Annotated in this window: 45 protein-coding genes, 1 tRNA gene and 1 pseudogene; 16 read left to right on the top strand and 31 right to left on the bottom strand. The window is 46.1% G+C overall.

Annotated features, from left to right (window positions below; genetic code table 11):
* Window positions 1–88: 88 nt before the first annotated feature.
* Window positions 89–148 (top strand): annotated as a pseudogene (locus QUA13_RS20460) (hypothetical protein); the annotation flags it as partial.
* Between the two features lie 12 nt (window positions 149–160).
* Entirely contained in the window at window positions 161–625 is a 465-nt protein-coding gene (locus QUA13_RS20455; RefSeq protein WP_333201408.1) for a hypothetical protein, read from the top strand.
* A gap of 256 nt (window positions 626–881) precedes the next feature.
* On the opposite strand, the gene QUA13_RS20450 is transcribed toward QUA13_RS20455, so the two are convergent.
* Together QUA13_RS20450 and QUA13_RS20445 are read right to left on the bottom strand one after the other, a co-directional pair.
* Window positions 882–1,655 (bottom strand): methyltransferase domain-containing protein, encoded by a 774-nt coding sequence (locus tag QUA13_RS20450; RefSeq protein ID WP_333201402.1) that lies wholly within the window; start codon window positions 1,653–1,655, stop codon window positions 882–884.
* Between the two features lie 84 nt (window positions 1,656–1,739).
* Window positions 1,740–2,228 (bottom strand): GNAT family N-acetyltransferase, encoded by a 489-nt coding sequence (locus QUA13_RS20445; protein WP_333201400.1) that lies wholly within the window; start codon window positions 2,226–2,228, stop codon window positions 1,740–1,742.
* A 110-nt stretch (window positions 2,229–2,338) separates the two neighbouring features.
* Between QUA13_RS20445 and QUA13_RS20440 the strand changes: the two genes are divergently transcribed.
* The 3 genes from QUA13_RS20440 to QUA13_RS20430 all read left to right on the top strand — a co-directional run bounded on the left by QUA13_RS20440 (window position 2,339) and on the right by QUA13_RS20430 (window position 4,815).
* A complete protein-coding gene (locus QUA13_RS20440; protein ID WP_333201398.1) occupies window positions 2,339–3,226 on the top strand; it encodes a LysR family transcriptional regulator in 888 nt (295 codons plus the stop codon).
* Window positions 3,227–3,415: 189 nt separating this feature from the next.
* Entirely contained in the window at window positions 3,416–4,342 is a 927-nt protein-coding gene (gene crtE / locus QUA13_RS20435) for a geranylgeranyl diphosphate synthase CrtE (RefSeq protein WP_333201396.1), read from the top strand.
* Between the two features lie 14 nt (window positions 4,343–4,356).
* Window positions 4,357–4,815: a divergent PAP2 family protein gene (locus tag QUA13_RS20430; protein ID WP_172187220.1), complete on the top strand. Its 459-nt coding sequence runs from the start codon at window positions 4,357–4,359 to the stop codon at window positions 4,813–4,815.
* A gap of 46 nt (window positions 4,816–4,861) precedes the next feature.
* On the opposite strand, the gene QUA13_RS20425 is transcribed toward QUA13_RS20430, so the two are convergent.
* From QUA13_RS20425 to QUA13_RS20410, 4 genes are all read right to left on the bottom strand, one after another.
* On the bottom strand, window positions 4,862–5,365 hold the full coding sequence (locus QUA13_RS20425) for a YbjN domain-containing protein (RefSeq protein ID WP_333190950.1): 504 nt from the start codon (window positions 5,363–5,365) through the stop codon (window positions 4,862–4,864).
* Between the two features lie 279 nt (window positions 5,366–5,644).
* A complete protein-coding gene (locus QUA13_RS20420; protein WP_333201394.1) occupies window positions 5,645–6,550 on the bottom strand; it encodes a ferritin-like domain-containing protein in 906 nt (301 codons plus the stop codon).
* Between the two features lie 176 nt (window positions 6,551–6,726).
* Complete coding sequence (locus QUA13_RS20415) at window positions 6,727–7,041, bottom strand: hypothetical protein (protein ID WP_333201392.1); 315 nt, start codon at window positions 7,039–7,041, stop codon at window positions 6,727–6,729.
* A 409-nt stretch (window positions 7,042–7,450) separates the two neighbouring features.
* Window positions 7,451–7,732 carry a hypothetical protein gene (locus QUA13_RS20410; RefSeq protein ID WP_333201390.1) on the bottom strand — a complete coding sequence of 94 codons (282 nt, stop codon included), beginning with the start codon at window positions 7,730–7,732 and terminating at the stop codon, window positions 7,451–7,453.
* Window positions 7,733–7,846: 114 nt separating this feature from the next.
* On the opposite strand from QUA13_RS20410, the gene QUA13_RS20405 reads away from it, so the two are divergent.
* Window positions 7,847–8,290, top strand: coding sequence for a hypothetical protein (locus QUA13_RS20405; RefSeq protein WP_333201388.1), 444 nt, complete (start codon window positions 7,847–7,849; stop codon window positions 8,288–8,290).
* Between the two features lie 102 nt (window positions 8,291–8,392).
* Here QUA13_RS20405 and glnA read toward each other — a convergent pair whose 3' ends face one another.
* On the bottom strand, window positions 8,393–9,814 hold the full coding sequence (gene glnA, locus QUA13_RS20400; RefSeq protein ID WP_333190955.1) for a type I glutamate--ammonia ligase: 1,422 nt from the start codon (window positions 9,812–9,814) through the stop codon (window positions 8,393–8,395).
* Window positions 9,815–10,151: 337 nt separating this feature from the next.
* Between glnA and apcB the strand changes: the two genes are divergently transcribed.
* Window positions 10,152–10,661: an allophycocyanin subunit beta gene (apcB, locus tag QUA13_RS20395; RefSeq protein ID WP_333201386.1), complete on the top strand. Its 510-nt coding sequence runs from the start codon at window positions 10,152–10,154 to the stop codon at window positions 10,659–10,661.
* Window positions 10,662–10,914: 253 nt separating this feature from the next.
* Here apcB and QUA13_RS20390 read toward each other — a convergent pair whose 3' ends face one another.
* The gene (locus QUA13_RS20390) at window positions 10,915–11,112 is read right to left on the bottom strand and encodes a hypothetical protein (protein WP_172187272.1); all 198 of its coding nucleotides are present in this window, start codon (window positions 11,110–11,112) and stop codon (window positions 10,915–10,917) included.
* A 264-nt stretch (window positions 11,113–11,376) separates the two neighbouring features.
* Between QUA13_RS20390 and QUA13_RS20385 the strand changes: the two genes are divergently transcribed.
* Both QUA13_RS20385 and QUA13_RS20380 read left to right on the top strand, forming a co-directional pair.
* On the top strand, window positions 11,377–12,219 hold the full coding sequence (locus QUA13_RS20385; protein ID WP_333201384.1) for a TlyA family RNA methyltransferase: 843 nt from the start codon (window positions 11,377–11,379) through the stop codon (window positions 12,217–12,219).
* Window positions 12,220–12,354: 135 nt separating this feature from the next.
* The gene (locus QUA13_RS20380) at window positions 12,355–13,044 is read left to right on the top strand and encodes a hypothetical protein (protein WP_333201382.1); all 690 of its coding nucleotides are present in this window, start codon (window positions 12,355–12,357) and stop codon (window positions 13,042–13,044) included.
* A 158-nt stretch (window positions 13,045–13,202) separates the two neighbouring features.
* Here the strand turns inward: QUA13_RS20380 and QUA13_RS20375 are convergent, their stop codons facing one another.
* The 5 genes from QUA13_RS20375 to QUA13_RS20355 form a co-directional block, all read right to left on the bottom strand.
* On the bottom strand, window positions 13,203–13,862 hold the full coding sequence (locus QUA13_RS20375) for a type I restriction endonuclease subunit R (protein ID WP_333201380.1): 660 nt from the start codon (window positions 13,860–13,862) through the stop codon (window positions 13,203–13,205).
* Window positions 13,859–15,343, bottom strand: coding sequence for a DUF697 domain-containing protein (locus tag QUA13_RS20370; RefSeq protein ID WP_333201378.1), 1,485 nt, complete (start codon window positions 15,341–15,343; stop codon window positions 13,859–13,861). Before QUA13_RS20370 ends, QUA13_RS20375 begins: the two co-directional genes overlap by 4 nt.
* Before the next feature lie 335 nt (window positions 15,344–15,678).
* Window positions 15,679–17,127 (bottom strand): slr1306 family protein, encoded by a 1,449-nt coding sequence (locus QUA13_RS20365; protein WP_333201376.1) that lies wholly within the window; start codon window positions 17,125–17,127, stop codon window positions 15,679–15,681.
* A 259-nt stretch (window positions 17,128–17,386) separates the two neighbouring features.
* Window positions 17,387–18,469, bottom strand: coding sequence for an ATP-dependent 6-phosphofructokinase (locus tag QUA13_RS20360; protein ID WP_333190961.1), 1,083 nt, complete (start codon window positions 18,467–18,469; stop codon window positions 17,387–17,389).
* Window positions 18,470–18,782: 313 nt separating this feature from the next.
* Window positions 18,783–19,025 (bottom strand): hypothetical protein, encoded by a 243-nt coding sequence (locus QUA13_RS20355; protein WP_172187246.1) that lies wholly within the window; start codon window positions 19,023–19,025, stop codon window positions 18,783–18,785.
* Between the two features lie 137 nt (window positions 19,026–19,162).
* Here QUA13_RS20355 and QUA13_RS20350 point away from each other — a divergent pair, with 137 nt between their 5' ends.
* Both QUA13_RS20350 and QUA13_RS20345 read left to right on the top strand, forming a co-directional pair.
* On the top strand, window positions 19,163–19,672 hold the full coding sequence (locus QUA13_RS20350; RefSeq protein WP_172187248.1) for a hypothetical protein: 510 nt from the start codon (window positions 19,163–19,165) through the stop codon (window positions 19,670–19,672).
* 208 nt (window positions 19,673–19,880) lie between these two features.
* Window positions 19,881–20,696, top strand: a complete 816-nt coding sequence (locus QUA13_RS20345; RefSeq protein ID WP_333201374.1) for an FkbM family methyltransferase — start codon at window positions 19,881–19,883, stop codon at window positions 20,694–20,696.
* Window positions 20,697–21,159: 463 nt separating this feature from the next.
* Here QUA13_RS20345 and QUA13_RS20340 read toward each other — a convergent pair whose 3' ends face one another.
* From QUA13_RS20340 to QUA13_RS20305, 8 genes are all read right to left on the bottom strand, one after another.
* Window positions 21,160–22,740, bottom strand: coding sequence for a glycosyltransferase (locus tag QUA13_RS20340; protein WP_333201372.1), 1,581 nt, complete (start codon window positions 22,738–22,740; stop codon window positions 21,160–21,162).
* A gap of 121 nt (window positions 22,741–22,861) precedes the next feature.
* Window positions 22,862–24,304 (bottom strand): xylulokinase, encoded by a 1,443-nt coding sequence (xylB, locus tag QUA13_RS20335; protein WP_333201370.1) that lies wholly within the window; start codon window positions 24,302–24,304, stop codon window positions 22,862–22,864.
* A 267-nt stretch (window positions 24,305–24,571) separates the two neighbouring features.
* Complete coding sequence (locus QUA13_RS20330) at window positions 24,572–25,387, bottom strand: alpha/beta hydrolase (RefSeq protein ID WP_333201368.1); 816 nt, start codon at window positions 25,385–25,387, stop codon at window positions 24,572–24,574.
* Window positions 25,388–25,561: 174 nt separating this feature from the next.
* Window positions 25,562–27,067, bottom strand: a complete 1,506-nt coding sequence (locus tag QUA13_RS20325) for a mannitol dehydrogenase family protein (protein WP_333201366.1) — start codon at window positions 27,065–27,067, stop codon at window positions 25,562–25,564.
* Window positions 27,068–28,180: a sn-glycerol-3-phosphate ABC transporter ATP-binding protein UgpC gene (locus tag QUA13_RS20320; protein WP_333201364.1), complete on the bottom strand. Its 1,113-nt coding sequence runs from the start codon at window positions 28,178–28,180 to the stop codon at window positions 27,068–27,070. It abuts the gene before it with no gap.
* A gap of 35 nt (window positions 28,181–28,215) precedes the next feature.
* Window positions 28,216–29,037, bottom strand: a complete 822-nt coding sequence (locus QUA13_RS20315; protein WP_333190968.1) for a carbohydrate ABC transporter permease — start codon at window positions 29,035–29,037, stop codon at window positions 28,216–28,218.
* A 1-nt stretch (window position 29,038) separates the two neighbouring features.
* Window positions 29,039–29,959 carry a sugar ABC transporter permease gene (locus QUA13_RS20310; RefSeq protein ID WP_333201362.1) on the bottom strand — a complete coding sequence of 307 codons (921 nt, stop codon included), beginning with the start codon at window positions 29,957–29,959 and terminating at the stop codon, window positions 29,039–29,041.
* 202 nt (window positions 29,960–30,161) lie between these two features.
* The gene (locus QUA13_RS20305; protein WP_333201360.1) at window positions 30,162–31,508 is read right to left on the bottom strand and encodes a sugar ABC transporter substrate-binding protein; all 1,347 of its coding nucleotides are present in this window, start codon (window positions 31,506–31,508) and stop codon (window positions 30,162–30,164) included.
* Window positions 31,509–31,665: 157 nt separating this feature from the next.
* Between QUA13_RS20305 and QUA13_RS20300 the strand changes: the two genes are divergently transcribed.
* Window positions 31,666–32,469, top strand: a complete 804-nt coding sequence (locus QUA13_RS20300) for an SDR family NAD(P)-dependent oxidoreductase (protein WP_333201358.1) — start codon at window positions 31,666–31,668, stop codon at window positions 32,467–32,469.
* A 358-nt stretch (window positions 32,470–32,827) separates the two neighbouring features.
* Window positions 32,828–33,820 carry a sugar-binding transcriptional regulator gene (locus tag QUA13_RS20295; protein ID WP_333201356.1) on the top strand — a complete coding sequence of 331 codons (993 nt, stop codon included), beginning with the start codon at window positions 32,828–32,830 and terminating at the stop codon, window positions 33,818–33,820.
* 273 nt (window positions 33,821–34,093) lie between these two features.
* On the opposite strand, the gene QUA13_RS20290 is transcribed toward QUA13_RS20295, so the two are convergent.
* From QUA13_RS20290 to QUA13_RS32830, 3 genes are all read right to left on the bottom strand, one after another.
* A complete protein-coding gene (locus tag QUA13_RS20290; protein WP_333201354.1) occupies window positions 34,094–34,840 on the bottom strand; it encodes an HAD family phosphatase in 747 nt (248 codons plus the stop codon).
* Complete coding sequence (locus QUA13_RS20285; RefSeq protein WP_333201352.1) at window positions 34,815–36,326, bottom strand: mannitol dehydrogenase family protein; 1,512 nt, start codon at window positions 36,324–36,326, stop codon at window positions 34,815–34,817. Before QUA13_RS20285 ends, QUA13_RS20290 begins: the two co-directional genes overlap by 26 nt.
* Before the next feature lie 924 nt (window positions 36,327–37,250).
* Entirely contained in the window at window positions 37,251–37,469 is a 219-nt protein-coding gene (locus QUA13_RS32830; RefSeq protein WP_445242735.1) for a Uma2 family endonuclease, read from the bottom strand.
* Between the two features lie 119 nt (window positions 37,470–37,588).
* Between QUA13_RS32830 and QUA13_RS20280 the strand changes: the two genes are divergently transcribed.
* Window positions 37,589–37,711 carry a GIY-YIG nuclease family protein gene (locus QUA13_RS20280; protein WP_333201350.1) on the top strand — a complete coding sequence of 41 codons (123 nt, stop codon included), beginning with the start codon at window positions 37,589–37,591 and terminating at the stop codon, window positions 37,709–37,711.
* A gap of 82 nt (window positions 37,712–37,793) precedes the next feature.
* Here QUA13_RS20280 and QUA13_RS20275 read toward each other — a convergent pair whose 3' ends face one another.
* From QUA13_RS20275 to QUA13_RS20255, 5 genes are all read right to left on the bottom strand, one after another.
* Window positions 37,794–37,874 carry a hypothetical protein gene (locus QUA13_RS20275; protein WP_333201406.1) on the bottom strand — a complete coding sequence of 27 codons (81 nt, stop codon included), beginning with the start codon at window positions 37,872–37,874 and terminating at the stop codon, window positions 37,794–37,796.
* Window positions 37,875–38,088: 214 nt separating this feature from the next.
* The gene (locus QUA13_RS20270; RefSeq protein ID WP_333201348.1) at window positions 38,089–38,466 is read right to left on the bottom strand and encodes a hypothetical protein; all 378 of its coding nucleotides are present in this window, start codon (window positions 38,464–38,466) and stop codon (window positions 38,089–38,091) included.
* 174 nt (window positions 38,467–38,640) lie between these two features.
* Entirely contained in the window at window positions 38,641–39,720 is a 1,080-nt protein-coding gene (gene ygfZ / locus QUA13_RS20265; RefSeq protein ID WP_333201404.1) for a CAF17-like 4Fe-4S cluster assembly/insertion protein YgfZ, read from the bottom strand.
* Between the two features lie 87 nt (window positions 39,721–39,807).
* Window positions 39,808–40,191, bottom strand: a complete 384-nt coding sequence (locus QUA13_RS20260; protein ID WP_333201346.1) for a hypothetical protein — start codon at window positions 40,189–40,191, stop codon at window positions 39,808–39,810.
* Window positions 40,192–40,383: 192 nt separating this feature from the next.
* Window positions 40,384–40,455, bottom strand: a tRNA-Val gene (locus tag QUA13_RS20255).
* A gap of 72 nt (window positions 40,456–40,527) precedes the next feature.
* Between QUA13_RS20255 and QUA13_RS20250 the strand changes: the two genes are divergently transcribed.
* Complete coding sequence (locus QUA13_RS20250) at window positions 40,528–41,118, top strand: metal-binding protein (RefSeq protein WP_333201344.1); 591 nt, start codon at window positions 40,528–40,530, stop codon at window positions 41,116–41,118.
* Between the two features lie 6 nt (window positions 41,119–41,124).
* Window positions 41,125–41,964, top strand: a complete 840-nt coding sequence (mazG, locus tag QUA13_RS20245) for a nucleoside triphosphate pyrophosphohydrolase (protein WP_333201342.1) — start codon at window positions 41,125–41,127, stop codon at window positions 41,962–41,964.
* 11 nt (window positions 41,965–41,975) lie between these two features.
* Here mazG and QUA13_RS20240 read toward each other — a convergent pair whose 3' ends face one another.
* On the bottom strand, window positions 41,976–42,104 hold the full coding sequence (locus tag QUA13_RS20240; protein WP_333201340.1) for a hypothetical protein: 129 nt from the start codon (window positions 42,102–42,104) through the stop codon (window positions 41,976–41,978).
* Window positions 42,094–43,197, bottom strand: coding sequence for an RNA-guided endonuclease IscB (gene iscB, locus QUA13_RS20235; protein WP_333201338.1), 1,104 nt, complete (start codon window positions 43,195–43,197; stop codon window positions 42,094–42,096). The genes QUA13_RS20240 and iscB overlap by 11 nt, the downstream gene beginning before the upstream one ends.
* Window positions 43,198–43,268: the final 71 nt, after the last annotated feature.

Raw genomic sequence — 43,268 nt, 5'->3', positions numbered from 1 at the left:
CAATGGATACACTTCATAAGCTTGTACTCTATGCTGCACAAATATCCTAGCACTCACGCCTTAAGAGAACAGTGCCGTATTTGGGGGAAAAGGAAGAGATTTCCTGTCTGGAGCTGAGGGAAATGACTGCCTCAGTGGTGGTCTAGATGCTGATTTCCTTATTGGACAAGCTGGCGATGATATTTTATTTGGGGGTAGAGGCAATGATCTTTTAGACGGCCTAGAGGGGAATAACACTCTGGTTGGCGGCTTGGGCAGAGACGTATTAAGTTGTCAGTTTGGCAATAATTTATGCGTTCTGGGAATAGATCCTGCCACTACAGATATCAATTCTAGTGATGCGATCGAATTGTTCGATCCTGAGGTGGATCGCATTGGATTAGCGAGTGGGTTAACTGTGAATGATATAGTGTTGGAGCCGGTACAGAATGTGACATTAACATATAGGTTCGAGGGAGCGCCAGCTTTACAACAATTCATTCCTCCAGATCTAGCCAGGGAATTTAGCGGCTCTGCTTCAGGAACTCTAATCAGAGTCAGGAATTCTAACGCGATTTTAGGTTTTGTAGACGATGTAACGCCTAATGAGCTACAAAGCAGGATTGTTTCCGTCCAGGGTTTCTAAGTTCAGGACAATCAGTGGTGAGCTGACAAACTTATCATTTTGTTAGCCACAAATTAACTCCTGATATTTACAGAAGTTACGCAGAAACGCTAGTAGTAGGGTGCGAAATACCCACCTTACTACTATCGGTAGTGTAAAAATTGACTGTGCAGCGTAAGTCCTGTAAAATTCTTTACTCTTTGAGTCTGCTTGGAGTGGGGGAAAGTTGGTGTAGTAGCGCTTTCAATATCCGATCGAAATCACTAATCACTATGATTTACCGTGAGGAATTTTTGACAGCAACAACACGAATTCGGCGATAATCTGCAATCCAATTACCATCGCGGTAAAGCGCCGATCGCAAACGTTCTTCAACTGCCTTAATTACCTGCGATCGCACACCATCAGACAACCCCGACAAGAACCCGCCAGCAAACATTTCAATCCAATTTACCATACCCGCGCTGCCGCCTTCTAGGGGAGTCGGGCGATCGAACAAAACCGCATAACCGACATCAAATCCCTGCTTTTCCAAAAGCACAGCATACTCGCCAATACTCGGAAAATACCAAGGATTAAGCGCTTCAGGCTCCTGGTAGCCAATTTCTGACAAAACACTCAAAAGTGCCCGGACGATCGCCCCCACGTTCCCCTTACCGCCAAACTCAGCCACAAAACGCCCTCCCGGCTTCAGCGCTTTTTCCACACAATTAATCACAGCATCCGGCTGTTTAATCCAGTGCAAAACCGCATTAGAAAACACAGCATCTAACGGATATTCTACTTGAAAATTCCTCGCATCTGCTGCTGCGAAGTTGATGTGAGGATAGTTTACTTTTGCCGTGGAAATCATCGACAAAGATGAATCAATACCTTGCACTGAAGCACCGCTTTGAGCAATTTTTTCAGTTAACTGTCCCGTACCGCAGCCCAAATCTAGAATACGTTCTCCAGCTTGAGGATCAAGTAATTTCAACAGCGATTCACCGTATTGCCAAACAAAAGCGTGCTGTTGTTCGTAAAGACTTGTATTCCAATAAGTTTGTGACATCTCTTGTTTCCTCTTCTCTTTCCTTCTCTTCGTTTCCTAGGCTAACGCGCCCGCTAAGGCAACGAAAGCGGGCGCGTTATTAAATTATTGGCCAGCAAGCAGACAAATTGCATCCCCATCAATACGGCAAACTCTAATATTTTCCAAAATGCGCGCTCCCTGCTTTTCATAAAAAGCAATTCCCGGTGCATTGCCAGTATTAACAGTCCATTCCATACGCCCGCAATTTGTGGACTCAGCAATTTGTGCCAAATACTTTAACAGCGCTGTACCGACTCCCATACCGCGCATAGGAGCTTGCACAAATAAATCATCAAGCCAAAGACACGGCTGCGTCAATAAACTTGAATATGAGGAATAAAAAAGAGCAAATCCTACCGCTGTTCCCGCAACTTCCGCAAACAAAACCCGCACTAGCTGAGGCTGGCCAAACATTGTTTTCTGCAATTTATCTGCTGTTGCTGCTAACAGGTTTTTACATCCATCGAACTCGCTTTTTTGCGAAAGAAAACCCACGATTAATTCCAAATCTGCCAGCTCTGCTTCTCTAATTTTGATATCCAAATTAGCCATTTTTTGATTCTCAACTTCGCCTATTAATCACTGTATGAAATATCATCATTAATGTCCAATATATGTTTAACTAACCACTGATACTTTTAAAATATCAATTGTGGGGACTTATGGAACTTCGGCATTTGCGTTATTTCATTGCAGTTGCAGAGGAACTGAATTTCACTCGCGCAGCCGAAAAACTGCATATTGCCCAACCTCCGCTGAGCCAACAAATCCAGCATTTGGAGGCAGAGTTGGGGTTTCAACTGTTTCGCCGCACCAAGCGGACGGTGCAGTTAACGGCTGCGGGACAGGTTTTTTTCGAGGAATCACAAAAAATTCTGCTGCAAGTCGATCGAGCAATTCAACTCGGCCGACAAACCAGTCGGGGCGAACTCGGACAATTGACGATCGGCTTTGTGAGTTCCGCAGCACACAATGTTGTTCCAGCGATTTTGCAGGCGTTTCGCACTCGCTGTCCCGCCGTCAAGCTGGAACTGCACGAACTGACGACAAACGAACAGTTGCAGCGGCTGCGGTTCGGGCAAATTGATATCGGCTTCGTGCGCCCTCCGGTTGAGGAAGATGGGATAAATTCTGAAATCGTTTTTCGAGAACCGCTGATCGTGGCACTGCCAGAAACGCATCATTTGGCCGATCGCGCCAATGTGGAATTGCGCGATCTCTCTGCCGAACCGTTCATTTTGTTTCCGCGTTCTATGGCTCCAGGGTTGTACGATCCGATCGTCAGTCTTTGTCAGCAAGCGGGTTTTAGCCCGATCGCGGCTCAAGAAGCAATTCAAATGCAAACCATTGTGAGTCTGGTAGCCGCCGAGATGGGAGTGGCGATCGTCCCGGCGTCGATGCAAAATTTCCAGCGCAGCGGGGTTGTTTACAAAACGCTGCCAGAATCAACCTGCATTGTGGCGATCGCTTTGATTTGGCGCAGCGATCCAACGGCGGCGGTGCAGCGGTTTTTGGAAGTCGCCAGACAAATCAGCGTATTTGAGATTTGAGATTGTAGATTTTAGATTGACTGGTAATTTGACAAAGTTATTAAAACTCAAAGATTTTCTGTGCAACAACACCCGTAGAATGATTAATTGATGCTCGGAGTTCGAGCAACTACCGCCGTAAAAGTCGGCACGATCGACCCGAACGGCTCACAATATCCCACGTAATTATTCAGTACAAGAGAGCAAGGGATGGTATTGGCAACAGAAATGGGTTCGTCCCAACCGGAATCCTCTTTCGATTTATCTACTTATCTAGTCAAGCGAAAAGAGGCGATCGAGGTAGCTCTCGACAGTGCACTGCCGGTCATCTACCCAGAGAAAATTTACGAAGCAATGCGCTACTCGCTGCTAGCGGGGGGCAAGCGCCTGCGTCCGATCCTGTGTCTGGCTAGCTGCGAACTGGCCGGCGGCACTACATCTATGGCAATTCCGACAGCTTGCGCTTTGGAAATGATCCACACGATGTCGCTGATTCACGACGATTTGCCGGCAATGGACAATGACGACTACCGACGAGGCAAACTGACGAACCACAAAGTCTACGGCGATGATATCGCCATTTTGGCTGGCGATGGTTTGCTGACCTATGCTTTTGAATTTATCGCCACTAAAACTGAGAACGTACCCCCCCAGCAGGTGTTGCAGACGATCGCCCATTTGGCGCGGGCATCCGGGGCTGCTGGATTGGTAGGAGGTCAGGTGGTTGACTTGGAATCGGAAGGAAAGACAGATGTTTCTCTGGAAACTTTGAATTACATTCACGCTCACAAAACGGGTGCGCTGTTAGAGGCTTGCGTAGTTAGTGGGGCAATTTTGGCATCTGCCTCGGCTGCGGATTTGCAGCGGCTGTCTCGTTTTGCTCAAAATATTGGGCTGGCTTTCCAGATCGTTGACGACATTCTGGATATTACTGCTACCCAAGAAGAACTGGGCAAAACTGCTGGCAAAGATGTTAAAGCAGGAAAAGTGACTTTTCCCAGTTTGTGGGGAATTGAGGAGTCTCGGCGCCAGGCTTCACAGCTTGTTGCTGATGCTAAGGCTCAATTGGCAGTGTTTGGGAGCAAAGCTCTACCGCTGCTGGCGATCGCCGATTTTATTACCAGCCGCAGTAACTAGAAATACCAAACACTATGCAGGAAATTTGCAGCGGCATATTAAACAATCATGTACTCGTGGTTGCTTTGCTCGCTTGTCTGGCGGCTCAGATCATGAAGCTGCCGATCGAGTTGGTCAAAAATCGCAAGTTTAATCTTCAGTATTTGGTAACAACGGGGGGAATGCCCAGCGCTCACTCGTCTTTTGTGGGCGCTTTGGCTGCTGAAGTCGGACAAACGATGGGATGGGAAAGTCCGGACTTTGCGATCGCTGCGATCTTTGCAATTATTGTGATGTACGACGCAGCAGGCGTCCGCCAAGCCGCAGGCAAGCAAGCTCGCATCCTCAACCAAATTATTGACGAGTTTTTTGAGGAAGATCACAACCTTAATGAGGCTCGCCTCAAAGAGTTGTTGGGACACACTCCTTTTCAAGTGCTTGTAGGTTTGGGGCTGGGAATCACGATTGCTTGGATCGCAGGGCCTGCATATTAGTTAACAGTTAACTGTTAACTGTTGACTGTTAACTGTTAATTAATCACTACTGACCGAATTCTGCTTGCAGAATATCGTCATTATCATCGGCGATCGTGGCGACAATAGTAATAACCCGAGAAATTTCCCCGGCGGAGATTTCGGCGATCGTCCGAGTCGATACTACCGCAACTTGATTGTCAACAATGGCAAAATGAGATTCCAAAGTAGACAACCAATTCATTTCTAGGATTTTCCGCATTAATTGAGCTTCATTCTTCGCCGGCAATTGCAGTACAAAAGCCCAAACAGTCAAAGTATCATCTTCGGTTTCGCCGGTGAGTTGCACGAACACTTCAACACTGCCGTACTTAAACTTCCAAAGATGTCCGCCAGCTTCACTTTGACCGACCATCACTTTTTGGTCTACAGCCATGCTGGCGATGACAGTTTCAATTTCTTCTGCATAGGTGACGGCTGTGGCTTTTTCGACCTGCTCGGAGGCGATCGCACTTTCACTTGAGAGGCTTTCTGTGGAAGCTGTTTGTATGTTCGGCTCGCTATTAGTCATGATTATATTTAGACGGAAAACTATTCCAATAATCAGTTTACTTCCTATTTAGGACTTACAAAAATAGGACTTACACACAAAAACCTTGATAAACCGGCTTTCTTGACAAAAACTTACGCTTTGAGTTCGCTCCCCAGGGAAGAAACCAAGGTGATGACACCCCGTGCGTAAGTTCTAGAAAAGAAAGCCGGTTTCTCGCAGAAATATCGCGCCCTTCAACGAGACAGGCAGGAAGAAACCGGGTTTCTAGTCGCTCCGCGCACAAGCCCTCGCCAGTGTTTAAGCCTTGGGCTTGGCCGGGGCCGGCTTCTTCTCAATGGTATTCAAGCCGTTGAGGAACATCGGCACAAGTTTCTCCACAAATGCCTGCGGGTCGCGGTTCCAGGCCCGCTGAGCAACATCGACTCTGGTCATTTGCAGATCCGGGGCAAGCAAGGTCATGGGCAAGCGTTCCATCAGGTATTGCGGGCGTTCCCACATCGGCATGGTGTTGGCAATATCCACGAGGCGGGTGACGCGGCGGAGTTCTGCCCCCAACATGATATCCATTCCCGATTCAAATGCTGCTTGTTCGATCGCCACATACTTGCGCTTTGCCTGTTCCACCTTCTGGCGGTGTTCCGGGCTTTTGGCAGCTATTTGGGCGAGCCAGCGGTTGCCCCAGCGGACGTGACCAGCTTCTTCGGGAAAAATCTTTTCGATAGTTTCGCGGATTTTGACGTTTTCTGCGGTTTGGGGAGCCTGTTTGAGGGCGTGGATGTGCGCTGAGAAGTATTCGCAGCCCCGCTTTTCGGTGACGTTAATCGCGACTAAGCCTGCAATTACACTGTCATCGAGGTTGCTTTTCGGGTTGTATTGCTCTTTGTCCAGCAGGCGGTCAAATTCGTCAATGTAGGAGATTCCCGGCGGCGTTCCCACATTTTGGCCCAAGTCTACCAGCAAGTCGGTGAGCCACATAGCGTGTCGCGCTTCGTCGGAAATGTGGCGGGAGAGGTCGCGCACGAGTTCGGCCGGTTCGCCGTCGAGCCGTTCGATCACGTCCGTGAGGTCTTTGCAACTGCGCTGTTCGCTGTAGCGGTAGCGGTTGAGGGTGATCAGGTGCAGTTCGCGATCGTGCACTACTCGAGCTAAAATCTCGCGCGCTCCCATTGCGTTGCGCAGCTTGCGGGGATAGGCAACAGTCATGCTTTTATGTTGTTTTATAAAGATACTTATATAAGTGTAACGCAGTTTTTCGGCTTCCTAATTCACTCGCAAGGTAGAAGTTTTTTGTATCGGAGAATTGAGCCGTGGGGCAAATTTAGTCGTGGACGCACGGGTGGTCAGAAAGCGGTTTTTTTTTCTAGCGAGCTTAATTAAAATTAACCACATCCTAACATCCACTTGATACCCCCTACTACAAACAACATAATTAGCCCAAAAAATCCCACAGTATGAAACTCTAGTGGTAGCTGAAGAAAACTAAAAATTCCCCCTGTTATCAATCCTACCCATGACAACCCTGCTAACATGGTTGATGCTATTAAATAAATTGCCACAATCATCCCGCCAGTAACTGCGATAAGTAATGCAATTAAAATCCCTACGACTATCATTTGTATCCCATTAGGGTCGGGGCAAAAGGAAGCTTGACCAATCAGCATTTGACCGAGATTGATTGTCAGAAATAAAAGCATAACTTTGGTGTCTATAATCTACAGTATTTTTCATCTAACTAATTTCCCCACTCTGTGGGGTTCGGAGGAAACTAATTGAAGAGAAACATCCCTTCAACCCGGTTTTCATCCAACTAATTTTTTCACTCTTTGGAGATGCGCCACGATCTGATTAAAACCCGTACACACCAAGTTGTCAATAGGCAATTTCCAAGACTCAGGAAAATTCACCAAAAAAATCTACAGCACTCCCCAGACTAAAGATATGAAGCCCATACACACCAATGCTGCGAGGCTCACAATTAAAACTGTAAAGCCAGATTAATCGGACAAATAGGATTTTATTGCCTCCAGGAATATGGTGCTAAAAAATGTACTCGATAGCGGAACATTTTAATGGAATTTGGCGGATTAACTTTAACTGTCATAGTTAAAGTCTCTCTTCGGTTGAAGTTTGAATTCCCAGCAGTACCCGTTCTAGCTCCAGGTAAACAAATGTCAGCATGATTACTTGATATTCATCGGTGATTGTAACACTACAGGTTGCCGAGCGCGGTTCAACGCCTTCGTGCCTGACAACTACAGTATATTTTCCTTTCTTTAGGTTATCAAAATTCACATCTGCCTCAAACAGGTCAACTGTCTCCTCGGCCAGCACTCGTCCTTCTTGAGTTAGTAAAGTGACAAAGGCAATGCCGTCAATTGAAGTCATGGCGACCTTACTCTGATTGCGGATCATCACAAAAATATCGGACATCGTTTGGTCGGTAATTGCTAATTGCTAATTTAGAATGAGTGCAGAATTTCACAAATATGCGGAGCATAAATGGTGAATCATTTCAAATTTTTGCTCATTTTGACTGTGAGTGCAGCGGTTCTCGGTTTGGGAAAAAGTGGGGCGCTAGCTACTGTGTGGAATATCTCTGAGACTGAGCCTTGTTTGCAGCTTCACCGGGTGCGGGTTGCTCAAAGGGACGATCGCAATTTAAGCAACTCGAAAGGTACATTAAAAGAAGGCAGTGCCATCTGTGTTGCTCCAGATGATGTGCTTGGCATACCAAAAGCTGAGGCGCGGCGGCGTTTCATTCTCAATAAGATATATCTGGTGCAGGAAGGCACTACCCCTGACGATTTGTTTATGATTGATGAGAAAGCAAATAAATGGGCTGTAGAGGATGTCTCTGAGGCTACAGCGGGTGCTACTACTAATAGCGTTGCCCAGATAGTGTCGGGTAACGGGAGAGTCTGGGCGTTGATCCAGAAGTTCTAAACTAGAAAAAAACGCCGCTTTTAAGGGCGGCGTTGTTATCAATTAAAAATCACAAGTTAAAAAGGGTGATTATACCATTTTTAACTTTTAATTATTAACTATCTAACAGTCGTAGTACAAAGCAAACTCGTAGGGGTGAGGACGCAGCCGCATCGGGTTGACTTCATTGTCTAGTTTGTAGGAAATCCAGGTTTGGATGAAGTCTTCGGTAAATACGCCGGTTTCAGTTAAGAAACTGTGGTCTTTTTCTAAAGCTTCTAAAGCGCCTTCCAAGGAACCGGGAGTTGAAGGAATTTTGCTCAATTCTTCAGGGGAAAGGTCGTAGATATCCACGTCCAAAGGTTCGCCCGGATCGATTTGATTCTTGATGCCGTCTATGCCGGCGCACAGCATGGCTGCAAATGCTAAATAGGGGTTGGAAGTGGCATCGGGACAGCGGAATTCTAACCGCTTGGCTTTGGGGTTGGTTCCCGACAACGGAATCCGCACTGATGCCGATCGATTTCCTTGAGAGTAAGCTAAGTTTACAGGCGCTTCAAAGCCCGGAACCAAACGCTTGTAGGAATTGGTCGTGGGGTTGGTGATTGCCAAAAGTGCCGGTGCGTGCTTGAGAATGCCGCCGATGTAATGCAGTCCCATTTGACTGAAACCTGCATATTGATCGCCTGCAAATAGAGGTTGGCCGTCTTTCCAAATCGACTGGTGAACGTGCATCCCGGAACCGTTGTCGTTAAACAGCGGTTTGGGCATGAAGGTGATGGTTTTGCCGTATTTTTTGCCGACGTTTTTGATTACGTATTTGTAAGTCAGCAAGTAGTCGGCGGCTTGTACTAAAGTGGCAAAGCGGAAACCGAGTTCGCATTGACCGCCGGTGGCAACTTCGTGGTGGTGTTTTTCGATGGGTACGCCGCATTTTGCCATTGTCAGCAGCATTTCCGTTCTCATGTCTTGAGAGGTATCGGTTGGTGCTACTGGGAAATAACCTTCTTTGTAACGCGGTTTGTAGCCGAGGTTGCCGCCTGCTTCTTCTTTGCCGGAATTCCAGCGACCTTCGATCGAATCTACGTAATAGTAGCCGGAATTTTGGGTTTGGTCGAAGCGAACGTCGTCAAAAATAAAGAATTCTGCTTCCGGGCCAAAGAATGCTGTATCGCCGAGACCGGTCGAAAGCAAGTAGTCTATGGCTTTTTGGGCAATGGTGCGGGGACAGCGACTGTACGGTTCCCCGGTGCGGGGTTCTTTGATGCTGCAAATGAAGCTGATGGTCGGTTCTGCCATGAACGGGTCCATCCAAGCGGTTGTCGGATCGATGACCATCGTCATGTCAGATTCGTTAATGGCTTTCCAGCCCCGAATGCTGGAACCGTCGAAGGGTACGCCGTCTGTGAATGCGGTTTCGTCGATTTGGTCGTGGTACAGGGAAAGGTGCTGCCAGATCCCCGGCATATCGATGAACTTTAGGTCAACGATCTGGATTTTATTTTCTTTTATGTAATTTAAGGCTTCTTGGGGCGTCTGGAACATGACTTACTCCTGATATTGGTTGTGTCTTGGCGATCGGCCGATTTCATACTGTTTGGGCGATCGTAGGCCTTCAGTACCCACTATTTTGTATCTACGGCTACAAAATTTAGAAATAGGGGCCCAGTGCAGTCGGGCAGTTCGAGATTCTTGCCCTGTCGATTTTTCGGCTGAAGATACAAGGCAAACGGCTGAATTTTGCGGTCGTTTGCCGGGGATAGACTACCCTTCGTGAAAATCCTATCTCAAATCTTAATCAAACGCCGATTTGTAGTAGTCTACAATAGGCGGTCTGTCTCAGATAGCAAAGTATTGATAAAGATTTTTGGGAGAGAAACTTATGCGCGATGCAGTGACGAGCCTGATTGAAAATTATGATGTTGCTGGTAGGTATTTAGACCGAGATGGTATCGATCGGTTGAAATCTTATTTTGCAACGGGTACGGCACGGGTACAGGCGGCGGCGGCGATTAACAGCAATGCTGCGACAATTGTCAAGCAAGCTGGTATTCAGCTATTTGCCGAACAGCCTGAATTGATCCGTCCGGGCGGAAATGCCTACACGACTCGCCGCTATGCGGCTTGTCTGCGGGATATGGACTACTACTTGCGCTATGCTACTTACGCCTTGGTGGCCGGAAGTACCGACGTACTCGACGAGCGCGTGCTGCAAGGTTTGCGCGAAACTTACAATTCTCTCAGCGTTCCCATTGGCCCGACGGTGATGGGAATTGGCATTATGAAGGAGATGGTTAAGGCTCAGGTGGCATCTGCTGGCTTGTCTGTAGGGTCTTTTTTGGAGCAGCCTTTTGATTACTTGATTCGCGAATTGAGCGAACAAGATATTTAAGTCAATTTGCTACTTCTTTTAACAGCAAATTGCACTGGTGGCTTGCAGTTAGTAGCAGTTGGATCGATCGCTTTTTTTGGCCTCACAGCCTCCAAGCGATCTTTTTTTATGGGTTAGACAATTTGAGATTAAAAATTTGAGATTAAAGATTTGAGATTAAAAATTTGAGATTAAAGATTTGAATAATTGGGAATGACTTATGAATTAAGGGTTTGGAGCTTCCCTCTAATTGCATTATTTCTTTGAAGCGGTGTTAAAAATCGCCAATACATCCCCAGACGAGGCATTTGTCCAGGGGATTTTTGGTTTGATGCCGATCGACTTGTTCGGCGGTTCTTGCTTCTACTTCGCCGTTGGGATAAAGAATGTGAATGATATCACCGCTGATGAAAGCCAGGGGATTTTCTTGACAATTGCCCGCATTTCTGATAGGAAAGTTAATTGTTTTCATGATCGATCGCCCTGATGGTATTTGGAGCGCTTTTCGCTGCATATAAATCATCCGCTAGTAGCACAAATTTTTATGTGATTTTATGAAGGTATATCTGTGATCCAACTACACAATCAGAGCGATCTCAGTCACATAATGTGAGGTGGGGGCGATCGCCCCTCAATGAGCGCAAAACCAAAATGGTCGCCAAAAATCAGCAGTCGGGCTTGTGCGTAAGTGCTAATCTGGTACTGTTCTTAACCCTATCCGTACAGATTAAAAACCTTGGCTAAACAGCGACTAGACACTTTATTGGTCAGCCTAGATTTGTGCAGCTCCAGACAGCAAGCTCAGGCATTGATTCGGACGGGAAAAGTCTCCATCAACCAACAGGTAGTTGACAAACCGGGCACTGAGGTTGATATTGCAGCAAAAATTCAGATCAAAGAGCGATCGCGCTATGTTTCTAGAGGCGGCGACAAATTAGCCAAAGCTTTAGAAGTTTTTGCCATTCCAGTTGCAGGCAGAATTTGTCTCGACGGCGGCATTTCCACAGGCGGTTTTACCGACTGTCTCCTGCAAGCCGGCGCAGCCCTAGTCTACGGCGTAGATGTTGGCTACGGTCAAGCAGATTGGGGCTTGCGCAACGATCCGAGGGTAATTTTGAAAGAACGCACCAATTTGCGGTACATGACTGCTACTGAGCTTTACGGCGACTCTGAGCGAGCAGATTTGGCGGTAGTAGATGTGTCGTTTATTTCCCTGGATAAGATTTTACCGGCGCTGTGGGAATTGTTGGCACCACCGCGAGAAGCGGTGTTGCTGGTAAAGCCGCAGTTTGAGGTAGGGCGCGAGAGAGTCGGGAAAAAAGGCGTAGTGAGAGACTCAGCAACTCAAGCCGATGCGATTTTTCAAGTGTGGAAGGCAGCCACAGCTTTAGGATGGCAGGAACGCGGCTTAACGTGGTCGCCTTTACTTGGCCCGGCCGGTAATATCGAGTATCTTTTATGGTTGGGGATCGATCGCGAACAGGAATCAGAGCCGAGGGCGATCGAAGAGAGTGTTGTGAAGGAACGGATCGCACAAGTTACCAAAGCGGCGGCGCGGGAACTTGTCGATCGATTGTAGATTGTAGATTTTAGATTGATTTTAAGATGTCAAGCTAATCAATTTTAAAAATTAAATTTGGAACTCCCGATTGCTCTAAAATTTGAAATTTTTTGGTCAATCCGACTCCTAAACTTTCAGTTAGTGAATAATTCCATGCAGTCATTAAAACAAGTCGGTTCGATTTTACTCTACGTTCTAGGTGCCATCGGGTATGTGGCTATTGTAGCTACTATTGTAGGCGTTTCAATTCTCATCAAGTGGGCAGCTCTGCTACTGGCCGACAAATTATTATATACAATTCTGATTATCGGCGATTTGTTGAGAGGCATCGAAATTATTGAACTGTTAAATATATTAATATTTGCTTTTATCGGTATGGGAGTGGGTGTGGCGACAAATCTTCTACACCCTAAATACGGTCGCAAAATTAGTGCGGCTTTGTTAATAGTTATAGTTCCCTTAGTTTTCATGATTACGCCAGCCATTAGATATAATTCTTGGCTGGAAAAAGTAGAGGAGTCGGATAAATTATTACCCGCGCAAACTGCAACATTAACTAACTCATTTTTGAATAGAAAAGTAGGATTGTCAGGTTTTATCGGTTATTACGTATATACTGGTCAGTTTCCGGTTATCCCGACTAAACAATCGGAGATGAAAGACCTTGACAGCTTTGAAAAAAAAGTTAATTCCAGATTTGTACAGCTAACTGGTATTGCTCCGACTATTGTTTCTTGGTCAATGCGGGTTTGTTTTTGGCTGATTAGAATTTTTTACTTTTCTATAGCGGTAATTGCGACGATCGCGCATTTTAGGGAAGGTGTGAGAATCGCGAGACGGTAATACGATTTTCGATTTTCGATTTTCGATTAAAGAATTGGGAATCATATCAAATCAGGTAGCATCGGAATTAATATTACCCACAATCAGGACACGGCTTGGCCTAAGTCCCTACAATTAATCGCGGTAGGGAAACGGCACTGCCGTGTCCTCCGTTTATATCATTCCGGTGCCACCGGAATTGATATCAGTTGACCAATTTTTATCAAGACTTGAAGAACCGTATAAAGTTCGTTCATTAGAGGAACAGGTGAAAAGATTCTTGATAAGTCATATTTAGGCGGATTCTGAAAGTCTAGCTTGACGAATACAATTTCACTGCCATTTGTCATCGCAGCAAAACTCGGTCTATCCTTGCGGGGATTGGCGGTCATGTATGCTAGTGTTTGGGGAAGTGCAGACATTACTGAAATGGTGGTGCGCTTCGACTCTAAGAGTGTCACCCAAAACTGGTTTTGCATCACTAAAACATCAATCCGTCCCTTGAGAGTTTCTACTTCATCATCCTCGTCATCTAAAACAATTTGTACAGATTTTTCAGCCATCATTTTAAAAGGTGGATCGTAAAAACCCGCTCGTTCCAATAGAGGCGAACCCATGATTAGTGTAACGGTTCCTTCTGTAAGGCTTCCATCATTTAAATGATAGAGATATCGCCGCCGAATTAAATTGAGAGCGGCTTTATCGACTTCTGTAATTTCGGGTAAATCTGCATACCATTCTGGGAAAAATCCTTCGGATTCAGTTCGCGTAATATTGAATCTCGATTCAACATCTGCTAGAGTTTGGATGATTTCAGTAATGGCTGTTGTTTGTGTCATATTTTAAACTCTTGCTGCAAGCGATCGATAATTGTATTGCGCTCGATGGTGGCGAGAATTTCTTGAATTACCGTATCTTGTCCCAGGGGACCCCAGGTGCAGCCTTTTTCTAAATAAACTTGGGCGGCGCGGCCGACAGCGTAGGTTCCGTAAGCTGCTAAGCTAGCTTGAGTGACAGCAACTCCGGCAAAAGTAGAAAAGCCGATGTGCGGGGCAGCAGCCGCCGCACTTTTGCCAAATCCCAACAGAAAACTGCTACCCAATTCTCCCAAAAGTACGCCGCCAGCACTGGAGAAAATAGTCTGCCAAAGTTTCCCGGCTTCGTAACCAGTCATGGGTAAGCCGTAAAGTCTGGATAAAGAGCGAATTAAGGCTAAATCTGCGACACTTGCTCCCATTACATCCAAGAATGCCACTGGGTTTAAACCGACTGCCAAAGCTTTATATTTTGCAAATTGCCAGATTAAATCTTCGGCTTCTGTTTGCCGCAATTTGAGAACGTGACGGGCAATGTTTGCTTCGGCATCTCTAGCTTCAACTAAAGCATTTAGAGCGAGGAGCGATCGACCTTCTCTGTTAAGAATGGTGAGAATTTTATGTTTTAGTTCGTCTATCTGCGCGGGCGGCGACTCCCATTCGTTAGTGACTCTTCCGTCGGACCATTCCACCCGCACTTGCACCGGTGCCGGTTCGGCGGCTACCATGACTATTTCTAATGATTTGGAAGTTTTAGGCGGTGGTTTGGCGGTAGATTTATCGGAGGAGTTGTTTGGGCGATCGGACAAATTTTCGCTATCTGTTTCCTCTGTTACCGCAGCGGCTGCTAACTCTTCAGAATTTCCCAGCGCTTGCAAACTTTGGTAAATAGCTTTTCTGTCTAATTCGGGATAAAGGTCAATTTTATTAAAAACTAAAATTACCGGTTTTTGAGCTGTTTGCAATTCGCACAGTGCTTGATATTCAGTTCGGGTGATATCGCCTGCAACGACAAACAGAATTAAGTCAGCTTGGCGAGTTACTTGTTTCGCCATTTCGCCGCGCACTTCGCCGCCAACTTCATCAAGTCCGGGAGTATCGATTAATTCAACTTGCACCCCTCCTTTCTCCCCCTTGGCAAGGGGGGGTTGGGGGGATTCGTCGCTGTCAAGGAAGGATAAAGGCACACTCCAGCGCACGGAACGCGGCCACTGAGTCACGCCGTTGAGAGGGCCTGTTTGCAGAATTTTGTGACCTAAAAGCGCGTTTAATACGGCTGACTTGCCGCGGCTGACTAGGCCGAAAGTAGCAATGCGGATTATGTTGTGGTCTAGTTTTTCTGAGGTGGAAGTTAAGATATCTAACTGATATTGCAGCGCCGCTTCTAATTCTGTATTATTCGAGTTTCTTTTCCCTTGGCGCAGGTGGGAATAGCGCGCCAGGGCTTCGCGCAAACTGGCGCGGGCAAGGGATAAGCGATTTTCTTGAAGGGAATTGTCAGCCATTGGCGATCGGCTTTTTTAAGCAGGTATAATTGATCGTCGAATTATAAATCCTATTTCTTATTTTAATACAATTTTTTATAAATTTATAATTTTTTATTGGGAATTAGGTAGGGACACGGCACTGCCGTGTCCCTACGGATATCCTGGGCAACCGACCGGATTTAATATCAGATATCCTAGGCGATTGACCGGATTTAATATCAGATGCTGGACTAATTTTAATTGACCGCTGACTTAACGGTTTCTTAATGGCTGCGGCTAGGACACGGCACTGCCGTGTCCCTACGGATATCATGGGCGATCGACCGAATTTAACATCAGACGCTGGACTACTTCTAATTGACCGCCGACTTAACGGTTTCGGGCCCAGATACCTGAGATGAAAGGCGACTCGCCACTTGGTTGACGAAAGATTGCAAGAAGGAAACTTGCTGATTTTGCGTAAATACTGTTTGCAAAGTTTTAGTCAACTGGTCGATATTTAAAATGCCTGTGGCAGCATTTTCCAGTTCTCGACTTTGGAAATATTCAATTAAACTCAGTCCAGCTATTCTGGTAAAATATGCTGCACTAATTCCCTGCACCGCGCCTCCTGCTACATAGGTGACAGCATTGCTTTTCAGCAGCCCAGTAATAGTTTGAGTAGACAGTTCTACTAATCCCAATTTGAACATTTGATTAGCCAAAGTTGCTGCTACTGTCTTAGCTTGCTCTAAGGAAAACTTTTGCTGGTAGATGGCGCCGAGGTCGATTACGAGTTGGGTGCTGATGGCGGTTGTTGCTAGCAAGTCTAAAGCTGGAACCGGGTTAGTAAATACGGCGGCGGCGGCGATGTACTGATATTGTTCGATAATGGGAAGTGCCCGATCGCGCCTGACTGCATTTAAGAAGGTTTTCGCTTCTAATTTGATACTTGCAGCTTCGCGCACTGCACTAGCCCAGACCAACTGTTGCCGTTCTTCCGTTAAGATTTTAGTCAATCTTTCCGTCAGCGCGTCGAGTTGAGAGACTTGATTTTCGATGCGTTCTTGAAATGTGCCGTCCGCTTGGTGTCGGCGCACTTTAATAGAATTGGGAGAAGCTGCGATCGCAATTATATCTTCTGTCCCCAATATGCCTTCCATTCTTTGCTGCAAAGAGTTCAAAACCTGCGACTGCTGTTCAGGCAAATATTGGTCTTGTTTGTTCCAGACTAACAGCACGCGCTGACCGGCAGAAGCTAGCTGAGATAATGTTTTAAATTCGGAATCCGTGATGTCGCCCGCTGTCACAAACAGCACTAAATCACCGTTGATTTTGGCATCGGCATTTGTATTAGCAAACAGCGGTGCTGTTTCTTGTAAACTAAGCTTTTGCGGGTGTTGAGAGGCCCAATTAGAATTTAAAACTTGAATTAAGGCAGTTTTGCCGACAGCTTTGCCGCCAGTTACGGTAATCCGTAAATCTTGTCTGTCTAATTCGGCTCTGAGCCGATCGAGCTTTGCTGTTAGATTAGCTGGATTTGCGGAGTTTTGAGCTTCTGAGGCTAGCAAATTAATTGCTGCTTCCGAAGCCGCGATCGCTTTTTCGGCTGCTTCCCTGTTCGCTAGGGGTTGCGGGAGTGCGAGTTCGAGTTTGGGGGATTGTTGTTTCCACCACCAATACCCCGCACCGGCAGCCGCCAAGCCGATGAGTGCCGTTTCGCCCATTTCTGAACCCGAATGCTGTAGAGTTTCCAACAGCCACAGCGCTGCTGAAAGTCCTATTCCCCCAATTAAAATCGGTCGCCGCAAGTTAAGTGTCATTTTTCCCTTCCTGTGGGTATTTTCGCCAAGCTTAACCTTACCGGGCTTGGCCTCCCTTCCCTATATTCCATCGTACCTCTGCGGCATCCAAACTGGCAGGCGGGCGATGCGACTTTTGGGCGGATTACACCCTAAACCTTTTTCACAAGTGCAAAATGTTTGTAGTAAGGACTTTAGTCTTTGCTGTTGAGTTGAGAAAGAAAGGACTTTAGCCCTCACTACAAATTGTTAATCTTTGAGAAATCGGACGGGTAATTGTCTAGTCTCCCAGACAAATTCCCAAACCGCGAGCCGTTTTAACCAGAGTACCATCGAATTCTACAGGTCTGTATTTGGCGATCGCATCTTCCAGAGGAACGCTCACAACTTCCCGTTTTTGCCAAGATACCATGCAGTCGTATTTCTCTTCGGCAATTAAATCAACTGCTGCGACGCCAAAAGCAGAAGCAATTAATCTTTCTAGCGATGAAGGAGTTCCTCCGCGTTGAATATGTCCCAAAACGGTGACGCGAGTTTCTGCACCGCTGCACTCAGAGATTGTATCAGCTAAATACTGACCAATTCCGCCTAATCGACTTTGACCTAAGCGATTTGTGTGCATTACTAATTCGCCTTCTTCAGTGCGAACTGCCTCCGCTACTATAATTAAACAGTAGTTTTTTCCCCGATCTTGGCGTTCTTGGATTTGGGCGCAGATTTGGGAAATTGTGTAAGGGATTTCGGGAATCAGAATTATATCAGCTCCCCCAGAAATTCCGGCACTGATCGCAATATGTCCGGCGTCGCGTCCCATGACTTCAACAATCATGACGCGACTGTGACTGGCCGCAGTAAAATGCAAGCGATCGAGTGCTTCAGTCGCAATATTGACAGCAGTATCAAAACCGATGGAACGCTCGGTAATTCCGACATCATTATCAATAGTTTTAGGAATAGCAACTAAATTCAAATTGCCGTGTTGAGCAATCTTTCTGAGAATGGCGAGACTACCGTCGCCACCAATACCAATTAAGGCATCCAGACCTAGTTGATGATAGCCTTCGATAATGTCGTCAGAACGATCGCGTAGACTCCCATCAGGCATCGGGAAAGCAAAAGGGTTGCCTTTATTTGTCGTGCCTAGCATCGTACCGCCAATGGTGAGCCACGAGTCTACTTTCTCAATATCCAAGGGAATTGCTTGAGGGGGACGACTCATCAATCCGTTGGTGGCTTGACGAATCCCCATCACTTTCCAATTGTAAGTTCCCGTTGCGCGGTGGACAACGGCTCGAATAACTGCGTTTAAGCCTGCACAGTCACCTCCGCTGGTGAGGATACCGATACATTTTTGTTCTCCCATAATTAATGTCCGACTTTTGTTACTCAGAACATGAGTTGATATTTTTAGATCCCGATCGTCCAATTCTTATTTTCGACGTAAATAGGTAGGCGAAAATAAACTTTACCCTGTAACAGAATGTAAAGCTATCATAACTTTTGTGATGGCTTTCATAAGATATCGCTCTTTCGGGGAGCGTTTCACTTGCTTTTGACTACTTATTTATTTTCAAGCTTAATCGACCTAATTTAGTGCCTCATCTCTGACGCACCATACAAGTTCGATCGGCAACTAAGTAGCACAGCCAATCACCGTCTCCAACAAAACATCAATTTTACTTGGGATTGAGGCGTTTAGAAACTTGGTTAATTATACCGCTGAGAATAGCACCGCCCATCAGAATTCCGAGGGCGGGATTAAATACGGGCTGCCAGAGACTGTACCACAAATCAAAACCGAGATTCACCCCGGTCGATCGACCCGCTACTGCGATCGCAAACCAGCCAAAAATGGCAAACACGAAAAATACATCAGCTACTAAAAGCAAGTTGAGAAAGTTAAGAAATTTATCTTTCATTGTCGAGGGTTCCTTTTGAGTGTATATGTGTCAAGTTTTGGCAAGCGGTTGGTAATGGAGCAGATTGATAGCTGCAACTGGCGATCGAATAAAGATAAAATATCATTCAATTGTTTTCGCGCACAGGCTGTCAAAATATGGTTCGCTATACACTTCCTCAAAGCCCCGAAATTATTTTAACTGTCAAAGGGAAAGATTCAGCCAAAGCCCGCGAAGAAGCGATGGATCGGCTGATGGATCTCATGGATGAGGGCAAGCTGCCTACACAACTCGTGGAGGGATTTGGCCCCAAGCAGTTTGTTGAAGTTAAGGATATCGAAGATGCTGCGTCTGACGGCGAGGACGCGATTACTGAAGCTGTACAGATTTTGAGCAATTTGGCAAGTCTCAAATTGAAAGTCATGGAATCCCGCGAAGAAGCACTCAAAATCCGGGCGGCGATCGACATTTTGTTTACAGATGAGGCTGTGACTGCCGAGGAAATTGGTCGATTGAAAGACGGTTTCAAGGTTCTCAAAAACTTCGCTCAAGCTAACGTCCGCTATCGAGAAGCTAGAAGTAAAGCCGAAGAAGCGCGGGCAATTCTCGACGAAGCTTTGCAATCTGTCGAACCGGAAAACAAGGCGCAGAAGTCGGCAAAACAGTAGCAGGTTGGGTTAGCTAACATCTAGCAACAATCCCAGAAGCTTTTGGGCCTGTTCCATTAAAAATCAATTGTCTTGTGGAACAGGCCCAAAAGCCTGTTACTAAAAAAATGTAGAGAATAGTGGAATATTTGAGATTATTGAGGAACCAACCCACCATGCCACACATTTGACGTTTATTATATACTTTCAAAAAATTACGAGAAAAATTGTGAACCAACAAGCAGGAACTCTCAGAAACTCGATGTCAGGCAGCTTGCTGCTGGCTAAAAACTTAGGTTTTGAACCAAAAACTGTTATTGATGTCGGTGCGGCTTTGGGAACTTTTAACCTTTACGAAACTTTCCCGAATTCGCGGCATTTGCTAATTGAGCCGATCGCGGAAAATGAACCTTATCTCGCCAAAATTTGCCGCAAGCTCAAAAGTGCAGAATACATTATTGCTGCTGCAACCAAAGAATCGGGAGTTTTTACCCTTAACATCAGTCCCGATATGTTGCACTCTTCGATTTCTGAAAATCGCGTTACTGACAGCAGCAATCCTTATTTGAGAAACATACCAGCAATTACTTTGGATGGAATATGCCGGGAAAGAAACTTGTCAGGCCCGTATTTAATTAAAGTTGATGTAGACGGACAGGAATTAGATGTTTTAGCGGGAGCAACTGAAATTTTGCAGCAGACTGAATATGTAATTGTAGAAGTTACTTTGTTCGGTCAGATGTATGATGTAATGAGTTTTATGAAGTCCCAAGGCTTCGCAGCTTACGATATTGTTGATTTGTCATATCGCCCGACTGATAGAGCTTTGTGGCAAGTTGACATGGCTTTTGTTAAGGAATCGGGTCAATTTAGAAGAGATAGCAGTTTCGCGACGGGACAGCAGGATATCGAAGCACTTAACTCGCATCTCAAAGCTTATCGAGAAAGTTTCATCAAACACATTGACACTCATTACAGCGACCCAGTAGAGCCGGAACCAGAGGTAAGTCAAGCAGTTTGGGGCGAAGATTATGTCATCATTTAACTCAAGTTGCTTCCATCTGATACTAAATCAGGGTCGCACTTCGCACGCTTATTTAATTAATCCTCAACATCTAAAAAACTAACTGGTTTTCTAAATGCTGCTATTGCCGTCTATAAGCTTGCAATCTGCTGTAAATTGGCTTTCATTGGATATCAGAAAGTGGGAATGCCGTAATGCGGGCCTCACCATGATAGAAACATCAATGCAGCTAAAAACATTAGAGATCGAGGTTTACGAATTTGAGACGTAGGGCATACCTCCGTAGCTTCTGGAAATAGAGTAAGACCAAGTAAAGCCACTGCTTTTACTTGGCATCAAGCTGTGAAGGAAAAATTCCCCATCAAGCTACGCTGTGACGGGGGAGTCTCAACTACCACAATTAATCCCAAGGCGCTTTTGTTGTGAATCGTTGAGTTGCTGGCGGCCTAAGCTGTCAACCATCAACCAATAGAGGCTCTCAATTCTATTTTTTTAGCCCAAGGTATTGCTGCCAAAATATAGTAGATGTCATTTCCTTTGAAGCACTTTTCCATTGTGTACTTACGGATGACCATTCATTAATACCTTCAGCAGCAACTTTAAACCACCTAGTCAAAAGGTTAGTACCAGCTAATTTATCTACCTCATTTTGGTTATTATAGCTTTTACTAAGCTTTACAATGCTCATGTGAAAGGTTTCTGGATCAGAGTTTTTGATAAAATCTGGACCTTTTAGATAGTCTTCAAAAGATTTTACAACCATCTCTACATGATTATAATCAAATTTGGCTAAAGCCTGAAGTATTACTTTTGTCAAATGCTCAACTGCATCCATATATTCTAGAGAATAATGGATGGAATAAGCTATTAAATCATTACGGAGAGTATAATAATTTTCCCAATTTACATTCTTGGCCGCCGCTGGTTGATGCCACACCGCCAGTGATGGAAAAGCTACAATCTTATTGCCCAACTCTTTTATTCTTAAACCAAACTCTACATCATCTATTTTGATAAAGAAAGGTAGCGGTAATTGAGTTTGTCCAACAAGTTCCTTAGAAAAAGAGAAAAACCAAAATCCGCCATAGTCTACATCTTCGTCCTTGAGCAACCTGTTGAGAGAATTAGCATCTCGTAAATCGATATTATAATTTAAAGCAATTAATGCCCCAGGCCCAAATCCTCTTGTTTTAGAATAGGCGTTGTACGATGCTCCTGCTTCATACAACATATGCTTTTTTTGTAAGTTTAGCAGTCCACCAGCTACAGCAAAATCCGAATTGGCGTACTCATACAAAGGAAATAATCTATAAATACATTCACTTTCTAACTCTATATCATCATCCATAAGCAAAAAATGAGAATAGATGTTTTCCTCTAAAGCTTCGACCAACCCTCTGGTAAAGCCCCCGCTTCCACCAGCATTTATATTAGGAACTAGCCTCAGTTTTGGCTTTCCGAAATCAGCTTCATCTAAAGTTCTACCATTATCAACAACGAATACTTTAAAGTCCTTGGTTTCTAGTAATTCATCTTGAAAAATTGCAGTTAATGTATTTTGTATGAAGTCCTCTTTTTTAAAGGTGCAAATGACAATCCCCAATGATACTTCTCTAGTTTTACTTTCATCAGTTGCTATCCATGCCCCTTTAAATTCGCCCTGTTCACTAGAACAAGTTATTTCAAAATATATTCTGCCCGCTTTTTTGCCTTGAAGGAGATTTATTGGTGAGATTTTTACAGGATCAGAGAATTGACATTTCTCAAAGCTCTCTTCAGAAATTATTTCTTTGTTTTTTTGTCCATCAAATTCTCGGTAAACAGAAACTTTAAAATCGCCTTCAAGTTTCAGCACATAGTAGATAGAGCTAAGAGTTGTATATTGAGTATAAAATCTCTCGTAAAACGAATTAAAGTAAGAATTTGAGGAGACAACACCACCCTGAGATAAAACAACTTTTTTGTCATCTTCCTGGTAGTTTATAGATGCAGATTCATTACACCGTATATATACATCCGAACTCTCGGCTGATTTTGGGAGCTTAATTCCAGCTAATATGTTCATGTAATATCTACCTCTTCTTGTAGTAAAATTAGTTATTTTATTTGACTGATATTAAGCAGTCTTAGCTTAAGAATAATTTGTATATAGCTTCTAGCACGTCCTCCTTGAGGCATAACTCCTATCAAGTTTTTTTAAGTTGTGGATAAAGCGCTTGATATCGCATCCAAGCCTCTTCTAGGGTGGGATTAACAGATTGCGGAGTTGCAGCAAGCGTTGGTGTGGCTGCCAGTTTGATGGTGTCATTAGCATCTGCGTATACGCCAATTCCGATACCTGCCAGTAGAGCTGCACCGCGCGCGGAAGCAGCAGCAACTGTAGTTGCATAGAGGGGTATTCTCAATACATCGGTCAGTAATTGTTTCCAAGGCATTTCTGCCGTTCCACCGCCTGCTAAACGCAGTTCTGTCGCTTTAAAACCTGTTGCCTCAAGTGCCTCAAAACCTTGTCGCAAGGCAAAAGCAACTCCCTCTAAAGCCGATCGCATCAAGTGCGCCTGTGTGTGATGAAGTCCAAGCCCTACCCATGCCCCGCGTACATAGGGGTCAAGGTGTGGAGTTCGCTCACCCGTGAGGTAGGGCAAAAATGTCAACCCTTCACATCCTGGGGGAAGAGAAAACGCTTTAGTATAGACTTCCTGCCAGCTCAAGCCGAGGATACCTCGCACCCATTCAAGCGCTAACCCAGCATTTTGCATTGCTGCAAGGGCGTACCACTGGTTAGGTACGGCGGCTCGATAGAGATGGGTACGACCATGACGATCGATAATTGGTTGCGATCGAGGTGTAATGATTTGAGCGCCTGTGCCGATCGTCAGTTGAACTAATCCAGGCTCTAGTAGTCCGTTACCAAGTGCCGCCGCTGCGGTATCCGCAGCACCAGCGATAACTGGTAAGCCAACAGGTAAGCCAAGATGCTCTGAAGCAATAATTGTTAGGTAGCCTGCGATCGCACTAGAGGGGATAATTTTTGGTAACCAATCACCACGTAGATTCAGCGCTGAGATTGCTTCCCCAGCCCAGTTATCCGACACAACATCGTAAAGCAAAGTACCGCTAGCCTCAGATGGTTCGGTTGCGACTTCTCCAGTCATCCGTAACCGCAGCCAATCTTTTGGCTGGAGTGCCCAACGCGCTTCGCTGTAGACAGTAGCCTCGTGTTCTCGTAGCCACAACAAAGTGGGGCCCGCCATTCCAGCCGTAACCGGGTTGCCCAAGCGCTCTAGAATAGCGGCATCGAGCGAATGATAAGTGTTAAGCGTGGCACTAGAGCGAGTATCTGCCCAGAGGATAGCAGGACGCAGTGGCTGACCAGACTCATCTGCTAGGACAACACCGTGCATTTGCCCTGAAAGTGCGATCGCCTGTACCTCTTGAGCATGATTTCCTACAGCCTTCCTCACAGCCGAGGCAACAGCTAACCACCAATCTTCTGGTTGCGACTCAGCCCATCCGGGGTGGGGTGCACGAACAGGATAAGAGCTTGACGCTTCACCTATTGCAGTTCCGTCTGTCGCTAGGAGCAATGCCTTAGCAGAGCCTGTTCCTAAATCTATGCCAAGCAACATTAGGTTATCCTCAAATACTTAAAAGTTAAGAATTCAAAATTAGATTTGTTGCCAAATATAACCGTCGCCATAGAGATTAGGACACTCTCTGAAGAACGGCTTTCATCGCATCGCGCAAAGTATGGGAGTGGCGTAGCTGTTTGCGAATTCGACTTTTCAACTAAGCCGAGCATTGAATGCGGTTGAACTCAGGCGAATAGGGGGGCAGATAGACAATTTGGGCACCATCCGCTTCAAGCAACTGAGCAGTAGTTATTCCTGTGTGGATTACAGGATGCGTTGTCTGTGCTTCGCCAGAAAATCAAGCATGACCTTCGCTACAGTATCCGCCGACTCTACTACAAAGGCGTGACCGCCTTGCTCGATGATAGCTAGTTCAGCATTGGGAATACCTTGAGCTAGTTGCTCCGAAAATCTGACCGGAGTAAGAAGGTCTTGTTTGCCAACCATAACGAGTGTAGGGCAATGAATGTTTGCAAGCCGATCGCTGGTATCACTGCCAAGAATAGCTCGGCTTTGGTGATATAGTCCATGAGGTGTCGGCGCAAATGGTTGATTCTCAATCCAGGTGATGAGTTGTTCCATTACCCCTGGAATCGAGTAAAACGCATCGGTAAACAGCCAAGGCAAGATAACCCTCTGATAAAGCGTTCCCTCTAATTTCTGTGTCAAGTCGCCAAACAAATTGATGAGTGAATTAAATTTTTCATCTCCCTTTGCCAAAGATGAGAGAAGTATCAAACTTTGGATTTTTTCTGGATATGCCAAAGCCAGTTCTTGAGCAATCTGTCCACCCATTGAATGACCTGCCACATGGACTTGAGAAATCCTCAAGTAATCCAACAGCGCGGCTGCATCAGCCGCCATTTGTTTGATGCTGTAAGGACTGTCTGGCGCTTCACTTTGCCCAACTCCTCGGTTGTCAAAGCGAAGCACCTGATACTGCTTAACTAGCGATCGCATCATTGCAGCCCAAATTGAACTGTCACTGTCAAACCCCGCTATCAGCAGTAATGACTCGTTTTCGCTGGAACCTTGAATGTTGTAGTACAAATCAATTCCGTTGACCTGAATTACTGACACAGGCTTTTCTGCATACTATCGACTTCAATTGCTTGAATCGCTTTCTGGCGGAAGTGATAACTGTAAGGTTTTGCCATGACAGGTTGCGGGGAGACTACTACTGTATAGTCTATGTCCTAATGAAACTGCCAACAGCTATAAAGCTAAAAATCGCAGCTTAAGTTGATAATGCCATTACTGTGCCTGCGAGGATCGGACAAGCGTTCCTTTAGCACCAAACTCATGCAAACTGCGCAACTTGTCAGCAACAGTCTCGACGAAACGTGGCGACTCTACTAAATCGCCAAAAATCTCAAACAGGCTGAGCAAGGGTCTGGGATCTGTTTTACCTGAACGGGCTTGTTCAGTGAGGCTATCAGCTAAGGGGTCATCAATGGGGATAGGACGGTTCTGGTCGTCATAACCATTGAGGTATTGACACCAAGCAGCGATCGTCAAACTTAGGTAATCGATCGCACCTCCAAGTTGTAATTTATCGCGGATCGATCCCAAAACAAACTTAGGAATTTTTGCCGATCCATTCAGACACAGGCGCGGAAGCTGATCGCGAATTTTAGGATTGGAAAATCGTTCAATTAGAGTCTTTTTATACTCGTCTAAATCAATCCCAGGAACTGGTTGGAGTGTTGGTGTCACCTCATCCATCAAGTTAGCGACTGCTTGCCGGAATAACGGGTCTGCCATGACTTCATAAACGTAGGTATAACCTGCCAGAGAGCCGAGATAGCCAATCAACATATGACTGGCGTTAAGCAGCCGAATTTTCATCATCTCGTAGGGATGAACATCGTTAGTCATCTGTACGCCAACGGATTCCCAATCGGGTCTGCCTGCACAAAATGTATCTTCAATTACCCACTGAATAAAAGGCTCCGCGACGCATGGAAACGCATCATCAATACCAAACTGTTGGGCCACCATTTCGATATCTGCTGGGGTTGTCAGCGGAGTAATGCGATCGACCATGCAGTTGGGAAACGCAACCTGTTCAGCAATCCAACGTCCTAACTCTGGATCGCGCATTTCGGCAAATGTCGTTAGCATTTTCCGCACCATGTTGCCGTTGCCCTGGATATTGTCGCAGGACAAGACTGTAAAGGGTGCCAACCCCTGTTTACGCCGCTTTTCGAGTGCGGCTGTCAAAAAACCGTATGTCCCAAGTGGTTGGTCGGGATGTTGCAAATCGTGCTGCATTGTTGGGTGGTTTACATCGAAATTGCCACTTCCTTCAATGTAGTAGTAGCCGCTTTCAGTCACCGTTAGAGTAACAATTCGGCATTTGGGATCTGCTAATGCTTCAATAACTGCTTGACGATTGTCTGGTGCAAACAGGTATCGAGTTATTGAACCGATGATTCGAGCGCGATCGCCTTCTTGCGATCGCTCAACTAAGCTATACAAACAATCTTGGGATTGAAGCGCATCCCGCATCCGCCTGTCATAGTCAAAGTCGAGCAATCCAACACCACAGATTCCCCAATCACTACCAGGATTCTGATGGAAATAATCGTCGAGATAAAGCGCTTGGTGCGATCGATGAAATCCACCAACCCCAATATGCACAATGCCATTAGTAATTTGATGGCGATCGTAATTGGGTACGCGCACGTTTCCAGGTAAACGAAACAGAGATGCTTCATTGAGCTTCATTGTTGAGCCGGTGCTGGTATTGCTGTTCATTTATTTACTAACGGCTAGGTGGTGACGATGAGTTTTTGAAACGGCTTCACCCTGTAAGTCAAACAGATGACAAAGATCGCCGCTTATGTGGACAGGAACAAGATCGCGCAACTGGCTGGAATTATCTCCATCTGTTTGCACGATTAGGGTGTCTCCACCTGCAATCTTGACATAGAGATAGGTTTGTCCGCCCAGTCTTTCTACAACTAACACTTCGCCGTTCACTGTTGCGCTATTACGATCGAGTCGCAGGTGTTCGGGGCGAATTCCCAACGTGGCTCTATCCCCAACCGACAGCTTTCCAGGCTTCACTGGAACAGTCACACTTGCATCACCAGGAAGTTTGACGCTTATACCAGAATCATTGACGGCTGTCACCGTAACCGAGACAAAGTTCATCTTAGGTGAACCAATAAATCCGGCGACGAATAGATTCCGGGGATGGTGGTAGAGATCCAAAGGCGAACCCACTTGTTCTACAATGCCGCCCTGCAACACCACAATCTTGGTGGCAAGCGTCATTGCCTCAACCTGATCGTGTGTCACATAAATCATGGTGGCTTGCAGGCTGTCATGCAAGCTGGCCAGTTCGATCCGCATCTGTACGCGCAAGGAGGCATCCAGGTTTGACAGTGGTTCGTCAAACAAAAACACTTTGGGATTGCGAACCAGGGCACGACCAATTGCTACTCGTTGGCGCTGTCCACCGGATAACTCTTTGGGCTTGCGGTTTAACAGCGGTTCCAGTTGGAGGACATGAGCGACTTCACGCGCCCTTTCATAACGCTGGGCTTTTGGAACACCTGCAAGGCGGAGGCTAAACGCCATATTCTCCGCTACGGTCATGTGAGGATACAAGGCGTAGGTTTGAAATACCATTGCCAACCCGCGTTTATCTGGAGGTACATCATTCACTACCTCGCCATCAATCATCAACTTGCCGGAGGTAATTTCCTCTAGTCCGGCAATCATGCGTAACAAGGTTGATTTGCCGCAACCGGATGGACCAACAAATACAACAAATTCGCGATCGCCAACATCAAGATCGACGCCTTTAATGATCTCTGTATCGGCATATGTTTTGTGAATATCTCTTAAAGCAACTGTGGACATGAAAGACTCCTATTAAATCATTAAAAATCAAATGATTATTTCACGGCACCAAACGTGAGACCGCGTACTAATTGCCGTTGACTCAACCAACCGAAGATTAAAATGGGTGCGATCGCCAGAGTTGATGCTGCCGAAAGTTTTGCCCAAAACAATCCTTGAGGACTGGAAAAAGAGGCAATAAATGCGGTTAAAGGAGCGGCATTAGCCGTTGTTAGGTTGAGGCTCCAAAACGCTTCATTCCAGGACAAAATGATCGAAAGCAAGGCGGTGGAAGCAATTCCAGGTAATGCCAGTGGCATCAGCACATGAATAAGTTCTTGCTGTGTGTTTGCCCCATCCATGCGATCGGCTTCTAGGATATCTTTGGGTACTTCTTTGAAAAAGCTGTAAATCATCCAGACAACAATCGGCAAATTGATCAGGGTGTAAATAATGATCAAACCGATGCGGGTATCCAGCAAACCAGCGTTGCGACACAAGATGTAGATCGGCACCAGCACGCCAACGGGTGGCAGCATTCTAGTGGACAGCATCCACAGCAAGGTACTCTTAGTACGTTTGGTTGGGAAGAAAGACATGGCATAAGCCGCAGGTACGGCAAGCAGCAGCGCGAGTAGGGTCGATCCGAGCGAAACCGCTACACTGTTGAGCGCATAGTTGAAATAGTTTGCCCGATCTTGTATCGCTACATAATTTTCTAATGTCGGCTGGAAAAATAACTGAGGGGGAGTTGCAACCGCCGCCACCTCTGTTTTGAAACTGGTGAGAAACATCCAGAAAATTGGGAAAAACAAGCTGCAAGCGACAAACCAGCCGAGCAAGGTAAATAGCAAACGGCGAGAAGTTTTTTGTGCCATTTTAGGTATCCAAATTACGAGCAACACTACGCATCAGAAAAATTGCCGCGATGTTGGCAAGAATTACCGCAATTAATCCACCCGCTGAGGCACCGCCGACATCAAATTCCAGCAATGCTCTCAGGAAGATGTAATAGGCAAGGTTAGTGGTTGCCACTCCGGGTCCGCCACCTGTGGTAACAAAGATTTCTGCAAAGATAGTCAAAAAGAAAATTGTCTCGATCATGGCAACTACGGCAATGGCGCGGCTCAGATGCGGTAGCATGACGAAACGGAATAAGGCTAGAGCATTTGCTCCATCCATCCGGGCTGCTTCTAGCTGGTCATGATCTAACGACTGAATTGCTGTCAGCAAAATCAGCAGGGCAAAAGGAAGCCATTCCCACGAAACAATGATAATGATGGCAAGCAGTGGAAAATCTGCAAACCAATCGATCGCCCCCAAACCCAAACCTCTTGTGAATTGAGCAAACAGCCCATTCACTGGATGCATCAGCATATTTTTCCAGATTAGGGCGCTGACTGTGGGCATGACGAAAAACGGAGAAATCGCCAGTACCCGCGCAATCCCCTGACCATAAAAGTCCTGGTCAAATAGAATAGCCAGAAGTGTGCCTAGACCGATCGTGATCGCCAGAACAGACACGACCAGAATTATTGTGATGCCGATCGAAGTCCATAAAGCGGGATCGCTCAAGATGAACGTGAAATTTTCAATCCCGATGAATTTGCGTGCATCTGGATTGAGCAGGTTATACCGCTGAAAGGAAAACCATACTGTCATCACTAGCGGCACAATCATCCACAGCAGTAAGGCAATGACGGAAGGCGCAACCAGGGGTAATGTTGATGCCTGTCGCTTGCTTCGTTGCTGGGCGGGTGGCGTTTCGCGGTGATGTTTTACAGCTACTGAAGAAGACATAGCTTAATAGAATTTTTGATTTGGGATTTTAGATTGTGAAAGTTTTATGGGCGAGCATTTGCGTTTTTTCTTGCCTTCCCCGTCAAATTTAGATCCCCCCCAGCCCCCCTTAAAAAGGGGGGAGAATGAGCGTCAAAGTCCCCCTTTTTAAGGGGGATTTAGGGGGATATCCGGGTTTAAGAACATAACCTAGCCCCTCTTTTTACTCGATATATCCGGTGTGTTTCATAAACCGTTCAGTTGAATTCTGCGATTGTTGCAACGCCCGATCGACGGAAAGGCGATTCGTCAGCGCTGCTGCCATCGTTTGTCCAACGGAAGAACCGATGGCCTGAAATTCTGGAATATCCACATATTGAATGCCCTTGTAAGGGGTTGGGTTTGCGGCTGGACGGGTAATATCGGCAGATTCGATCGACCTGAGCACGATCGAAGCAAACGGTGCGGCTTTTTTATAGTTGGGATTGTTATAGGTGGAAGTCCGCGTACCTGGTGGTACAGCAACCCAGCCATTTTGATCGGCCACTAATTGGATGTATTCTTTTGAGGTTGCCCAGGCAACGAACCTTTGAGCCGCTTCAGGTGATTTTGAGGTTTTTGGAACCGCTAATGCCCAAGCCCAGATCCAATTCGAGCCGTTTGGATATTTTTCAATTGGTGCACGGGCAAAGCTAACTTTGTCATAAACTTGAGATTCTTTTGGATTGGATAACAGTCCTGCTGCAACGGTTGCATCTACCCACATCCCGCACTTACCCGTCGAGAATAGCGCTAGATTCTCATTGAATCCATTGGAACTGGCACCGGGCGGGCCATATTTGTTGAGTAAATCGACATAGAAGGCGATCGCTTCTTTCCAGGCTGGAGTATTTATAGTGGGTTGCCACTTCATGTCAAACCACTGTCCGCCAAACGTGTTGACCAATGTGGACAAAAATCCCATGTTTTCGCCCCAACCGGGTTTTCCACGCAGACAAACACCGTAGACTCCATTGGCTGGATCGTGAACCTTACTCGCCCATTCTGTGAGTTGGGAATAGGTTGGCTGTTCGGGAACCGTAATCCCTGCTTTTTCAAACAAGTCTTTTCGGTAATACAGCATGGAACTTTCGCCATAGAACGGCACAGCATAAAGTTTGCCGTTGTTGGAAAGACCTTCTCTGATGGGTTTTATCAGGTCATTTACGTCGTAGCTGGCGGGTAGATCTAATGGTTTTAACCAATCTCGTCTCGCCCAAATCGGCGTTTCATAAGACCCGATTGTCAGGACATCAAATTGCCCGCCCTGGCTAGCAACGTCTGTGGTGGTGCGTTGGCGCAACACGTTTTCTTCTAGGACAACCCACCTCAGTTGAATGTCTGGGTTGGCTTGTTCAAACTTGCTTGAAAGCCCTTGCATGACGACCATATCGCCATTATTGACAGTAGCGATCGTCAGTCTGGTTTTCCCTGCTGCTTGCGAACCTGTCGCACAGGCATACAGCAGTTGCACAAGCACGACTCCAACGAGGAATGCAACCAGCAATTTAGCGAAGCGGGGGATACGCATCGCATAACTCCTTTGATATTAAAAAAATCCGATGATTAAATTGTTGAGTTTATGCCTAATATTGAGCGATTGCTCAATAATTGAATTATACTAAGTAACCTTAAATACTGAACACTTCAAGAGTATTTGCAACATATATTCACAAGGGGTTAAAGATATGACAGGTAGAGCAAGCTATGACTTTGCTGGTAAAACGATTCTGATTACGGGCGGTGCTGGTGATATTGGTCGGGCTACCGCACAGCGTTTTGCCGCAGATGGTGCGGGTGTAGTAATCCTAGACTTAAACGAAGCGAAGATGGCAGAGGTTGCTCGCGAATTGGAAGCCTATAAAATTCCAGTTGCTACCTTTAGCTGCAATGTCACCAATTCTGATGACGTTGGTCAAGCCTTTTCTGGTGCTGTAGAGCAATTTGGGCGGATCGATTATGTTTTCAACAATGCGGGTTATCAAGGAGTGTTTGCCAAAACCGACGAGTATCCCGAGGAGGATTTTCAAAAGGTCATTGACATCAATGTTGTCGGAGTTTTTCACGTCCTCAAGGCGGCGGCACAACACCTACGCAAATCTGGTGGAGGAGCGATCGTCAATATGGCAAGCCATGCAGGAGTAGTTGGTCCTCCAAATATGCTCGCCTACTCAGCCTCGAAGTTTGCCGTAATTGGGATAACTCAGACAGCAGCAAAAGACTTGGCTGCCTACCACATTCGGGTTAATGCCGTCTCGCCTGCGCTGATTGGTCCGGGCGTGATGTGGACGCGGCAGACTGAATTGCAGGCGGGTGTAGGCTCACAGTATTTTGATGCCGATCCTAAAGTAGTAGAACAGCAAATGATTAATTCAGTACCGATGCGGCGTTTGGGGAGCCTTGAAGAAGTTGCTAACGGTGTAGCATTTCTCATGAGCGAGGAGGCAAGCTACATTACAGGGTTTAACTTGGACCTGACTGGCGGACTCTAGGGAAAACGGTAAGTTGTTGTGCATCTAAGTTACATATTGAACTAATCGATTTAAGGGAAAATGAACAGGGTGAAAGGTAAAAGAGAAAACCTTTTCCCCTTCGCCTTTAACCTTTTTCCCATGAGTGCATATTGCTTTCTTAAATGTGTGCCAGCTTATTACTAAGTTAGCAATGTTGTCAGCCTCCTGGATTGGTGCTGCAATGTTTTGCTGCCTTGGAGTTTTTTAAGACCACTTTCCTTAACGTATTATGTAATAATGTATAGAAAGCGAGTTGAGCAAAAAATCCCTCTTTGAGCAGATACTCAATTATAGAGATCTACTCCTTAGGGGGATGCAACCTTCCTATAAGTGGAATATGAAAGAAGCCTTCTTAGAGCGGCGCGATGCCAGCAAAGCTGGCTTGCCCCTTCGGACTCGCAAGTTAGACCAGGCAGCTCACGCTGCTTGGCTGTACTACATTGCTGGGAACACACAGGAAGAGATTGCGGCAAAGCTGAACGTGTCCCGGCAGGCGGCACAGCGTTTGGTCGCACTAGCGGTGAGTGAAAAACTGATCAAATTTCGGCTCGATTATCCCCTGCGTGAGTGTATTGCTCTAGCTGAATCACTCAGAGACAAATTTGAACTATCGTTTTGTGAAGTGGTTCCAAGCGATGCAGGGAGCGGCGATACCTTGAACGGACTTGCTGTATGTGCTGCCAATCACTTAGAGACGTATCTTGTTGCTAAAACTCCAACAATCCTGGCATTTTCCACGGGTCGTACTTTGCGATCGATGGTGGAACAGATCCCATCCATGCAGCAACCTCAGCATAAGATTGTCTCAATTGTTGGGAATATGTCTCACTATGGGCGTGCGGGTCGTTATGAAGTGGTGATGCACTTGTCCGATCGCATTGGTTCGCAGGCGTATCCAGTGCCTACTCCGGTTGTAGCGACCAGTATTGAAGAACGAGAACTCTTGCAGACTCAGCGATCGTTTATCACCGTAAAAACCCTTGCAGAGCAAGCAAAAGCAACGTTTGTCGGGATTAGCCCAATTGATTGGAATGCACCGTTACATCAAGACGGCTTTATCAACGACGATGAAGTGACCCAATTAATGGAACTGGGGGCAGTTGGGGAGATTGCAGGTTGGGCATACGATCGTCAAGGAGTCTTGATTCAATGTGTAACTAACAGCCGAGTTGCCGGTGTACCGCTCGAACAACCTGCTCAACGGCTGATTATTGGTGTAGCAGGAGGTGTGAAAAAAGTGGAGTCAATTTTGGCGGCTCTGCATGGGAAGTTAATTACGGGACTGATCACCGACGAAGTTGTCGCCCAAGCTATTCTTGAGAATATCTAACTTTTCAGGGGTTGCCGAGTTGTTGGTGGTTGAGTTTTTTTTGCGGTTGACGATTCTAAGGCTATTTCATCGATGGTTTCGGCGTTTAGTTAAGCCGTTTGTGTTTGATTTGGTGTTAGATAGGAACTTGTCTTATTCGCAGGTGTTGAGTCTGAACCAAGGGTGGATTCAGAAGGTGAAGCGTTCGATGGCTGAGAATTCTTGATATTCAGCAACGCGATTTTTCACCATCCTAACTAAGGGCATCAAGCGATCGCCTGATGCCCGGTGTCTTTAGACTGGGGTTGCTGATAATAGGCCGATAAGATCGTGCATCCGATCGATAACTTGCAGGGCACCAGCCGACTGAAGACCATCTGCACGGCTTTTTCGTTCATCCTCGCTGATATGAGTTCCCCCTACATAACCGATAATCTGCCCAATCCCAGCGGCAACGGCAGCCCTTACCCCACTGAGAGAATCTTCAACTGCCACGCAACCGGAAACTTCTGCGTCCAGACACTTCACTGCATATAGGTAGATGTCAGGAAGTGGCTTGGGCCGGGGAACGGGGAGAGAGTCGTGAGCGCTAAATATCTGCTCGCTGGGGAAATAGTCGGTCAGGGCTGCAGAAGTAAGGCAAGCACTCAGCCGCTGTAAGCTGCTGTTACTTACAAGTGCATATTCAAATCCTTCGTCGCGCAGGTAAGACAGCACTTCGGGCGTTCCTTCTGTCGCTTTTGCCTCTATAGTCAGCCGTTGAATCGCTCTCTTTTCTTCTTCAGCCACTAGCCTGTCAATATCGCGCTCATTAAGACTGGTTAATGAGTCTGGGTAGAGCTTTTTGAGTATTTCCCTGTAGGGTTTCCCGGCGAAGCTTTTAACAAAGTCCTCAAGCTCATAGTATTGAGCGCCAGGGAACTCACGAGCCACTTCATTTGTCAGCCTCCATGCGCTCTCAAGTGCTATGGTTTCACTATCAACAACAGTTCCGTCATGATCGAAAAGCACCACCTTAGGATGCTGATAAAGCGGTTTCATTTAAAATGCCTCCCTCACTGTAATTTTTAAGCGTAGTCAATAGTCCGTGGGTCTGGATATCTCGCAAAGCTTGTTGGCATTCATTATCTACGACCTGTGTGTGTTCGCAATTCTCTAATCCCAGAATCCCGCTAATTACTGCGCCTTCTTGAATCGCTGTAATTGCGCTTTGGGTATCCTTGGCATGATAGGGTTGACCAGACTCGCACGCCTCTTCTCTGACTGCAAGCAGCCACGCAGCCACGGGAAGTATAATCCGCTTCATGCTGACATTTAGGCTATAAGCATCCTGAAGTATCGGAAATATATACTTGCCTATTTTCCTACAGGTTTCTGAAGAGATTCTCTCAGTAGTATCGGGAAGATCTTCGTTACTCAGCCTTAGTAACACCTGCTCCATATATTGTTCGCACATCTGGCGAGGCACTGGTGTTGCTGCGGCGATATCGTCCATGAGAAGCCGAGTAAACAACTGGAATTCCGGTAGCGCGATCGCCTCGTGCATATACTCTATACCTGCTCTTACAGCTAAACAGGCTATGAAGGAGTGTACTGCATTCAAGAATCTCGACTTCATATACAGAAAGGGAGTGATGTCGCTAGTCATAATCACCCCCGTATCTTCCCACTTGGGTCGATCGCCTGTGAAGTTGTCTTCCACCACAAACTGCCAAAATGGTTCCGTTACAATCGGTGCGCGATCGCGAACTTGCAACAGTCGGCTGGGGTAGTTATAGTCTGATTCCTGTTCTTGAGGCACAATCCTGTCTACAACCGAATTAGGGAACACCGCGCTATCCCTGATGTATTCTGCAAGCTGAGGATCGATCGAGTGAGCGTAAGCTAGCACTGCTTTTCGCAGGATCTCCCCGTTTCTTGGGAGGTTGTCGCAAGAAAGAGTGGTGAACGGGGTCATTGAGCGATCGCGTCGTCGGCGTAGCGCCTCTACTATAAAGCCAATTGCAGTTGTGGGAGTGGAAGGATTTCGCAGATCGTGCGCGATGTCTTCATTCGCTGTGTCGAGGTTAAAATTCTTGTCTAGATGGTAGCCTCCTTGAGTAATTGTCAGAGTCACCAGATGCACAGAGGGAGACGCCATCTTTTCAAGCACATACTCGCACTTCTCTCTACCATTAACGATTTCCCTGATAGAACCTATAACTTCCGCTTCCTCACGATTTTGAGCGCAACTAGAGTGTTTGGTCAAAGTGTAAAGGAATCTCTGCGGTTTCAACCTAGTAATGGTCTGTTGACTCTTGAGGCTAACCCCACAAATCCCCCATCTCTGCTCTTGGGAATCCTTCTGTGCAAGATAGTTATGTATTATGCAGGCTAGGTGGCCCCTAAAAAAACGACCAGGCCCGAAATGGACGATACCAGTCTTAAGCGCCCTCCTGTCGTAAGGTGACTGTTCTCTCCACAAACCAGTTACAGTACCGAAGCGAGAACTTGAAGAAACACTGGGCGGTCTGAGTAAGTTAACCATGAGATTTCTTAAATAAGTTTGATAAGGTAAAATGAAAATTGGTCAGTCTGGGTATACCCAATGACCTACAAGCAACACAAATGTCTCAAACTGCGAAAATTTCGGGTATCCTTTGTGCCATCTACAAAGAAGCGTATTACCACATGGTAATTAGGGTGTGACAGATAGAGCAGAGAAAGAAAAAATCAGGTAAACCTAATTAATAATCAAAGCTCAATTGGTCATTAACCTGAAGTAAGGCACAAGAGTACGCGACCTACTGCAACTTTGTTCAACTTTGGCAAGTGCGTAAGCCGAATGTATGTGCTATAAGGCGCAAATAGAGTGCTTTTAATTCTGGCTTTAGATTCCCCAATAACTCTGTAGACTTTGATGTTATTTCCCTCGGTTGCTGCTATCCTCCGCCTTCAGGAGAATCTACAAACAATTCTTTAGAGGTACTTAAAACAACAGGGTAATTAGGGTCTGACAGCTAGAACAGAGACAGAAGAAATCAGGTAAACTTAATTAAGTATCTAAAGATCGAGCAGTCATTAACCTGAAGTAAGGCACAAGACTACGCCACATACTGCCACTTTGTTTAGCTTGGACAAGTGGGTAAGTCGAATGTCTTTCCTATAAGGCGCAGATAGACTGCTTTTAAATTATGCCTTTAGATTACCTAATAGCTCTGTATACTTTGTATGTTATTTACCTTGGTCGCTGCTATCATCTGTCTTCAGGAGAATCTACCAATAATTCTTTAGACGGAGTTATAACCACAATCAAGTGTATACTTCGCTACAAGCAGTTAATTTAGAGTTAGGCGTTTGTGTAGCAAGCGTCCAAAAAACAACGCTTGCCTTGAAAAATCCTGTCTGTAGCGGATGGCTGATACAGCATTGCAAGTCCGTTTCAGTCTGTCCATAAATTTTAAAAATTTCCTCACTCACAACAGGGATCTGCACTGCTGTTGAGCAAATCCTCCACAGACACCTGACAATCTGGAAATGCCAAAGGTGCGATTAAATCCGACTCGACCAACACAACCGCGCTAGCATAACACTCTGCCCCTGGCTCCGGAAACACATACAATCCACGGGCATTGATATCTAGAATCCAATACTCCCTGATTCCTGACTGAGCATAAGCAGGGGCTTTCAATTCCCTGTTAGTTAAGTTAGATTGCTCCGTAGATGTTGCCCGCGCGCAAGAGTTATCTTGTTTGGACGAACGGCGGGCTGAATTGAATATTTACCGCGCACAATTGAGGCGCATCAAGAGTGAATTCGCTCTACTTTCATGAGGTAAAAGCTGACGGCAACAGCTTCTATAAAATTGGAATTACGACTCGACTAATTGAAAAACGGATAGCCGAAGTGCAGCGGGATGTGAGAGTCCATTAGTCAGAGGTTGCCATCAACTTGCTGGGATTGTGGGAACACCGAGCGAATGTGGAACTGTACTTCAAATACCGCTACAAAGCGTTTAATTATCGCGAGGCGCTCTCGCCAGGAACGCAAAGGTAGTGTTTGGTGGCCAGCGGTAGTAGGTGCTATTAACTTCCACGGTTTGATAGTGCTGGATATAGCGCGATCGAGCTCTTTGCGAGGCGATAGCTGGTGGGGATGAAGCACACCTTCCCAATAGTCGTAGCTCCAACCTGAAGTGCCAATGTGAACAATCAAATCCGGGTTCGGATCTGGAAATCGCTACTACACAAACTTTCGCCCCAGCAGAGAGGGACTAAAAATTTGATATTTGAAAACTGGATGCGATTGAATTAGTTGGCTCGATCGCTGCTACCTCGATCTGTAGCTTTTTCTGCTGCTTCCCGTGCCGGCGTAACTGCTTCGCCCACGTTATTTTTTACCGATTTTATAAATTTTTTGGTACTGGGGGCAATGGGTTGGTCGAGATTCAACTTTTCTCGGATATTGTCAAGTACACCACTGGCATCCTTCTCTGTATCGCTTGTTGGCTGCCGATCGGGACGGGCAACTTCGTAAGACGTAGCTTCAGGGGTTAAAGGTGTAGCGATCGCTTGCATATTGTTGCCCGACAATTGCAATTCGGAGCTAAAAATCAGCGCTATTCCTACAGCAAAGATTATTCCTACTCGCAGGCAAGTTGTAACTAAGCGCGATGTAAACTTTTTCATTGAAAAACTCTGTTTTTTCTGTGACGACTGTAATACAGAATAATTGCTGTTGTTGGTTTGCAAATCTATCTAAAGATAGGACTTGGGGCCAATTTATGGTGTTAGCATCCTTCCCAAATCAACCTCAACAAAAAAGTTTTTGGCGCTGCGGCGCCAACAGGCGACCGAGCGCAACTACGAACTCAAGAAAGGTACATTTACTATTTCCCCTGACACCGATCCGACTTGCACTTTCAGCCCTTCGCCGCCCGCTTTTGTGCGGATGTAAGCAAGACCAAAAAAGCCGGATTCAGTTTCGGCAATGCTGGTGAGTTTGCCGACTTTTTCCTCTCCGATTGTGACTGCTGTACCGGGTTCAACCGCACCGCTCAACTGCAAACCCCAAAGTTGCTGTTTGACTCCTTTGTAGGTGTTCAACCGGGCAATTGTTTCTTGACCGATGTAGCAGCCTTTGTCATAGGTAATCGTGTGTAAAAGGCGGGCTTCTAAGGGGTTGTAATCGTCTGTGAGTTCAAAATCGGGGGCGGGGCGGCCTTGTTCGATTCGCAGTTGTTCCCAAACTCGATCGCCCATCGGTACGGCCCCAGCTTTGACTAATTCCTTCCACAAGTTGGCTGCATCGCTTGCTGGCGCAATTAACGTGTATCCGGGAGTTGCTAAACCGCTACCCACCGCAACTCGAACCCCCCCTTCATCCCCCCCTTGGTAAGGGGGGGAAAGAGGGGGGGGTTTTATCAATTTGTGAGTAGCGTAAGGTTGATTTTCTAGTTCGGTAACTCCGATTTTTTCTAATAGTTGAGTGCTTTCCGGGCCGAGGATACTGAAAGCCACAGTTGTATCGGTTAAATCTGTTAATTCTACCCGATCCATTGGGAAAATATAGCGATCGAGCAATTCCAGGAGTTGGCGGCGGCGGTTGGGCGAAACTAACAGCAGTACGGCATCTTCTGTCGCGTAAGCGGTGGCGAGGTCGATCGTCCGGGCGGTGGAAGTCACGAAAACGGTGTCGCAACCTTGACCGGGTTTGAGTATATTAAAGTTATTGGTACTTTGATTGTGCAAGAACCGCAGGCGATCGCTATCTGAGATTTGAATGCGTCCCCAGTGAGTGCGATCGTACAAAGCCGCACCTTGTTTCGTTGCTGCGATCGCTTCTGCGTCATTACCAAAACTGACAGGCACAATTTCTTTGGTTGTTAACTCTGCAAAAGTAGCACCGGCCGCTGCTTGAATGTCGTGCAATTCTTGAATCAGCATAAATTTTTTTTAACTGTTGACTGTTGACTGTTGACTGATGAATGATGACTTTTAACTACTGCTTTCCTGTCAACTGACAAATGACTATTTGCTCAAATTGGCGAATATTTCTTGTATTAATTGACTGGCTTTGGCATCAAGACGATTCCAATCTACATCGCCCGTGTCATCCTCAATCAAGCTAGTGTCAATTACGACTTCCTGGCTTTGCAGTTGAGTGTGGGCGGGCTGGTAGTTGACAAAGCAGACTCGATAGCAAAGTTCCCAAATATCGACCGATCTTTGCTCGCCTTGATTCTCTAAAATTAGTTGATAGCCCGGAATCGGAATCTGCACTTCTTGATAAGTGCCCGTCCAAACTGACTCTTCTAATTGTTTGCGGATGTTGTCGAGCACTCGGATCATCGCTGGCTGCATGAGAAGTTCAGCTTGCTGCCACGCGATCGGGCTAGTTATTTTAGGTTTCATATACACGGTTCTAAAAAAGAAAATCAATAAATTCATTTTCTAGCATTGCGTGCCAACTTTTGAGACATCCGCCACAGAATGTTAAATTTAGTCGTCACCAAATTCACAAGTCAACAGTCAACAGCAAAAGTTAAAGCCGTTCTCGGCTTGACGGCTAAAAACGGCTGAAACTGTTGATATTGAGTTATCCGATGGGCGATGTAGGATTTGAACCTACGGCATCCTGCGTGTAAAGCAGGCGCTCTACCACTGAGCTAATCGCCCAATTGCACTCACAGGGATTTATCATATCACAGTAACTCAGAAAGATCAAGTAAAAAAAATCCTAAACTTTAAATGCCCTCTGGCCGCACCCACGATCGAATAACCCTGTGGAGTTTGCCCGCTGTGGCCGCCCTCACGTTTGGCCAGACTCAGAGCAGCAACCTGACTTTGCTTGTTTCCGGCAGTTTCTTATTCGGCGGGCTGATGTTTGGCCCCGACTTGGATATCTATTCTTGCCAGTATCAGCGCTGGGGATGGTTCAAACTGATTTGGCTCCCATACCAAAAAAACCTGCGCCACCGCTCTTTGCTGTCCCACGGCCCTCTAATTGGCACTGCTTTGCGAATCTTTTACCTGACTACCTGGATCGCGGTTTTTGGGATACTGGGATTGGTAATTGCCGAAAAAATTGGCCCCCCTGGGTGGACTTGGGAGGATGTGGTTTTAGGTTGTTGGCGATCGCTCTGTCAACACCCCCTCGAATTTTTAGCTGTGTACGTCGGCTTAGAATTCGGCGCCATGAGCCACTATCTCAGCGATTGGGGCGGCTCTGCTTACAAAAGATTCAAAAAGCAAGAATTGAAAGAGTTACGACCGCCAAGCTCCATTAAGAAGCGCAAACGCAAACCTCGCAGCCGCACATCTAGCAAATCTAAAAGGTAAATTCCGATGTCTAATTTCCACAGTCGATCGCTCGCAGCACTCGAAGAACTGATAGAAGTTGTGGCTAAATTGCGATCGCCAGACGGCGGATGTCCTTGGGATTTAGCCCAAACTCCCCAAACTCTAATTCCTCACATCATCGAAGAAGCTTATGAAACCGCCGACGCGATTCGCAAAGGAGATAAAGATGCGATCGTCGAAGAATTAGGCGATTTACTGTTACAGGTAATTCTGCAAGCTCAAATTGCCAGCGAATCCAATCAGTTTACCTTCGCCGAAATAGCAGCAGGCATCACAGAAAAACTAATTCGGCGACATCCCCACGTCTTCGGCGATGTCGAACTCAACAGCGTCGATGAAGTCAACGAAAACTGGGAAAAAATCAAAGCAGCAGAAAAAGGCACGACTTCGGAAAAGCCGCCAACTTTAGCCTCGAAAATGAGCCGTTATGCCAGCACTTTGCCGCCGATCGCCGCCGGGATGAAAATCTCTCAAAAAGCTGCGGAAGTGAGTTTTGATTGGGACAATGTAGAGGGCGTTTGGGATAAATTTCACGAAGAAATGGCAGAATTTGAACACGCTCTCAAACACGAGGATAAGGCAGCGCAGCAGTCTGAATTGGGAGATATTATGTTTGTGTTGATTCAATTAGCTCGCTGGTACGATTTAGATCCGTCGGCTGCTTTGCAAGGAACAAACGATCGCTTCGTGCAGCGGTTTGCAAAGGTAGAGGCTGCGTGCGATCGACCTTTGTCAGATTATGCCCCAGAAGAGTTAGAATCTCTGTGGCAGCAAGCTAAAGCTTTAATTGCTAAACAAAAGGGCGATCGGGACGGAGGAAGTTAACGGCCAGCAATCTACTCGTAAAGCTTCGCGTCATTGTACGGCGGATGTTCGCAGGCGATATAAAGCGCATTTGTCGGTTCCAGGGCTTCCCCTGTGACCGGATCGATCGCTACGCCTCTAATCGCTGATTCATTGGACATTTGTGGAAAACGCATACATATACCCATCGTTGCGGTGGATTGATTTACAGTATTTATGACGCACTGGGCTAACCTTGCCGAGTGGCGTTCTCATTTCAAAAACTCCGCTTTCTCTAACCGTCAGCCTGCCGACGTGAGTGCCTGCAAACTTCCCAAAGGGAAGAATTGCACTTACCATGTCACCTGTCCCAAACCCAAAAAACGTTTTGCACCGCGTTCTGTGCTTGACAGGAAATCCGTATTTATTGGTTGTACACATTTGACGACTGCCCCATCCTTTAGCTGCAATTAACAACGGTTGCTCGGTGAAAACTTGCAGCACTTCTACGTTTCCTACACAAGCTGCATCCAGCCAATGAGTTTTAGGTAGTCCTAAACGAGTGCGGTTGTACTTTGTTTTACCTCCTGTTGAAACTTCTATTGGCAATCCTGTTTGTTTAAGTTGTTGGAACAATGCCCAGCGGGTTGAATTCACAGCAGTCGCATCTTTCAAAGGTTGTGAGGCCTGTTTCAAAATACGGGACAGGATGTCAGGCTTTTTGTCCAAGAAATCCCGAATATCTTGATTGCCTTTGGCTTGGTTGCACCCACGACAGGCAAGGGTAAGATTGGAAACGCGATCGCTTCCCCCTTTTGATTTTGGGTGGATATGTTCTACCTCTAAAGGTAGGTTTTCAACACCGCAATAGGCACATTTTCTCCCCCACTTCGCTAACAAGTATTCTCTGACTTCATAACCCGCAAGTTCCCCTTGCTGATACTCCTTGCCGGATATTTCAGGATTCTGCATTGCGAATAGGTCAAACTTAACTAACTCTTGGGACACACCTGTGATTGGGACATATCGACGGATGCGGTTGACCCAAGTCACGATGTTTTTCACCCTGGATTCTAAGCTTGGTGGCAACCATCCAGGCTTTCGAGTACGGTTCAGAAAACGTGGTTTGCGGTAACGAGTTTTGCGCTTACGGCGATTGCGACGAATGGCGCGACGTGACTCTAAGTCATTTTTAATTTGTTGCCCGCGATGGGTCAACTCAGCACCCCAGAGAACTTGATAAGCTGTTGCACATTTAAACTGTGATATAAGCATTACCCTTATTTTTGATTTTGCGACTCCATTTAATTATTAATTGCCCTTCATTTAAGAGGCGGTGCAATAAA

Origin of the sequence: Microcoleus sp. S28C3 (assembly GCF_036700785.1) — a bacterium.
In the GTDB taxonomy this organism is placed as follows: domain Bacteria; phylum Cyanobacteriota; class Cyanobacteriia; order Cyanobacteriales; family Microcoleaceae; genus Microcoleus; species Microcoleus asticus.
Note: the sequence above shows the minus strand (reverse complement) of the source record. Positions and strands in the feature narration are given on the sequence as shown.

Bases quoted from the DNA above. Each gene is read 5' to 3' on its own strand.
- QUA13_RS20410 (WP_333201390.1), bottom strand. From the start codon at position 7,732: ATGACTTCAATTGACGGCATTGCCTTTGTCACTTTACTAACTCAAGAA.
- QUA13_RS20240 (WP_333201340.1), bottom strand. From the start codon at position 42,104: ATGTCCAATGAATCAGCGATTAGAGGCGTAGCGATCGATCCGGTCACA.
- QUA13_RS20325 (WP_333201366.1), bottom strand. From the start codon at position 27,067: ATGAACAGCAATACCAGCACCGGCTCAACAATGAAGCTCAATGAAGCA.
- QUA13_RS20260 (WP_333201346.1), bottom strand. From the start codon at position 40,191: ATGAAACCTAAAATAACTAGCCCGATCGCGTGGCAGCAAGCTGAACTT.
- QUA13_RS20405 (WP_333201388.1), top strand. From the start codon at position 7,847: ATGGTGAATCATTTCAAATTTTTGCTCATTTTGACTGTGAGTGCAGCG.
- QUA13_RS20445 (WP_333201400.1), bottom strand. From the start codon at position 2,228: ATGGCTAATTTGGATATCAAAATTAGAGAAGCAGAGCTGGCAGATTTG.
- QUA13_RS20310 (WP_333201362.1), bottom strand. From the start codon at position 29,959: ATGTCTTCTTCAGTAGCTGTAAAACATCACCGCGAAACGCCACCCGCC.
- QUA13_RS20295 (WP_333201356.1), top strand. From the start codon at position 32,828: ATGAAAGAAGCCTTCTTAGAGCGGCGCGATGCCAGCAAAGCTGGCTTG.
- QUA13_RS20350 (WP_172187248.1), top strand. From the start codon at position 19,163: ATGGTTCGCTATACACTTCCTCAAAGCCCCGAAATTATTTTAACTGTC.
- QUA13_RS20380 (WP_333201382.1), top strand. From the start codon at position 12,355: ATGCAGTCATTAAAACAAGTCGGTTCGATTTTACTCTACGTTCTAGGT.
- QUA13_RS20370 (WP_333201378.1), bottom strand. From the start codon at position 15,343: ATGGCTGACAATTCCCTTCAAGAAAATCGCTTATCCCTTGCCCGCGCC.
- QUA13_RS20305 (WP_333201360.1), bottom strand. From the start codon at position 31,508: ATGCGTATCCCCCGCTTCGCTAAATTGCTGGTTGCATTCCTCGTTGGA.
- QUA13_RS20365 (WP_333201376.1), bottom strand. From the start codon at position 17,127: ATGACACTTAACTTGCGGCGACCGATTTTAATTGGGGGAATAGGACTT.
- QUA13_RS20315 (WP_333190968.1), bottom strand. From the start codon at position 29,037: ATGGCACAAAAAACTTCTCGCCGTTTGCTATTTACCTTGCTCGGCTGG.
- QUA13_RS20420 (WP_333201394.1), bottom strand. From the start codon at position 6,550: ATGACTGTTGCCTATCCCCGCAAGCTGCGCAACGCAATGGGAGCGCGC.
- QUA13_RS20360 (WP_333190961.1), bottom strand. From the start codon at position 18,469: ATGGGAGAACAAAAATGTATCGGTATCCTCACCAGCGGAGGTGACTGT.
- QUA13_RS20320 (WP_333201364.1), bottom strand. From the start codon at position 28,180: ATGTCCACAGTTGCTTTAAGAGATATTCACAAAACATATGCCGATACA.
- QUA13_RS20300 (WP_333201358.1), top strand. From the start codon at position 31,666: ATGACAGGTAGAGCAAGCTATGACTTTGCTGGTAAAACGATTCTGATT.
- QUA13_RS20270 (WP_333201348.1), bottom strand. From the start codon at position 38,466: ATGAAAAAGTTTACATCGCGCTTAGTTACAACTTGCCTGCGAGTAGGA.
- QUA13_RS20440 (WP_333201398.1), top strand. From the start codon at position 2,339: ATGGAACTTCGGCATTTGCGTTATTTCATTGCAGTTGCAGAGGAACTG.
- mazG (WP_333201342.1), top strand. From the start codon at position 41,125: ATGTCTAATTTCCACAGTCGATCGCTCGCAGCACTCGAAGAACTGATA.
- xylB (WP_333201370.1), bottom strand. From the start codon at position 24,304: ATGTTGCTTGGCATAGATTTAGGAACAGGCTCTGCTAAGGCATTGCTC.
- QUA13_RS20250 (WP_333201344.1), top strand. From the start codon at position 40,528: ATGCCCTCTGGCCGCACCCACGATCGAATAACCCTGTGGAGTTTGCCC.
- apcB (WP_333201386.1), top strand. From the start codon at position 10,152: ATGCGCGATGCAGTGACGAGCCTGATTGAAAATTATGATGTTGCTGGT.
- iscB (WP_333201338.1), bottom strand. From the start codon at position 43,197: ATGCTTATATCACAGTTTAAATGTGCAACAGCTTATCAAGTTCTCTGG.
- crtE (WP_333201396.1), top strand. From the start codon at position 3,416: ATGGTATTGGCAACAGAAATGGGTTCGTCCCAACCGGAATCCTCTTTC.
- glnA (WP_333190955.1), bottom strand. From the start codon at position 9,814: ATGTTCCAGACGCCCCAAGAAGCCTTAAATTACATAAAAGAAAATAAA.
- QUA13_RS20355 (WP_172187246.1), bottom strand. From the start codon at position 19,025: ATGAAAGATAAATTTCTTAACTTTCTCAACTTGCTTTTAGTAGCTGAT.
- QUA13_RS20285 (WP_333201352.1), bottom strand. From the start codon at position 36,326: ATGGTTAACTTACTCAGACCGCCCAGTGTTTCTTCAAGTTCTCGCTTC.
- QUA13_RS20340 (WP_333201372.1), bottom strand. From the start codon at position 22,740: ATGAACATATTAGCTGGAATTAAGCTCCCAAAATCAGCCGAGAGTTCG.
- QUA13_RS20375 (WP_333201380.1), bottom strand. From the start codon at position 13,862: ATGACACAAACAACAGCCATTACTGAAATCATCCAAACTCTAGCAGAT.
- QUA13_RS20425 (WP_333190950.1), bottom strand. From the start codon at position 5,365: ATGACTAATAGCGAGCCGAACATACAAACAGCTTCCACAGAAAGCCTC.
- QUA13_RS20430 (WP_172187220.1), top strand. From the start codon at position 4,357: ATGCAGGAAATTTGCAGCGGCATATTAAACAATCATGTACTCGTGGTT.
- QUA13_RS20450 (WP_333201402.1), bottom strand. From the start codon at position 1,655: ATGTCACAAACTTATTGGAATACAAGTCTTTACGAACAACAGCACGCT.
- QUA13_RS20290 (WP_333201354.1), bottom strand. From the start codon at position 34,840: ATGAAACCGCTTTATCAGCATCCTAAGGTGGTGCTTTTCGATCATGAC.
- QUA13_RS20415 (WP_333201392.1), bottom strand. From the start codon at position 7,041: ATGCTTTTATTTCTGACAATCAATCTCGGTCAAATGCTGATTGGTCAA.
- QUA13_RS20390 (WP_172187272.1), bottom strand. From the start codon at position 11,112: ATGAAAACAATTAACTTTCCTATCAGAAATGCGGGCAATTGTCAAGAA.